Below are 55624 nucleotides of genomic sequence, written 5' to 3' on the forward strand. Positions count from 1 at the left end.
CACCTACGCCGACTGGCTCGAGGAATACAATCACCGACGACCCCACACCGCCCTCGGAGGCCACACCCCCACCTGCCGCCTTCACAACCTCACGGGTCGCTACACCTAGACTGCGCGTGTGACAGCATCCGTTCCGCCGGCATCGCCGCCCGCACCCACTGCCCGCCGCATCCCCATCCTTGGAATCATCGCGTTCGTCGTCGCCTTCATCGCCCTTGCGCCTTCGCTTGCGATCTTGCTCATCGGGTTCCTCCCCGAGATGGCGACGATCTGGTGGCTGCTGATCGTGACAATGCCTTTCTCGATCATCGTGGGGGCCATCGCCCTCGTCCTTGCCGTCATCGCGCTGATTCTGGACATCCGCGCACGTCGTGTGCTCGCGTGGTCGATCGTGTCGCTGGTTCTCTCCCTGATCACGGTTCTGGTGCCGCTGTGGCTGATCACCGGTGGCTTCAGCACTGGAGACTATGTCGCGAGCTTCTGAGCCCGAGGCTCTCGCGCATAGAGTGAAGGCGACCACTGAGCGACGAGGAACGAGAGCGGATGTCGGCGATTGCCCCCGGCTGGTATGACGACGGTCACGGTGCCCTGCGGTGGTGGGACGGCCAGCAGTGGACCGAGCATGTGCAGCCGCACCCGCAGGGGATGCCCGACCCGTGGCAGCGCCCGCGCACGGTGCCGACGCCAGAGCTTTCTCTGCAATCGCCGGAGGCGGCAGGCGACGCGGCTCCATCCGACGGCGGTCCGGCAGACCAGGGCTCCCCATCGGGGATCTTCGTGGCAGCCACCGCCCCTCAGCGCAGCCGGACCTGGATCATCTGGGTGATCGTCGGTGTCGCGATGCTCGTTGCGGTAGTTCTCGCGGCGGTGCTCATCCCGCTTGCGATCCTCGGTTTTGGACGGGTGAGCGCGCCGGCCACGGTCGAACCGACGAACGATGATGAACGCGGCGCCGTCGAGGCTGTGTACGAGTTCGACGAGGCCTGGCAGACCGCCGACTGCGATCTCTTCCTCGGGGTCACGACCGAGCGCCTGCGCGAGATCGTGCAGATCAAGGACTGCGCGACCTTCACGGGTCAGTCCGACGCCTTCACCGAGTGGTACTCGGACTACGAGATCGTCGTGACCGACATCCGTGGCCCGGAATACGAGTACACCGTCGCAACCCAAGAGAGCTACATCGCGCACTTCGACCAGGACGGCAACCCGATCGAACCGGGTGTACGGGAAGTCGTCGAGTACGAATACACGGTGGTTCCGGATGACGACGGCTGGGCAATCTACGACCTCGTGAGCGTGGAGTAGCCCCGAACCCGTCGCGTCGGGGCGGCTGCCCCAGACCAGTAGCTAGCACAGACCAGTAGGCTGGCACGGCCGGCGTTCCGGCGCCGACGAGAGCGAGCACATGACCACCACACCCCAGCCGCGCACCGCGCGCTTCTACATCGTCGCGATTCTGGTGGGTTTGGCTGCGGGCCTGTTGTCGGGTCTGTTCGGCGTCGGTGGCGGCACGGTCATCGTGCCCGCACTGGTCTTCTTTCTGGGGTTCAATCAGCGACTCGCTGCCGGCACTTCGCTCGCGGCCATCGTTCCGACGGCAACGGTCGGTGTCATCTCCTATGCGATGACCGGCTCGGTGGCGTGGATCGCCGCGATCATCCTCGCCGCTGGGGCGATCATCGGTGCTCAGATCGGCACGTGGCTGCTGCACCGACTTCCTCTTCCGGTGCTGCGCTGGGGCTTTGTCGGGTTCCTCGTGCTCGTGATCATCAGCCTCTATCTCGTGATCCCCTCGCGGGACGCTGAGATCGAGTACACGATCCTCTCGGTCATCGGCCTCATCGTGCTGGGCCTGATCACCGGCATCCTGGCGGGCCTTCTCGGTGTCGGCGGGGGCATTGTGGTCGTTCCCGTGCTCATGATCCTGTTCGGGGCGAGCGACCTCGAAGCCAAGGGCACCTCGCTGCTGATGATGATCCCCACTGCCATTTCTGGCACCGTCGGAAACATCCGGCGCAAGAACGTCGACCTGCCCGCGGCCATTGCCATCGGTGTCGCGGCGTGCACGACGACCGCGTTCGGCGCCTGGATCGCGACGCTGGTCGATCCGTTCGTCGGCAACGTGCTGTTCTCGATCTTCATCGCATTCATCGCAGTTCAGATGGCGCTGCGGGCGATTCGCGCTCAGCGCTCCGGTTCCTGAGCGGCCGGATGCCGAGCGTCACCAGCCCGTGGTGAGGACCCGGTCGAGCGAATCGACGAAGTAGTCAACCGACTCGAGTGACACGCATAGTGGGGGTTTGATCTTCAGCACGTTCAGGTAGTCACCGGTGGGCTGCATGATCACCCCGAGCGTGAGCAGTCTGTCGCAGATTGCCGCGGTCTCGTCGGTCGCCGGCTCCAGGGTGATGCGGTCACGCACGAACTCGACGCCGAGATACAGGCCCGCGCCGTGCACTGCTCCCACGATCGGGTGGGACTCAGCCAGGCGTTCCAGACGTCGCTTCAGATGCGCTCCGACGACCCGCGCGTTCTGTTGCAGACCCTCCTGCTCGATGACATCGAGAACAGCCAGACCGATCGCCGCCGAGACCGGTGAGCCGCCGGTCGATGAGAAAAAGTACCCCTGGGTGCGGTACCGATCGGCGATCTCCCGACGGGTGATGACGGCGCCGAGGGGGTGGCCTGCGCCGATCGACTTTGCGACCGCAACGATATCGGGCACGACCCGCTGCTGCTCGAAACCCCAGAACCATTCGCCGAGCCGGCCGAAGCCCACCTGCACCTCGTCGGCGATGGCGAGGCCACCGTGGCGGCGAATAGCTTCGTAGACCTGCGCGAGATACCCCGGCGGTAGCGCGACACCCCCGGCGTTTCCGAAGAAGGTCTCGCAGATGAGCCCGGCGGGAGCGTGTCCGGATGCGGCGAGGTGATCGATCACCGCAACGGCTTCCGGTCCGTACCGCTCGGCATCGTCGCCGCGATGGATGCCGCGGTAGGGATTGGCGGCGGCCACGGTATGCACCCACTCCGGGCGCGTCGCCAGCGCGTTCGGGTTGTCGGCGATCGACGTCGACACGGCATCGCTCGCGAAGGTCCACCCGTGGTAGGCCTCGCGCATCGCGACGATGTCGGTGCGGCCCGTGGATGCCATCGCCAGTCGAAGAGCGAGATCCGCTGCCTCCGAGCCCGAGTTGACGAAGAAGACTGTGTCGAGCTCCGCGGGCAGCGTCTGAGCGATGCGCTCGGCGTACTCGGTGATCACGCCGTAGTGGAAGCGAGAGTTCGTGTTGAGCAGGTTGAGCTGTCGGGTTGCCGCATCCGCGACGCGGGGATGCGCATGTCCCACCGAAGCGACGTTGTTGACCATGTCGAGGTAGACCCGACCGTCGACGTCGATCAGATACTCCCGCCATCCGCGCTCGATCCTCGGTGGCGTGTCGTAATAGTGCTCCTGAACCTCTGCCAGGACTCCGTGGCGACGAGCGAGAATATCGTCCCCGCGCGGGAGCGCCGGCGCCATCCCGAGCGCGTCGGAGACGTCGCCGACCACCTCGCGCCAGGCCTCGGCGAGATCCGCGGTGACCCGGGGAGGTGGGAGTTCATCGCCCGTCGCATGGCGCTGCACGAACAGGCGCGTGCGTGCCGGTAGCACAGCATCCGAGCTGTCGGGAACCCCGGTGATCGTGACCACCTCGTCGCCGCTGCGCCAGGTGAGGGCCCCGGCGCCGCTTGTCCACTGGCCATCGTCTCGACCGAGCGCGAGCGGCTCAGCCAGCCAGAGCGTCGTGCCGGTGGGGATCGTCGCCGGAGCAGTCGGGGTTCGAAGCGGCGCCCCGCTCAACAATGCATGCCACGCCGCAACGACGACCGCGCCGGCGCCGGCATCCAGCGTGCTCAACGCAGCCCGGTCGAGCGCCTCCGGGTCGAGCCAGGCACCCCGATCGTTCACGGGTGAGACGGTGCCAGCATCGAGAACGACAGTCTCAGCCGGGAGTGTCACCACGGGAGCGCCCTCCCATGCGCGGGTCGGCGCGGAACTGTCGGGATCCAGCGCCCGGCGTATCGCCGCGGTCATGACGGATGCCGGCACCGAGGTTGCCACGTCGAAGATCCGGCGCTCGCGATCAAGCGCCTCAGCCGCGTAATCATTCGCGTCGTCGAGGCGCACCTGCGCGCGCCCGCTCAGCACAAGCGTCGCTCCGCGCACGATGATGAGTGGCCACAGCGCCGTGACCTCGTCGTCGGTGAGGGGACACCGTGCGTGGAAGGCACGAATCGCGGGAATGACCGACATCGGGTCCGCGCCATCGTGGTGCAGGACGCAGGATGCCGTGACCGCAATTTCGGCGACGCGCCACGAGCGCATCACGTCACCGAAATCGATCACGGCGTCGGGGAGGAGCTCGCCCTCGCCGCGCAGCACGTTGTCGTCAGTGATGTCGAAGTGCCCTACCTGCAGAGGAAGGCGGGATTCGACCCGATCGAGCGCCGCGCTGGCCTCGCTCACCGCCTGATCTATCGCGGCGCGAACCTCGGCATCCGGCTCATCAGGCAGCAGGGCGCCGATGACCCTGCGTGCATGACGCAGATCCCACTGCAGGGTGCGGCTGCTCGCGGGATGCTCGAAGCTTCCGAGTGCCGCGCTGACCCGCCCCGCAAGGTCTCCGAGGCGTTCGATGGCAGCGGGGGGAAGGTAGCGCGACCCGGTCAGGGTGTGACCGGAGATGTTCTCCAGCACGCGAGCGTGAATGCGCCCCTGCGAGCTGTCCCACCAGGCCCAGAGAGCCCCCCGAGGTCCCGAGAGGACGCGAGGAAACCGTAGGGAAGGCTCGACCATCGCGACAGCATTCGTCGCCTCATCCTGCATCCGGATTTCGGTCTCGCTGAACACCGGATTACTGAGCTTCAGGACGCCGAACGGCACGTCGGAGCCTCGCGGGAAGAGACGGAAGTTCTGATCCTGCTGGCTCCCGAGAGGAATCGCGACGACGTCGATGCCAAAGGCCAGCGTGCAGAGCTTTTCGACCTCGTCGACGCCGAGGGTCGGAGTCGGCAGTTCGACGTGGTCGAAGTAGTTGAACAGTTCGGGCATGGCGTCTCCTTGGCGGCCCCATGATGGTGGAGTGGATTCTCTCACCCCCGACGATGTTCTGCCGCCTGCCCGAATCGTCTTGCCGTGGCGCCCGGCGCCGTCGCGCATCGATGCGTTCGAGCGTGTGGTCGCCTGGTATCGGGAGAATCTCCCCGAGGTGCCGCTGACGACCGTCGACACCGGTGACGTTCCGTTCGTCCTGGCAGCCTGTCGAAACCAGGCGATGGCGGATGCCGACCCCGACGAGGTCGTCGTGATCGGTGATGCCGACACGATCCCCGAGGTTCAGTCGCTGCGCGAGGCGATCCGCGCAGCGGCGACCAGTGGTGTCGTGCACCTTCCGTATACGGAGTACCGGTGGCTCGGTGCGACGGGCTCCGCCGACTATGCGCGGGGCGTGCCGCTACCCGAGTGCACCGTCGAGCAGTTCGTGTCGGGTGCCTGCTCGGGCGTGTACATCACGACACCGCGCACGTGGGCCCGCCACGGGGGACAGGATGCCGGGTTCCGCGGGTGGGGATTCGAGGATGCCGCCTGGAACCTCGCCCATCACACCCTGCTCGGTGAACCGCCGCGCCGCCACGAGGGGCGGGTGTACGCGCTTCACCACGTCGGCGAGGTCCGTGCCGGCGCGGGCTACGAGGCCAATGCCGCGCGGATGCAGCAGTACCGGGATGCCGCGGGCGACCGAGCCGCGATGGCAGCGCTCGTAGGCCTCGCGGACGAGAGCCTATCGCTCGGCTGACGTCGCCTCGGCGAGCGCCCGGTAGGCCCGCTCGGGGCCCGGATCGGCCAGTTGATCGGCACGGATCGCGGTGAGAGTCCTTCGACCCGCCCAGTCCGGATCCAGGATGGCCACGAGAGCCGACGCGAGATCCTCGGCGCTTGCCGCATTCGGGTCAAGGCTGCGTCCGACATCCTCACGCTCGATCGCTGCCGCCCCCGCGAACTGGTCGGTCGAAAACGGGAGCACCAGGAGCGGCACGCCAGCTCCGACCGCTTCGGTGACGGAGTTGTTGCCGCCGTGGGTGACGGCAGCTGTGGCGTGATCGAGTAGTCGCACCTGCGGCAGGTACTCGCGCACGAGCCAGCCTTCCGGGATCGTGCCGAGCTCGGCCGGGTCAGTGGCCCCCGTCGAGATCGCTGCGCGGACGCCGACGCGGCGCAGTGCCTCGGCGACGCGCGCGAGCACGTCGCCGCGAACGGATAGGAAGCTGCCGAAGCTGACGTAGACGAACGGTTCATCGACGGCGAGCCATGCTGCCACCGCGTCATCCTCGGGCTCGGTCCGCCGAGTCGAACCGAGAAAGACGTGCGGGGGCAGCGCCCTCCCATCGGTGCGGGCAAGCTCACCGGGATAGTTGTAGAGCACGCGCTCGCCGTGGGTAGCGAATGCATCGTCGACGCCGCGCGATCCGGCATCCAGTCGCTGTGCAACCTCGTTCCACTGTGCCGTGAACCGCGCCGAGACTTCCCCGCAGACGTCCCGGAGCGTACGCAGCTCGTCGGGGTCTGGAGAAAAGGATGCCGGCCACGCCGGAGGGAAGCCATAGACCTCACCGGCAACCGGCAGGGCGCTCGGATGGCCGAGCACCACATCGCCGTACGGGATGCCTGCCGTATGGAGCGCGAGGCGAGCGCTGAACGCAAGGTGATCGACGAGGATCGCGTCGGGTGCGACATCCTCGATCACCGCGAGGGTTGCCCGGGCACGATCCTCGGGCTGCCACATGAGGTCGGTGAGGCGCTCCCGGGCTTGATAAAGGAGCGTGGGGATCATCCCGTGACGTGTGGCGGCGAAGAACCCCTCGAGAGACGCCGCCTCGTCAGCCTGCTGCTGCGCCGTGCGGATGATTCCCGCGTTGGCGCCGCGACCAAGCGGCAGATCGACCCGCCGATAGCCGAAGCGCTTCACGATCGGATCGGTCGCGGGGCCGGTCGCGACGACGACCTCCTCGCCGCGCTGCTGCCACGCAGTCGCGAGTGTTGCGAGGGGAAGCAGGTGCGAGGCGTAATCGGGACTGATGACCAGCAGCGTCATGCTACGCCCGCTGCCCGCACGAGCTCGGCCTCCTGCTCAGCGACCTGTCGGTACACCGGAGCGAGCGCTGCCGCCATGGCCTGGATCGTGAACCTCTCGGCGACCATCGCTCGAGCTCGCTCGGCGATCGCGGGGTCGGCCAGGGCCGCGCGGTCCAGCGCGCGGTGGGTCGCCTCTGCCAGCGCGTGGACATCCCAGGTCGCGGTGAGAAACCCGGTGTCCTGGTCGGCCACGTAGGTCGCGGGTCCGCCACCGTCGGGGGCGACGACAACAAGTCCCGTCGCGAGGGCCTCCAGCAGGGCGATGCCGAACTCCTCTTTGATGCTCGCGCACACGTACACCCCGCGCCCGGCTACCCTTCCGGGGATGCCGAGCCGCGCTGCCGCTACCCAGCGGGCCGCGACGTCATTGGGGCGGTGTCCGGCGAGGATGAGGCCGCGTGCCGCGCGCTCGGCGGAGGGAACCGCGACCTCGATGCGGTCGAGCTGCTCGCGCTCATCCAGCGAGGGGTTCTCGAGGTCACCGCCGATGATGAGCAGATTCGCGCGCTCGGACAGCGCGCTGCCGGCCCACGTCTCGGCGAGCGTCGCCATTCCCTTCACGCGGTGCATGCGGCCGACGCTGACGATCAGCGGCAGATCACGCCGATCCGGCGCCAAAGCCCCGACCAGGTCGGCAAGCTCGCGCAGCGCGGGATCGGCATCCGTAGCCCCTCCCGACGCGAGGGCGACGGATCGATCGACGACCTCAAGGTCGACACCCTCGGCGACGATCGTGTGCCTTTCGGGGACGCTGTCGATGTCGACGCCGACCAGTGATCGGATGTCGTCGGCAAGGTTCTGGCGCGGGAACAGCACGCTGTGCGAGGCGGAGCCAGCAAGCGAACGCACCAGACTCGTGCGGAACCAGAAGTGCTCGGCGAGGTCGGTGTCGCCGAAGTTCTCGCGCGTGAGGGTTCCCGCCCGGTCGAGCGACTGGATGACCGCGTGGGGGTCGGGTGCGAGGGTGAAGACCGTCGGGATGCCGAGTTCGCGCGCGACGTCGGCGGCGGCGAGCGACCCGACGTCGGCCATCCGCAGGTGCAGCACGTCGATGTGGCCCGCCGCGCGCAGGAGACGACGGATGCCGCGCCGTGCCCGCACACGCAGAGGCCATGCTGCAGCCGACGGCGTGGGGCGCGCCGCGAGCGGAACATGGCCGTAGACGTGCCCCCTGCTCTGGGAGGCGACATCGAGGAGGTCAGCTGTCGCCTGCGAGATCGAGCCGCGCGAGAGTGTCAGCACGCGCTCGACGGCGCCGGGCTCGTGAGTGAGGGCGTCGCCCAGGCGCACCAGGAGGGTGGCAATCCCGCCGTTATCCCCGGCCCCCGCGGCGCTCAGCGACGGGTCGATATCGGCGTGCAGGAAGAGCTGGGCGACGGTGAGTCCGCTCGAGGTGTCGCGGGTGGGGTGAGCGAGAGCCGGCTCGAGGTCGATGACGGCCACCCGTGCGTGGTCAGACAGGGGTCCATCGGCAGTGACAAGGTCCTCGAGCGCACGCCGCACCCCGGGTTCGCCCGAGCGCTGACCCAGCGCCGCGACGGCGGCTTCGCGCACCTCCACGGCTTCTGTGTCGGTGCGGGCAATGGTCAGCAGCGTGCGCGTCGCGGACGACTGGCGTACGAGTCCGAGCGTCTCGACCAGGCGGGCCCGGCCCGCGGCATCCGTCGCCTCAGTCGATACGGCCAGCACCGACTCCAGCGCGACCGCCAGCACGTCTCCCGCGGCGACCGACCACTTCTCGAGCGTGCGCTGCGCGAGCATCCCGGTGAACCCACCGCGCCCGACCAGCGCGATCAGGCGTGCGATCGCCGAGAACCGCGGCAGCCCCTGGCCGAGCGCCCAGGCTGCGTGTTCGTGGATGAAGGGGCGGGGGTCATCGAGCAGCGAGACCAGGCGCGCCGCTGCCTGCTCGTCGAACATCTCCGACAGGGCGTGCACCGCGGCAATCGCGGCGATGTCGTCGTTGCCGGCCAAGGCTGCCGAAAGCACCCGGAGCGTACGCACACCCGGATCGCGGCCCGCCTCGAACGCCAGATCGTCGGCAGCACGCAACGCCTCGACGATGGTTGCGGCGCCGGTCACCCGGTCCATCGCTGCCTGAATCCCCATGGCGGTCCTTTCCTCGCGCGTCCCGGCGCCGCCACCCGGACAGGGTGATCGTACTGCCCGAAGGCGAACGCTGTGCCACATGCCCTTAGGGTTGACAACGCCACCGATCTGTGGCGTCTTCCCTCGTCCTGGCAATGCTGGAGAAGCCCGTGTCTGTTCTCATCATCGGTGACGTCGGCGTGCTCGATGGCATGTTCCATATCGGCGACGAGGCGATGTTCGAGGTCGCCGTGGGTGAGCTCGCTGAGCGCGGTCTCTCGCCCATCGGGGTGAGCTCGAATCCCCCCGAAACGGCGGCACGCTACGGCATCCCGGCACTTCCGCGGCTCGGGTTCGCGGGGCTCGACCGTGCCGACGCCGCGCGGCGCGCCGACCACCTTCTCGCGGTAGCCGCGGGCTCGGCTGAGCTCTCGCCGGACGACCCGGCGGCTGAGGTCTTCGCGACCCTTGATGGGGCGCGGTTGCTCGTCAACGCGGGCGGCGGAAACCTCGCGACCCGCTGGCACAGCCACGTGTTCGAACGCACGACCCTTGCACGCCTGGCTCGTGCGAAGGGAGTGCCGGTCGTGGTCACGGGGCAGACCCTCGGCCCCGACCTCGACGCACCCGATGACGCAGCGGTGGCACGGATGCTGCGCGAGGCGGCTCTCGTCGGCGTGCGAGAGCCTGACACTGCCGCTCTCGTCGACTCCTGGGGACTGAGCGCGACCCTGAATGTCGACGACGCATCCTTCCTCGGCCTCGGCCTCGGCGCAGAGGGGGAGGCCGGTGAGTCAGCGCCGCGCGGGGGAGTCGTCGTGAGTCTGTCGGGCTGGTTCGCGGGGCGACCAGCCGACCAGGTCGAGCAGCACATCGCGGAGCTCGCGGATGCTGCAGCACGAACCGTCGGGCCGGTCTCGTTCCACGCACACTTCGGGCCGCTCGATCCCGCCGCGCCCGCACGGGGCGACGCAGCGCTGCACGAGAGGATCAGGCAGCGGATGTCGGAGCCCTCGACAGTCATCCCCACCGGAACGTCCCGTGAGGCGGCAGCGCTCGTGCACGGTGCCGACCTTCTCATCACGGGCCGCTATCACCCCGCTGTCTTCGCAGCGCCGGCAGGCACGCCCGTGCTCGCGTTGTCTGCCGACCGGTACACGCGCATCAAACTCGGGGGAGCACTCGGACACTGGGGCCAGACCGGCGTGCTCGATCTCGACGAGCTGCCGGACGCGCCGCGCCGGCTCGAGACGCTTGTCGCCGACACCGCCGCCATTCGTGATGAGGCGGCCGCTCGCCTGCCACGGCTGCGCGCGGCATCCCGGCAGTGGTGGGACCGCATCGCGGCATCCGCCCGGAATTGACCCGTCGACCGCCGCCCCAGGACACTTCGCCCTCGCTCGGTAGGATGGCCTCGTGCCTGTGAACCCTGAACTGGTCGGGCGGGACTTCCCGCCGACCGCCCCGTATCTGGTGGGACGAGAGAAGGTCCGGGAGTTCGCGAGAGCTGTGTTCGCTGACGACCCGCAGCACACCGACCCCGACGCTGCCCAGGCGCTCGGATACGCCGATGTCGTTGCCCCGCCGACCTTCGCGATGGTCATTCAAGACCTCACGCTGCAGCAGCTGCTCGCGGAGCCGGACTCCGGAATCGAGCTGCACCGCCTCATCCACGCCGAGCAGCGTTTCGCCTACACGCGTCCGATCGTCGCCGGCGACGAGCTGGTTGCGACCCTCGCCATCACGCAGGTGCGTCCGTTCGGTAAGGGCGCGATGGTCACGAGCGAAGCCACCATCACGGATGCCGATGACGCACACGTCGTCACGGCCACCTCCGTGCTGCTGGTGGGAGGGGACGACCAATGAGCGCGCACACCATCGACTCTGCCGAGCTTGCCGTCGGCGATATCGTCGCGGAGCGCACGGTGCACCTGACGCGCGAGTCGCTCGTGCGCTACGCGGGAGCATCCGGCGACTTCAACCCGATTCACTACCGCGATGACGTCGCGGCATCCGTCGGTCTTCCCGGCGTGCTCGCCCACGGGATGCTGACGATGGGCCTGGCCGTCGAAACCGTCGTGCCGTGGCTCGGCGATGCGGGCCGCATCCTCGAGTACGGCGTGCGGTTCACGCGGCCTGTCGTCGTCGACCCGGATGCCGGCGCCGACGTCGCCGTGCAGGGCAAGGTCCTCGCGCTCGACGAAGAGTCCGTGACCATCGATCTGAGCGTGACCGCCGGCGGCACGGCGGTGCTGGGCAAGGCGCGCCTGCGCGCCCGCCGAGGCTGATGCCCGAGATCGCACCCAGGCCGCTGTCGAGCCTGACAACACTGCGCACCGGCGGCGAACCCGCCCGGATGTGGGAAGCCCACGATCGGGACGAACTGGTCGCGGCGCTCCGAGACACCTGGGCGAGCGGGGAGCCGTGGTTCGTCCTCGGCGGCGGTTCGAACCTGTTCGTCGGAGATGAACCCTTCGAGGGCACCGTGATCCGCATCCTGACCCGCGGTATCGAGAGGTTGCCCGCGCCGGCGCCGCAGGTGGCGCGGCTGCGCGTCCAGGCCGGTCACGACTGGGATGACCTCGTCGCGTACACGGTGGCCGAGGGGCTGTCGGGGATCGCCGCGATGTCAGGCATCCCGGGCACTGTCGGTGCGGCTCCCGTGCAGAACGTGGGCGCGTACGGTCAAGAGATCGTGCAGACACTCGTCGAGGTCGAGCTGATCGACGAGAGCACGGGCGAGGTGTCGACGGTTCCCGCTGCTGAGCTGGGGCTTGGCTTCCGTACGTCGGTTCTCAAACATCACCACGGCTCCGAGCCGCTTCGGCGCGCCGTCATCCTGTCGGTCACTCTCGATCTGCTCGAGGTGGGGCCAGCTCCCCGACGGCTGCGGGGTGCCCAGTTGCGGCAGGCGCTGGGCCTTGAGCAGGATGACGAGGTCACCCTGCAGTGGGTGCGCGATCACGTCTTGGCAACCCGCGCCCGCAAGGGCATGGTGCTCGATGACGCCGATCCCGATACCTACAGCGCCGGTTCGTTCTTCCAGAATGCCGTCGTGTCGGCATCCTTCGCCCGAACGCTGCCGCCCGAGTGTCCGCGGTGGCCCGTTCGGCCCGACGGCGCCGATGCGAGCCCGGAACCGGTTCGGATCATCCCGCTCGACACCTTCGACGGGTACATCCCCCCGGCTGCGGTCGAGGATCCGGATGTCAAGGTCAGCGCCGCGTGGCTCATCGAGCATTCCGGCATCCGCAAGGGCTTCCATCTGCCGCGTTCGCGCGCGGCTCTGTCGAGCAAGCACGCGCTGGCACTGACCAACCACGCCGGCGCGACTGCCGCCGAGATCGCGGAGCTCGCCCGCTTCATCCAGGGCCGGGTTCAGGCAGAGTTCGGACTCCTGCTGCAGCCCGAGCCGGTCCTCGTCGGCGTCGACCTGTAGGACCTGCTCGGCGTCCGGCCTGCCGCCCGGCCCGGTCCCGGAGCCCCGTCGCAACGGCGCATGGATTCGGCGACACCCCGGTCTGTGGTGCTTTGGCCCGGCGTGTCGGCAAAAGGGTGCGCCGTTGCGACCACGCGGGGCGGGCCGCGAGGGCCGCGAGGGCGGACCGGCGGGAAGCGAGAGCGTCAGGAGCGGCTAGGAGAACAGGCCCTGCATCCGGCGCACGCCCTCCAGCAGCGCGTCGTCGCCGAGCGCGTACGACATGCGGAGGTACCCGCTGGGACCGAAAGCCTCGCCCGGAACGACTGCCACCTCGATCTCATCGAGGATGAGGTCGGCAAGCTCCAGCGAGGTCTCGATGCGCTTGCCGTGCCACTCGTGTCCCAGCAGACCCTGGACGTCGGGGTAGGCGTAGAACGCGCCGAGCGGTGTGGGAACCGTGACCCCGGGGATCTTCGCCAGTTCCTCGACGATGACGCGACGGCGCCGGTCGAAGGCCTGTCGCATCTGCTCGGCTTCATCCTGAGGCCCGGTGAGTGCTGCGATCGCCGCCCGCTGAGCGATGTTGTTGACGTTGCTCGTCAGGTGCGACTGCAGGTTCGCCGCGAGCTTCATCGCGTCGGCGGGGCCCACCATCCAGCCCACACGCCAACCTGTCATCGCATACGTCTTCGCGACACCATTGACCAGGATCGTCTGCCCCGCGAGCTCCGGCACGGCGTGCACGATCGAGACCGCGGTAGCCCCGTCATAGACGAGGTGCTGATAGATCTCATCGGTGATGACCCAGATGCCGTGCGCGAGCGCCCATTCACCGATCGCGCGGGTCTCCTCCTCGGTATAGACCGAGCCGGTCGGGTTCGACGGTGAGACGAAGACGAGCGTCGTGGTGCGCTCTGTGCGCGCCGCCTCCAACTGCTCGACAGTCACCTTGTAGTCCTGGTCGGCACCGGCGAACACCTCGACCGGGATGCCGTCAGCAAGCTGGATCGCCTCGGGATACGTGGTCCAGTACGGCGCTGGCAGGAGCACCTCGTCGCCCGGGTTCACGACTGCCTGGAAGGCCTGGTAGACGGCCTGTTTGCCGCCGTTGGTCACGATCACCTGGGATGCCGCGACCTCCAGCCCCGAGTCGCGCCGGGTCTTCTCTGCGATCACCTCACGCAGGTCCGGGAGGCCGGCGGCCGGCGTGTAGCGGAAGTTCTTGGCGTCTTGCAGCGCGGCGGCTGCGGCATCCACGATGAACTGCGGCGTCGCGAAATCCGGCTCGCCCGCCGCGTAGCTAATGACCGGCCGGCCCGCGGCCTGGAGCGCCTTTGCCTTCGCGTCGACCTTCAGGGTCGCGGACTCGGCGATAGCGGACAGTTTGCGAGACAGGGGAGCACGTTCGGTCACAGAATCACATCGTAGTCGGGGCGCATGAGCGACACCCGGATGCATCGCCAGCCGGGCGGAGGGGGTGCGGCATCCACCGAATGGGGGATGCCGCACCCGACCAACGGCCGCTGTTGTGGCAGCCGCCGCCAGGGCACTCTGGAGGCATGGAAAACGCTGCGGTGCGGGTGCGGAACCTGCGCAAGACCTACGGATCGCGGGCTGCCGTCGATGACGTGTCGTTCGACATCATCCGAGGTGAGACCTTCGCCCTGCTCGGCCCCAACGGCGCCGGCAAGTCCACCACCGTTGAGATCCTCGAGGGATACCGCCGTCGCACCAGCGGAGAGGTGACGGTGCTGGGGGACGACCCCGGACACGCCGGCTTGGCGTGGAAGGCGCGGCTGGGCATTGTGCTGCAGACCACCGGCCAGGCGGGAGCCTTCACCGTGCGCGAGCAGTTGCGTCAGTTCGCGGGCTACTATCCCCGCCCCCGCGACGTGGAGGAGGTGATCGCTGCAGTCGGACTCGAAGAGAAGGCGAACACGCGAATCTCCAAGCTCTCCGGCGGGCAGCAGCGACGCGTGGACGTCGCGCTCGGCATCATCGGAAACCCTGAACTCCTCTTTCTCGACGAGCCGACCACCGGATTCGACCCGCAGGCGCGTCGGGAGTTCTGGAGTCTCATCCGCAGGCTCCAGGGCGAAGGCACCACGATCCTGCTCACGACGCATTACCTCGATGAGGCGGCGCAGCTGGCCGACAGGGTCGCCGTCATCGATCGGGGACTTCTGCAGGCGATCGGGCCCATCGCCACGTTCGGCGGCGAGGACGCCCGGATGCCGCGCGTCACATGGCGCGAAGGTGGCACGCTGCACACCGAGAGCACCCCCGCGCCCTGGGCCTTCGCCCGGTCGCTCGCCGAGCGCCTCGGCGGTGAGCCCGACGAGCTCGAGATCCGTCGCCCCACCCTGGAAGACATCTACCTCGGCATGGTCGACCCGGACGCCGCGGCCACCCCGGACGAGGCAGTCACCCCGGCATCCTCACCCACCTCTTCGACCTCGGAGACACTGTCATGACCGCTCTCACCCTCGCTCCGGCCCGGCTCAGCCCGATGCACGCGGTACGCCACGGCATCCGTCGTATCGGGTTCGAGATCCGCGGCTACACCCGCTCACCCGAGACGATCTTCTTCACGTTCCTCTTCCCGATCCTGATGCTCGCCCTGTTCAGCACCGTCTTCGGCGGTGACGGAGATCAGAGCTATGGGCAGGGGCTGCCGGCTCTCTCGGCGGCACAGATGTACCTCCCGGGCATGCTCGCGGCCGGTGTGCTGCTGTCGGGCCTGCAGAACCTCGCGATCGATATCGCCCTCGAACGGCACGATGGCACCCTCAAGCGACTGGGCGGCACACCGCTGTCGCCGGTGAGCTACTTCATCGGCAAGCTCGGGCAGGTGCTGGTCACCGGTACCGTGCAGGCAGCTGTGCTGCTCGTGTTTGCGGGGCTCGTGCTGGGCGTGCCGCTGCCGTCCGACGTGGAGTCGTGGCTGACCTTCGCGTGGGTGTTCGTCCTGGGACTTGCGACCTCAGCGTTCCTCGGAATCGCCATCTCGGCAATCCCCCGCAGCGCCCGGAGCGCCTCGGCCGTCGTCATCCCCGTAGCCCTCGTGCTGCAGTTCATCTCGGGCGTCTACATGTTCTTCTGGCTGCTGCCCGAGTGGCTGCAAAACGTTGCGAACCTCTTCCCCCTGGCGTGGATGGCCAAGGGCATGCGGGCGGTCTTCCTGCCACCGGAGTACGCGACCCTCGAGCAGAGCGGAGCGTGGGACCTCGGCGGTGTCGCGATCGCGCTGCTGATTTGGCTTGTCGTGGGCCTCATCATCAGCCGGCTCACCTTCCGGTGGATCCGACGCGACGCGTAGCCTGGGGCGGTTACGCGTGAGCCGGGCGAAGGGGTGATGATGAGCGAATCGCGATGGTGGGATCTCGTCGTCCCGATCGTGGCGGCAGCCATCGTCGCCCCCATCCTGATCCTGTCGGAACTCGACGGTCTCGATCGGATGCTGGTCGCTGCCTCCGCGGCGCTTCTGGTCATCGCCTACTTCGGCTTCGGTCGGAGGCTACGGCAGCGCAGCAGCACGCCGCTGGCCGTCGTATTCGTCGTCCTCGTGACCATTTCCATCGGAATCGGCGTGACCGCTGCCCCGTTCATGGCGATGCTCCAGACTCTGGCGTATCCCCTCGTGTGGGTCTCGGTCGACACCCGACGAGGAGGCGTTCTCGGATCCATCGCCATCGGTTTCGGTGTCTTCGTCGGATTCGTGGCTCACGGCGGCTTCACGATCGAGTCGCTCTGGGAAGGCATCCTCTCGGGGGGTCTAGCAGTCGTCTTCGCTACCGCTCTCGGCCTATGGATCTCGAGCATCGCCGAGTATGGGAAGGAGCGGGCACGTCTGGTCACGGAGCTGACCGCGGCGCAGTCCCAGGTCGAGGCGCTCAGTCGGGACCGGGGTGCGGCGGAGGAGCGGGAGCGCATCGCTCGTGACATCCACGACACGCTGGCGCAGACCCTCGCGGGCCTCGTCCTGTTGAGCGAGCGTGCGGGCCGGCAAGCGCGGGACGGGCGAACGGATGCAGCGGCCGAGACGATCGCGACGATCGAGCAGACCGCGCGCGAGGCGCTCGCTGAGTCCCGCGCGCTCGTGGCGCGGATGGCTGCCGTTCCCGCCGATGACGCTCTCGCGGCAGCGATCGAGCGGCTGGCCGCGCGCTTCCGGGCAGAGGTCGGCCTCGCGATTGATGTCGAGGTTTCAGCCGGCGTGGATCTCGATCGTGAGCAGCAGGTCGTTCTGCTGCGCTGCCTGCAAGAGGCTCTCGCCAACGTCCGAAAGCACGCGCGGGCAACCGTGGTCCTCGTGACCGTGGCCCACGATGGCGAGGGGATCCGGATGACTGTCCGCGACGACGGAGTCGGCTTCGACCCGTTGGCCGCCCGCACTGGATTCGGGCTCGACGGCATCAGCGACCGCGCGACACTCGCGGGAGGGGACGTCGAGGTGGAATCGGCACCCGGCCACGGCGCGACGCTGACGATCCTGCTCCCGCCGGCCGGAGTCGCGGCATGATCCGACTCCTGATCGCCGATGACCATCCCGTCGTGCGCGCGGGGCTCGCCGGCTTGTTCGCCGATGAGGAAGGCTTCGAGGTTGTCGGTCAGGCGGCCGATGGAGCCCAGGCGGTCGAGCTGGCAGCACGCGAGAAGCCGGATGTCGTGCTCATGGACCTGCGGATGCCCGTGATCGACGGTGTTGCAGCGACGGCTCGCATCGTCGCCTTTGGCGCCGACGCGCCGCGCGTGCTCATCCTCACGACGTATGAGAGCGACGATCAGATCCTGGCGGCGATCGAGGCGGGAGCTGCCGGTTACCTGCTCAAGGCAGCGCCGCAGGACGAGATCGTCGCGGGGATCCGCCTGGTCGCGACGGGGCAGACGGCGCTCTCGCCGGCTGTGGCGGCGCGGCTGGTGTCGCGGATGCGCGAGCCTGCGGCATCTGTCACGCTTACTCCGCGCGAGATCGAGGTCCTGCAGCTTGTGGCGCGTGGTCGCAGCAACAAGCTCATCGGCGCTGATCTCGGCATTGGCGAGTCGACGGTCAAGACCCACCTGCTGAAGATCTTCGACAAGCTCGAGGTCGCCGACCGAACCCACGCCGTGACGGTAGCCATGGAGCGCGGCATCCTCTAGCGAGGCAGGGCGTCCACTCACGCGCAATGAGACGCAGTGTCATCTATGATGAGTCGCAGTCCCACCTCTGAAAGCGAGTTCGTCATGGCTGACACCTCCGCCTACGTTCCTCCCGTCGATGACTACGCGTTCCTGTTCGCCGAGGCATTCGGCACCGATCTGGTGGCGCGCGCCACCAGCGGAGCCCTGAGCGCAGAGGATGCCGTCGACGCGCTGTCTGCGGCGGGGGAGCTCGCATCCGAGGTGCTGGCGCCGCTGAACGCATCCGGCGACCGCGAGGGAGTGACGGTCTTCGACGGCCAGGCGAAGACGCCAGCCGGGTTCCCCGAGGCCTATCGCGCGATCGTTGAGGCGGGCTGGATCACCGCCGAAGCGCCCGAGTCTGCCGGCGGCGATGGCCTGCCCGCGCTCGTACAAGCGGGACTCGGCGAGATGTGGAACGCCGCCAACACCGCGTTCGCGCTGTGCAGCGCCCTCAACACCGGGGCGATCCACGCCCTGGATGCCTATGCCTCCGACGACCTGCGCGAGCAGTACCTCACGCGGCTCGTCAGCGGCGAGTGGACCGGCACCATGAACCTCACGGAGCCCCAGGCCGGCACAGACCTCGGCGCGATCCGCACCATGGCGACCCCGAACGACGACGGCACCTGGGCGGTCAAGGGTCAGAAGATCTTCATCACCTGGGGCGACCACGACGTCGCCGAGAACATCGTTCATCTCGTGCTCGCTCGCACGCCGGATGCCCCCGAGGGTGCGAAGGGGATCTCGCTGTTCGTCGTGCCGAAGTTCCTGCCCGACGCTGCTGGAAACCCCGGGGAACGCAACGCCGTCACAACGGTCTCGGTCGAGCACAAGCTCGGCATCCACGGCAGCCCGACCTGCGTGCTCGAGTATGAGGGAGCGACGGGCTTCCTCGTCGGAGAGCTTCACGGCGGTCTTGCCGGAATGTTCGTCATGATGAACTCTGCCCGTGTCGGCATGGGGCTCCAGGCCACGGGAATCAGCGACCGCGCCTACCAACGCGCGCGGGCATATGCGCAAGAGCGTATGCAAGGTGCTGTGCTCGATCGTCCTGCCGGGACCCCGATCGCCGAGCACCCCGACGTCCGTCGCCTCCTGCTGTCGATGGCGAGCGAGATCAGTGCGATGCGGGCCCTCGGCGTCCACGTCGGCGACCTGTTCGACCGGGCGACGGATGCCGACAGCCTCCGCCTAGCCGAACTGTTCGTCCCGATCTTCAAGGGCTGGACCACCGAAGAGGCTCTGCGGATCACGTCCGACGCGATCCAGGTGCACGGCGGCATGGGCTTCATCGAGGAATCCGGCGCGCCCCAGCACTACCGCGATGCCCGGATCATGCCGATCTACGAGGGCACCACGGCCATCCAGTCCAACGACCTGATCGGCCGCAAGGTCATCCGTGATGGTGGCGCGACAGTCGGCCGCGTCCTCGGCGAGACCGCCGAAGCGATCGCCACGCTCGAAAGACTCGACCACCCCGTCGCTGCACGGACCGCGGCGCGACTCGAGCGGGCCCGTGCATCTGCTGAGGAAGCGACGGCACAGCTGATCGCGTTCGGGATGACGCGCGACGCATATGCCGTCAGCGTCCCGTACCTCATGCTCCTGGGCTTCGTGGCTGGCGGGCTGATGCATGCACGGATTCTCGCGGCAACCCTCGCGCACGACGCGCAGACGGATGCCGATGCGCGCCGCATCCGTGAAGCAGACGCGTACGGGGTCTACCACCTGTCGCGCGTCGCGGGTCTTGCCGAGGTCGTCGCCGCCGGCGAGATCGCCTGAGGCCTTCCGTCCCGGGTCAGCCCCGGGCGGGAGCGGTGGCCGGCGCGGTGATCTCCGCGATCCAGGAGAACCAGTCGGCGAGGCCGTCGCCTGCCTTCGCGCTCGTGAGGATGATCCGTGCTGTGGGGTTCACGGCACGGACGTTCGCGAGAAACAGGTCGAGGTCGAAGTCGAGGTAGGGCAGGAGGTCGGTCTTGTTCACGACGACCACGTCCACCGACCGGAACATAACCGGATACTTCAGGGGCTTGTCCTCGCCCTCGGTGACGGATGCGACCATCGCGCGATGGTGAGCCCCGGTGTCGAACTCGGCGGGGCACACGAGGTTGCCGACGTTCTCGATCACGACGAGGTCGAGGTTCTCGAGCTCGAGACCGCGCAAAGCCCGGTCGACCATCGGGGCGTCAAGGTGGCACTCGCCGCCGAACCCGTTTCCGGTGTTCAAGAGCGAGATCTGCGCACCGTAGCCGTCGAGGCGATCAGCGTCGAGGGCTGTCTCGATGTCGCCCTCCACGATCCCGACGCGCACGCGCCCTTCCAACTCCGCGAGCGTCCGCTCCAGGAGCGTGGTCTTGCCGGCGCCCGGAGATGACATCAGGTTGATCGAGACGACGGATGCGGCATCCAGGGCCCGGCGGTTGCGGTCGGCCGCAGCATCGTTCTCGCTGAAGATCCGCTCCAGCACGTCGATGCGCTCAGCGCCCGTCTCGTAGCCGGAGTGATCACCGATGTGGTCGTCGTGTTCGTGATCATGCGGGTGGTCATGATCGCCATGCGAATGCTCGTGCGAGTGCCCATCATCGTGGTGATCGTGAGCGTGCACGGTTCCGTCATCGTGGCGGTGAAAGCGACCCATCGGTCTTCCCTTCCTTTTCGCCGACCTCCATTGACCGGACGAGGAATTCCTCCCCAGATCGTACGACCACCGATCCACTTCCGCATGACGCGCACACGAGGATCGGCACGCCCTCGATCGTCGAATCCGTGGAGCACTCGCGGCACGTGACGATGGCCGGGATCGAGGTCACCTCGAGCCGCGATCCGGACAGCGATGGCGAGTTCTCGCACACGATGCCCCAGCAATACACGAGAGTGTCGGGCACCACCTGGCGGAGCTGACCGACATCGAGCTGGATCGAGAGCACGGGGCGGCCCGCGCTCGAACGCTCAGCGATCGCAGCGATCGATCGGCACAACGACAGCTCGTGCATCCGGCCCTCCGACCCCACCGGTGGGGATGCCCTCACCCTAGATCCAATCGGCGCTCCGGCGGAACGCGCCAGGGTGATCACGCGCCGCGAAGGGTGCGAGACGGCGATTCTCCGAAGCGGTCGCGGTACTCGTTCGCGAACCGGCCGGCGTGGGTAAACCCCCACCGCTGGGCGATCCCCGCGACTGTCGCGCCGCGCCTGGGGTCGGCATCCGTCAGATCGATGCGCACCCGCTGCAGTCGCTGGTCGCGAACGTATCCTGACGGCGTTGTGCCCAGGCGGTCGCGGAAGGTCTGCTGCAGATGGCGCGGAGAGACATGCACCGCGTGGGCAAGGACCGCCAGCGAGAACGGCTCGGCCAGATGCTGCTCGATGTAGGCGAGGGCGTCAACCATGAGACCCGACGTTGCCTGTCGCCTCAGCGAGCTGGAATAGTTCGAGGGCTGCAGCAGGAGCAGGGATGCGACCAGGAGGTCGGCGACGCTCTGTCGACCCAGGGGCAGGGTCAGCAGCGACGAATCGGTCATGGATTCGGTGCTCAGCAGCTGCACCGCGATGCTCCACCGGATGCTTTCGGGAGAGCTCAGATCGAACAGCGGCTCAAACCGCAGCGGTTCGCTGACGCGCCGGCCGAGGGTGCGAGCCACGGCTGCCTCCACGGCATGACGTTCGAGGCGGACGAGGAGCTGGGGAGATTCGGGAGTCATCTCCAGCCGCACCGCCGTGCGCGGTGAGAGCACGATCGCCTGAACCGTCGTCGTGTGCACCGTGACTCCGTCCACGCGCGCCGCGAGCGCTCCGCCCTGGTTCATGCAAACCGTGACGGCGTCGGCGGTGACCGGGATGTCGATCGTGGTGGGGGTCCCGATATCCAGGTAGCCCAACGAGATCGTGTCGAAGCTCCGCGTGAACAGCGCGCCGTCGAGACTCGCGCGGTTGTCGTGGACGGCGACGGTGCCCTCCCCGAGGAGAGTCCCGAGTTCGCCGGCGAGACGCCGGGGGTCGTCGGTGCGCACCGAGGGGGCACTCGCCAGCGCCGGCGGCGTGCGCAGGGGACGGGCCATCTGTCCTCCAGGGGATCGCTCTGAGGATAAACCCTGCGCATTCCGGATGCTACGCAACACCTGGCGGGGATACATTCGTGCCAGGACACCTCGTCGCGGAGTGTCCCGATCGGAGGACGCCGTATGAGCACTGTGCTCTCGCCGGACGACGCGAAGATGATCACCGGCGCCGACATCGAGGCCGAGCGCCTTCGCCAGCGGCTCGGTGATCCAGAGACCGTCGCTGCCCTCAACCACCTGCTCGACAACGCTGAGCTCGTCGCGGGTCTCCTCGATGTCGTCGGCGGCTTCTTCGCGCACTCCGACAACATCGTCGAGAACGTCGCGACCAGCTACCACGAAGCCGTGGCGATGGTCACCGAGAGCCCGGTCGGAAAGCGGGCAGTTGCGGCAGGTCCTGCGCTCCTGAAGGTCGCCGACCAGGCGATTCCGGTTCTGGAGCACGTGGCAGATGCCGACCTCGTCGAGAAGATCGGATCCTCGGGACTGCTCGACCCGGCGCTTCTTGATCTGCTGACACGGGTGGCCGGGGGCGTCAGCCGTGCCACCGAGCAGGCGCAGGCCGAGGCTGAGCAGAAACCGCCGAGCATCATCGCGATCAGCGGGATGACCCGCGACCCCGACGTCAGGCGAGGGCTTGCCTTCGCGCTGCGGATCGTCAAGGAACTCGGTCGCTCCCTCCGTGAAGAGGGAGAGGCCACCGCAACGGAAGGAGAGCAGGCATGACCAGCGTGCTGTGGTTGCAGGGCGGGGCGTGTTCGGGGAACACGATGTCGTTCCTCAACGCGGATGAGCCGAGCGTGGTCGATCTCATCGTCGACTTCGGGCTTGAGATTCTCTGGCACCCGACGACGGGCCTTGAGATGGGCAAGAACGCCCAGAAGATCTTCAAGGACTGTGTCGAGGGCAAGCGCCAGCTCGACATCTTCGTGTTCGAGGGGACGGTGATCGAAGGCCCCGACGGCACGGGCCGCTTCGATATGTTCGCCGATCGACCCATGAAGGATTGGGTGACAGACCTTGCCGAGGCGGCATCCATCGTCGTGGCCATCGGCGACTGCGCGTGCTTCGGCGGTCTTCCCGCCGTCGCGCCCAACCCCAGTGACTCGACAGGTCTGCAGTTCCACCGCAAGGCCAAGGGCGGATTCCTCGGTGCCGACTGGCGCAGCAAGTCGGGACTTCCCGTCATCAACATCCCCGGCTGCCCCGCCCACCCCGACTGGATCACGCAGATCATCGTTGCGCTGGCCACGGGCCGCGTCGGAGACATCGCGCTCGACGACCTCAACCGGCCCCAGACCTTCTTCACCCAGTTCGTGCACAACGGCTGCACGCGCAACACGTTCTTCGAGTTCAAGCAGTCCACGATGAGCTTCGGGGAGGGCACGCGCACCGGATGTCTGTTCTATGAATTCGGATGCCGCGGGCCGATGACCCACGCGCCGTGCAACCGCATCCTGTGGAACCGCCAGTCATCCAAGACCCGCGCGGGCATGCCGTGCCTCGGGTGCACGGAACCCGAGTTCCCGTTCGCCGACCTGATGCCCGGCTCCGTCTTCAAGACGCAGCTGATCGCCGGCGCCATCCCGAAGGACCTCCCGCCCGGAGAGGACCACGTCACCTACATGGCCATGGCTGCCGCGGCGCGGATCTCCGCGCCCAAGTGGTCCAAAGAGGACATGTTCGTCGTCTAGCCCGAAAGGCCCAGCACATGAGTTCTACCGTCGATCTGCACGTCAGCCCCCTCGGCCGCGTCGAGGGCGACCTGGACGTGCGCGTCACCATCGAAGACGGTGTCGTGACGGATGCCTGGACGCAGGCCATGATGTTCCGCGGGTTCGAAACGATCCTGCGGGGCAAAGACATGCGCGCGGGTCTGATCATGACGCCCCGCATCTGCGGGATCTGCGGCGGCAGCCACCTCTACAAGGCGTGCTACGCGCTGGACACCGCGTTCCAGACGTTCGTGCCCCACAACGCGACGCTCGTTCGCAACATCGGTCAGGCAGTCGAGACCCTGCAGTCGATTCCGCGCTACTTCTATGCGATCTTCGCGATCGACCTCACGCACGAGAAGTACAAGGACTCGCCCCTCTACGAGGAGGCGTGCCGGCGGTTCTCGGCCTACGTCGGCACGAGCTACCAGCCGGGTGTCGTGCTCAGTCAGAAGCCCGTCGAGATCTACGCGATCTTCGGCGGTCAGTGGCCGCATTCGTCGTTCATGGTGCCCGGTGGCATCATGGGCGCTCCGACCCTCAGTGACGTGACCCGCTCGCACGCGATCCTCGATAACTGGAAGAACGCGTGGCTCGAGAAGCAGTGGCTCGGCTGCACCGTCGACCGGTGGCTCGAGAACAAGACGTGGGAAGACATCCTGGCCTGGGTCGACGAGAGCGACGCCCACCGTGACTCCGACTGCGGCTTCTTCATCCGCTACGCCCTGGACATCGGGCTCGACCTGTACGGACAAGGGTGGGGCAACTACATCGCCGCCGGTACCTACTTCGACCCGGCATCCTACGATCACCCCACCATCGAGGGACGTAACGATGCACTTGTCGTGCGCTCGGGTGTCTACGCGAACGGCGCGCACCACGAGTACGACCAGGCGCGGGTGAGCGAGGATGTCGCGCACTCCTTCTATCGCGGGGATGACGTCGTGCATCCCTTCGATGGGGAGCAGAATGCGATCGACCCCGAGCTCGGTGCCAAGCAAGACAAGTACTCCTTCGCCAAAGCTCCGCGCTATGACGTGCCCGGGGTCGGCCGGCTGCCACTGGAAGCCGGGCCGCTCGCGCGGCAGGTCGTGGCAGGCAAGCCGCAGACGAAGGACTTCCAGGACTACGACCCGCTGTTCACCGACGTCATGGCCAAGAAGGGGCCCTCGGTTCTGGTGCGTCAGCTCGCGCGGATGCACGAGGCCGCGAAGTACTACAAGCTCGTGAAGAACTGGCTGAACCAGATCGACCTGCACGGCTCGTTCTTCGCCGAGCCCACCGACCCGGTGTCGGCGCGCGGCTACGGCGGCACGGAGGCTGCTCGCGGCGCGCTGCAGGACTGGATCGTCATCGAGGACGGCAAGATCGCCAACTACAACGTCATCACCCCGAGCGCGTGGAACATCGGGCCACGCGATAAGGATGCCGTCGTCGGTCCGATCGAGAGGGCCCTGATCGGCGCCCCGGTGTACGACCTCGAAGACCCCGTCGAGCTCGGTCACGTCACCCGCAGCTTCGACGCGTGCCTGGTGTGCACGGTGCACGCCTACGACGGCAAGACGGGGCGAGAGATGTCGTCGTTCGTCATCAACAACATGTGTTGAGCGAGGGACAAGAGGTGAAGGCGGGCGCGGCCGTTCATACCGACGAGGCGGTCGAGCCGTGGCGGTTGATCGACGACGGTGACGAGAGTTCGCGCGTCGAGCTGTTGATCATCGGGTGCGGCAACATCCTGCGTGGGGATGACGCGGCCGGACCGGTCTTGATCAGACGCCTGTGGGACTCCGGGCCGGTTCCGGAGCGGATCCGGATCGCCGACGGTGGGACGAGCGGAATGGGTGTCGCATTCGAGATGCGCCACGCCGACCGGGTGCTCATCATCGACGCGTCGAGCACCGGGGCCGAACCGGGGACGCTGTTCTCGGTACCCGGCGATGTCGTCGCGGAGCTCCCGCCGGCTGGTGCGATGGGAAGCCACGACTTCCGATGGGATCACGCGATCGCCTTCGGTCGGTGGCTCTTGGGGCCGCTCATGCCTGCCGACATCGATGTCCTGCTCATCGAGGGCGGTTCCTTCGCCTTCGGTGCGCCCCTGAGCCCCGCCGTGGACGCGGCAATCGAACGGGCGCTCGGAATCGTGCGTGAGCGCATCGCCGCCCTGGAGGAGCAGATCGATGACTGAGGACGTCGAGCAGGTCACCGTCGAGTTCACTCCCGAGGGACACCTGCGCCTTCCCGCGGAGTTCGCCCGCGCCCACTTTCCGGATGACCGGATCGCCGCCCTTCGTGCGCCCACCGGCGAGATCGTGGTGATGCCGGTCGGTGTGGCCGCGTCGGGTGGGCTGATGCTCAAGCAGCGCAATGTCGCGGGCGACCGCAGTGTCCTCCTTCGCGAAGCGCTCGCCGATGACTACCCGGTGGGTTTCGTGGGAGCACAATGGTCGCGAAAGCGTCGCCGCCTGACCATTACTGAAGAGGGTTCCCGATGACCGAGATCGACCGCCCACAGCCTCTCGGAGCGTTCGCCCTGCCGGCCGGTCTGCTGCTGATAGCCGGCGCCGACACGGATGCCGCGCGGCAGTCTCTGCTTTCCGGTCACCTGCCCGAGAGTTGGCCGTCAGCGCTTGAGGGTGTGCGTCTGGCTTACGAGGGGCGGGTCGAGGATGCTGCCGCGGTCTTCGCAGCATCCGACCGACCCGTCGACCGCTACAACCTCTTCGTCGTCGACCCTGACAGCATTGCGCGAACCGATGTCACTGCCGCGCTCGGGGACCAGTGGCGGCCGCTCGTCGATCATGTCGCCTTCACGCTCGGGCAGACCAGCATCCCGCCCGAGGTCGGTAGCTCCACCGGCGAGGTTGCCGCACTGATCCTCACCGCGCAGGCAGCCCACGCGCTCGATGACGGCGACGAGAACGAGGCTGTCGAATGTCTGCGCGCCGCCGCCGACCACGTCCGGGGCGTCGCTCCCGCGTTCGCGGGCGTCATCCTCAGCGAGCTCGCCGGTCGTGGACACAATCTCGCCGATGCCGACGAGGCAGTCGCGCTGCTGAAGGGCACCGACCTCCGCGCCGCGTACGCCGAAGCCCTCTACCACCGCGCGGGGCTTGTCCACGGAATGGCGATCGAGGGGCGGCGCTCTCTCACCGAAGCGATCCAGGGCTACACCGAGGCGCTCCGGCACCTCGATGAGGGCGAGAATCGGCCCCTGTTCGCCCGCGTGCACCTCAACCTCGGCACCGCGTACCTGGCGGCGCCCGTCATGTCGGATGCCGACATGCTGCGGGTGGGCATAGCGATCCAGTCGCTGCGTACCGCTGCACGGTTGCTGGACGAGAAGGACGACGCCGAGGAATGGGCCAGCGCTCGTCTGAATCTCGCCAATGCGTTGGTCTATGCGCCGTCTGCGCGCCAGCGTGACAACCTCATGGAAGCTGTGGACCTCTACGAGGTGGTGCTTCGCACCAGGTCGCCGAAGAAGGACGCTCTCGGGCGCGCCCGGGTGCTCTCGAACCAGGGGAATGCCCTTGCCCATCTCGGGCTCCTCGAGGATGCGCGGGGGCGCTTCGACGAGGCGGAGTTCCTCTTCGCTTCGAAGGGCGACGAGAACTCGGCTGCGATCGTGCGGGACCTCCGCGATCAGCTGGTGGCGGCGGGGAGCCCGGCATGACGCCCGCACGCCGGAACGAATGGGGAGGTATCCGATGACGATGCTCGACGCTGACACGCGAGACTCTGACGCCCTCGAGGCTGAAACCCTCGAAACGACTGCCGCGAGACTGGACGCGGCGGTCGCTGCCATCAGCCGGCTCGATCCCGACAGTCGTGCCGTGGCCGAAGAGTTCGCGCTGGCCCTCGACGCCCTCTCGAAGGAGGCGCTCACCACGATCGTGCGGGCTCTGCGGGAAGATCCCCGCGGCAAGGAGCTCCTCTTCGACCTCGTCGACGATCCGGCAGTGCGGATGCTGCTCGGCATGCACGGAATCATCCGGATGCCGGACCCCGCCGCCACCGCCGAGGCGACGGCGCCCGCGCCGGTAGCGAGCGCTCGTCCCGTTGCGTTCGTGAGTCTCGAATCGCTGCTGCGCGGGCCGAGCGCCGCCCCGACGGGTGCCTGCGGGACCGGGGCCAGCGCATGCGGCCCCGAGGGCTGTGGCTGCGGCGGGCACTGACACGGCGCGCCTGCGCGCCGCCGTCGTGCCCAGCGTCCGCGTAGCCGCGACGGTGCGCGGTGTCGTGCAGGGCGTCGGGTTTCGCCCGCACGTTGCGCGAGTCGCTGCCGCGCACGGCGTGACCGGGTGGTGCGGCAACGACGACGAAAGCGTGTTCATCGAGGCGCAGGGGACGGCCGCCGCCGTCGCGGGCTTTCTGCGCGAGGTGCGTGAGCAGGCGCCCGTCCTGGCTGTCATCGACGAGGTGACCACCGCCGATCGCGACACCATCCCGGGAGAGAGCGACTTCCGGATCGTCGAGAGTCGTCGCGCGGACGGCGTGCGCACCCTCATCCCGCCCGATGTCGGATGCTGCGACGACTGCCGCCGCGAGCTCCGAGACCCAGGCGACAGACGCTTCGGCTACCCGTTCATCACGTGCACGAACTGCGGACCACGGTTGAGCATCATCCGTGACCTCCCCTACGACAGGCCGCTGACGACCATGTCGGTCTTTCCGATGTGCGCAGCATGCCGCGCCGAGTACGAGGACCCGCTCGATCGGCGCTATCACGCCCAACCGATCAGCTGCTTTGACTGCGGACCCACGCTCACGCTCACGGATGCCGCCGGAGGTTCCCTGTGCACCGGAGCGGAGACGCTCGCCGCCGCGCGACGTGCTCTCGCGGACGGGCGCATCGTGGCGGTCAAAGGCCTCGGCGGCTACACCGTGATGTGCGATGCCCGCAGCGAGACTGCTGTCCGCCGGTTGCGCGAGCGCAAGCGCCGGCCCGGCAAGCCCTTCGCGGTGATGGCCGGCTCGATCGAGGAGGCTTCGCGCATCGCGCACCTCGATGCGGCCGCTGCCCGCGAGATGACGGGGCCGGCCCGCCCCATCGTCATCGCCGACACGGCGACGGATGCCGATCTCGCGCCGTCCGTGGCTCCCGGGCTGTCGCGGGTGGGCATCATGCTTCCCTCCGCCGCGGTGCACGAACTCCTGCTGAACCCGGCCGACGTGGTGGTGGCAACCAGCGGCAACGTATCAGGTGACCCGCTGTGCTTCCGCGAGGATGACGCTTTCGAGCTGCTCGGCGGGATCGCCGACCTCTTCGTGACCAACGACCGCGGCATCCACGTTCCCGTCGAAGACTCCGTCCTGCTCGCCGGTGGCGCAGGCGGCGACCTGATTCCGCTCCGGCGCAGTCGCGGGTACGCCCCGCTACCGATTCGTCTCTCCCCCTCGTCCGGTGGTGGCGTGGTCCTCGCCGTCGGAGGTGAGCTCAAGAACACGTTCGCGATCGTGCGCAATGACCGGGCGTTTCTGTCGGCGCACGTCGGAGACATGGGTTCGCTCGCGTGCCAGGAAGCCTTCGAGCGCGGCGTCGCACAGTTCGAAGGGCTGCACCGCAGTTCGCCGGCTCTTCTGGTCGCGGATCTGCACCCCGATTACGCGACGACGCGGTGGGCCCAGCGGCATGCTGATCGGACCGGCACCGCCTTCGTGCAGATCCAGCACCATCACGCTCACGCCCTGAGCCTTCTCGCCGAACACGACGCGGTCGGCACGCGGGTCGCGATAGCCGCTGTCGACGGCACCGGGTGGGGTGAGGACTCCACCATCTGGGGTGGCGAGATCCTGCTCGTCGGGGCTGACCCGCTCGAGTACGAGCGCGTCGCGCACGTCCCATGCTTCCGGCTGGTTGGTGGGGACACCGCTGCCCGCAGCCCCTGGCGCGTCGCTGTCGGGCTGCTGCGCGACTGGGGGATCGATGGCACCGGCATCCCCGTGGCCGCCGATGCTCCACCCGCGGAACTGGCTCTCGTACGTGCACAGCTGGATTCAGCAGAGCCCGTCGGAGTGATCGCCACCTCAAGTCTCGGGCGGGTCTTCGACGCTGTCGCGGCGATTCTGGGCATCCGTCACCGCATCACCTACGAAGCCCAGGCGGCGATGGAACTCGAGGCTGCTGCCGGCGCCTGCGAGCACGGCGGGCATCCGGATGCGGCAGCCGAGTTGCCCGCGCTGGTCGCCGACGTCGTTGAGCGGATGCGCGCGGGACAACCGGTCGCGTGTCTGGCGCGGCGATTCCACGACGGCGTCGCTGCCTGGATCGCCACGGCGCTGACCGACCTCGTCAGCTCCGGCCGCGCCGACGTGGCGGGTCTTACCGGCGGCGTCGCACAGAACCGCGTGCTGCTGAACGAGGTCGGATCTAGACTGTCCCGCGACGGGGTCCCGACGATGCTCCACCGTCGGGTTCCCGCCGGAGACGGTGGCCTGAGCCTCGGGCAGGCCCTTGCCGGACACCTGATGCTTGCCGGCTCATCCGGCAGAGGGGAGTGAGCCCGATGTGCCTTGCGATTCCGGGCAGGATCACCGACCGCTGGGTCGAACCCGACGGCGCGATCGTCGCCGAGATCGACTTCGCCGGCGAGAGCCGTACCGCCAAGCTCAACTTCCTTCCCGACCTCCAGGTCGGCGACTACGTCATCGTGCACGCCGGGTTCGCGCTCACCCGCGTTCCGGCCGATCAGGTCACCCAGGTGATGAGCGCGATGCAGGATGCCGGTGTCGTGGACGCCGACGGTGCGATCGCCCACGACGCAAGGATCGGGCTGTGAGCGCCGCGCCCGCAAGCGACCTGCGGATCGCCGCCGTCCACGTGGCCCGCGCCCAGGTGCTCGGCGGCACCGTGCATGTCGTCGGCGATGACTCTGCAGCGCTTTCCGGTGTCCGGGCCGCGGGGCAGGGCGACGCGGTCGAGATCCTGCGAGCTACCGCGCGATCGGGGGATGCCGCGATCATCGTCGGCGCCTTCGCCGACCGGGATCGGCTCTTGGCGCGCCTTCCCGCATGGGGGGTCGCGGGGATCTGGGTGGGGGATGCTCAGCGTCCCGCCGATGGCATGGCCACCGTGTGCGTCGCCGGCGACGCCGAGGTCGTCGTGCCCGGCATCCTCGCCCTCGCCGACGACCTGCGAGAAGACCCTGCCGCGCTGCAACCGGCCATCGTGGAGTGCACCGACGAGGTCTGTATCACCTGCAGCGACGAAGGTCGGCTCGGAGAGGTCCTCGCGGCCCCACCCGTCCTGTTCGCTCCGGCGCGCGTGCGTACCGCGGATGGCCAGGAGGATGTCGATGTCACGATCCTTGGACACGTCAGGCCGGGCGATCTCGTGCTCATCCACGCCGGGATGGCGATCGCGACGGTGCCGTTACCACCCGAGGTGCCCGTCCCGATCGCCGCGGAGGTGATGTCATGACGACCGACGCCACGGCAGCTGACACGGGTCGCCGCGGAAAGAACCGGCTCAACGAGTCAGAAGACGAGGTCCTCGCGCGCATCGAAGCATTCCGCCGGCGCCGCCCGCGGCTGATCGACGAGGTGATCACCCTGGCACACGGAGCAGGGGGCAAGGCCTCTGCGGCGCTGGTGGACGCCGTCTTCTTCGAAGCATTCGGCTCTCCCACACCGGGCGACCCGGGCGACGCCGCGGTCCTGGAGCGGCCGGCGGGACGCATTGCGATGACCACCGACTCCTACGTCGTCAACCCGATCCGCTTCCCCGGCGGGAGCATCGGCGATCTTGCCGTCAATGGCACCGTCAACGACCTCGCCGTCAGCGGTGCGGTGCCCACCGCTCTCACCGCGGCTTTCGTCATCGAAGAGGGTCTTCCCGTCCAGACACTCCGCGAGATCGCCGCCGACATGCGGGCTGCAGCTGACACGGCCGGCGTGGCGATCGTCGCCGGCGACACCAAGGTGGTGCCGCGGGGCGCTGCCGACAAGCTCTTCATCACGACGGCCGGCGTCGGGGTGCTCCCCGCGGGCCGTCGACTCGGAGCCGACCTCGTCGAACCGGGCGATCGCATCCTCGTGTCGGGACCCATCGGCGCCCACGGAATGGCCGTCATGCTTGCGCGGGGGAACCTCGCCATCGACGCCGAAATCTCATCCGATTCCCGTGCCGTGAATGGACTCGTCGAGGCTCTGCTGGATGCCGCGCCGCAGACCCGCTGGATGAGAGACGCCACGCGTGGGGGCCTGGGGACCGTGCTCAACGAGCTCGTGCAGGCATCCGGGCGCGGAGTGATCGTCGACGACGAAGCAGTGCCGGTTGCCCCGGTCGTTCGCGGCGCGTGCGACATGCTCGGGATCGATCCCCTCTACGTCGCCAACGAGGGGATGTTCGCTGCGGTCGTTCCCGCCGATGTCGCGGATGCCGGGCTCGCTGCCCTGCGGGCGCTGCCCGGGGGCGGGAGTGCCGCGATCATCGGCGAAGTTGTCGCAAGCCCCTCCGACATCGTGGCAGTGCGCAACGCCTTCGGCGGCACCCGCATCGTCGACATGCTCGTGGGCGACCCCCTTCCCCGAATCTGCTGAAAGAGAGGTCAGCCATGTGTCTCGGAATCCCCGGTGAGATCGTCGAGGTCGTCGATGCCGACGAACACCTCGCGTCGGTCGAGGTCAGTGGTGTTCGCCGCGTCATCTCCACGCGGCTGCTCGCCGACGAGCATGTCGGAGTCGGGGACTGGGTGCTGGTGCACGTCGGCTTCGCGATGAGCAAGATCGACGAGCACGAGGCCGATGTCACCCTCGATCAGATCCGAAAACTCGGGCGAACCTACGACGAAGAGCTCGAGGCCTTCATGGAAACGGAGATCGTCTGATGCGCTTCGTCGATGAGTTCCGCGACCCCGCCGCAGCCCGGTCGCTGCTCGGCGTCATCGAGGCGCAGACGCAGCGACTCGGCCGCACGCTGTCGTTCATGGAGGTGTGCGGCGGTCACACCCACACGATCTATCGGCACGGGCTCGAGCACCTCCTTCCCGAGGCCGTGCAACTCGTGCACGGACCCGGATGCCCGGTGTGCGTCATCCCGATGGGGCGCGTCGATGACGCGGTGTGGCTCGCACATCGCCCCGGAGTGATCTTCACGACTTTCGGTGACATGATGCGCGTGCCCGGCACCGAGGGCAGCCTCCTGCAGGCGCAGGCAGCGGGCGCCGACGTTCGCTTCGTGTACTCGCCGCTGGATGCCCTGAAGATCGCGATCGACAACCCCGACAAAGAGGTCGTGTTCTTCGCTGTCGGTTTCGAGACGACTGCCCCATCGACCGCCGTGACGATCGCCCGTGCTGCAGCGCTGAATGTCACGAACTTCTCGATCTTCTGCAACCACGTGCTGATCGAGCCGCCGTTGCGCGCGATCCTGGATGCCGACGACCTCGACCTCGACGGCTTCATCGGCCCCGGACACGTCTCGACGGTGGTCGGAACGACGGTCTTCGACTTCATTCCCGCCGAGTATGGGCTTCCCATCGTGGTGACGGGCTTTGAGCCGCTCGACATCCTGCAGTCTGTCGAGATGTTGCTGGCGCAGTTCGAGGACGGCCGCTGCGAGGTGGAGAACCAGTACGCGCGGGTGGTGCGGCGCGAGGGGAACCCTGCCGCACTGGCGCTCATGCAGCAGGTTTTCGCGGTGCGCGACACCTTCGAGTGGCGAGGCCTCGGCTACATCCCTCGGTCCGGGTACGGCATCCACCCCGACTACGAACGATTCGACGCCGAGAAGAAGTTCGCGCTGCCCGGTGTGCGGGTGGAGGACCCGCCGGCCTGCGAGTGCGGCAGCGTCCTGCGGGGCGTGATCAAGCCCTGGGAGTGCAAGGTGTTCGGCACCGCGTGTACCCCCGAGACCCCGATCGGTACCTGCATGGTCTCGCCCGAGGGGGCCTGTGCCGCGTACTACAACTTCGGTCGGCTCCACCGGGAGGCGGCCCAGGCCGTGGCCCGCGTGTGAGCGCCGACTCGAGACCGCACGGGGAACGACTGTTCGCGCGGTACGCGTACCACCCGAACGAGAAGGGCTACTGCGGCCCCGATGGCGCACCCCTGCTCGCGGAGGTGGCGCGCGGTGAGGGGGCTGGGGTGGACGTCCGGGGGGCGGCTACCCGCTTCTCGGGTGCCTGGCCGTATCTGACGGTCATCGGGAGCCTCCTCGCGTGCGATCCGCTCGATGAGAGGGCGGTGCGGGCGTACTGGACGGGTTCTGTCGAGGGAGACGCCATCGATCCCGCCGTCTTCTGGCGTGAGCTGCTCGCGATCATCGGTCCGCGCGCCGGATCGTACTGGGCATATCTCGACGAGTCTCTGGCGGCCGAGGCGGCTCCTCACCACGCCTTCCACGTCTTTGGGGTCTACCCCTGGACACGGTTGCTCAGCACCGGTCGGCCAGAGCCCGTTGAGGTTCTGGAGTCGTGCGCGATACTGCCTGCCACGGTGCTGCACACGGATGCCACGCACTGGCGCGTACGCGGACCGCGGTTGGTCTACCGCGAAGGGGTTCTCGTGCTCGATGACTCCGACGAGGCTGACGCCGAGCGCGATGTCTCGGTACCCTTCGATGACACTGCGACGGCGGGAGAGAGCGTCGCCATCCACTGGGGCGCGGTAGCCGAAGTCCTCGACGGCGACACCGCCGGCGGGCTCGAGGATCGCGTGGGTGCCCAGCTCGCGCGGGTCAACGCTCGGCTCGCGGCATCCTGACCTGTCCTGGCGCCGAGCCGCGCCCGGTCACGGCGTCACGGGGTGGACGCGGCGCTCGCGGATCGAATCCCCACGGCAGCTCGAGGCCGTGCGCGCTCAGGAGGTCGGCGTCGGAGAGGATGTCGACCGTCGAGCCGTCGGCGACGATTCGGCCCTCGTCGAGGATCACCGACCGAGGGCACAGCTCGAGGGCGTAGGGGAGGTCGTGGGTGACCACGATGATCGTGGCGTCGAGTGCATCGAGGGTCGCAGACAGGTCGCGCCGGGCCCTCGGGTCGAGGTTGGAGGTCGGTTCATCGAGCACGATGACCTCCACATCCATCGACAGGATCGTTGCGATAGCCGCGCGGCGTCGCTGGCCAAGCGACAGCCGACCGGGCGCCGTGTCTCGATGGTGCTCGAGTCCAACCTGGGTCAGAGCCTCGGTGACCCGCGACTCCAGCTCGGGTCCGCGCACGCCATAGTTTCCGGGGCCGAATGCGACATCCTCCCCGACCGTCGGGAGAAACAGCTGGTCGTCGGGGTCTTGGAAGACGACGCCCACCCGGCGGCGGATCTCGGGCAGCGCCCCTCGACCCACCGGCGTTCCGCCGATCTCCACGACTCCACGATCGGGAAGGTGGATGCCATTGAGGTGGAGCATGAGCGTCGTCTTGCCCGCTCCGTTCGGTCCGAGTACCGCGACGCGCTCGCCGGCCGCGATCTCGAGGTCGACCTCGTGCAGCACGCGAGCTCCGGAGGGGTAGGCGAAACCGACCCCGCGCACCGATACGGATGCCGAACTCATCCGGCTCCACCCCGCGAGAGCATCGCGAGGTGGACGCGCTCGCCGCGGGCGTGGGAGCGCACGATGACCGATCCCGCGGCCTGCGCGATGATCCGCCACGACGCGAGGCCCCGAGCGCGGAACCCCCGCGATTCGCGAGCGATGCGCATCCGCCGGGTCTCCTCGACGATGAGATCCAGGTAGCGGATCATGAAGCCGATGATCGAGGTGAGGACCGCGGGGAGGCGGAGCTGACCCAGCGCCTGCACCATCCGCCGTGGCTCGGTGGTCGAGATGAGGACGGTCGCGGCGCCCACGGCGAGGGTCGCCTTGGCCAGGAGCGCCCATGCGCCCCAGAGCCCCTCAACAGCCAGCGTGAAGGGACCAACCTCGATCGTCGGCCCTGTGGCGATGAAGGGAAGCAGCAGCGCGAACACGACGAAGGGCAGCTCGATGGTCATCCGTCGTGCCACGACCCGGGGTGGCACGCGCGCGATCACCAGCGCTGAGAACACCAGCAGCGCGTACACCGCGAAGGCGAGGAACCAGTCACGGGGAGTGGCGACCACGACAGCGGCGAAGGCCACCGTCCCGACTAACTTCGTCCGTGCGGGGGCGCGGTGCAGGAGGGAGGTTCCCTCGCGATGCCCCCAGTCCAGCGTGCTCACCGCATCGCCCTTATCCGGCGCACTGTGTCAGCCGCGCCGTGCGAGACGGCCGAGAAGCCACGCCAGAGCGAAGGTGATGCCGCATCCGACGACACCGACGATGAGGATCGACAGCCAGTTCCCGTCGAGTCCGGCCACTGTGTAGTCGGCCAAGGGTGAGCCCGCCGTCGCACTGTCTTGCGCGGCGCTGCTGAAGCCGACGGCCTCCGCGACGAACTCCAGCCCGTCGGGGTTTGATGAGGCCCAGATGCTGACGACCGTCGCGATCACCAGCGCGATGCCTAGAGCCCAGAGAGTGAAGGTGCGTGTGGAGATCCGGCGCCCTGAGGGGGCGGAGGAGGTGCTCATACCAGTGCCGCCTCTCGGGTCGGGGTCGCTCCGGATCGCTGGAAGCGCGCTCCATATACGAGGTCTGGACGAGTAGCGAGTACGGCGGCGACGATGAGTCCGGTGATGATCGCCTCGCCGATCCCGATGAGAGCGTGCCAGCCGACCATCGCAGCAAAGACTGCCTCGATCGGCACTGCCACCTGACCGCCGATCGCGAACAGGCCGACGAACGCGATTGCCGACGCGGGGACAGAGAGCAGGCCACCGATACCTGCGGCCACCGCGATGGCCCATCGGTGTGCAGGCAGCACGCGGACAAGGCCCCGGAACACCCACCAGCCGACGGTGATCGTCACCAGCCCCATCAGCGTGATGTTGGTCCCGAGGGCCGTCAGCCCGCCGTCGGCGAACAGAAGGGCCTGGACGATGAACACGGCACTCAACGCGAGCACCGCTGTCCACGGACCCAGCAGCACGGCCGCCAGCGCACCGCCCAACAGGTGGCCGCTCGTTCCCGCGCCCACGGGGAAGTTGATCATCTGTGTGGCGAAGATCACCGTGGCGACGATTCCCACCATCGGGGCCTTGCGGTCATCGGCCATCTCGGCGCGTGAGTTCTTGATCGCCAGGGCGATGGCTCCCGCCGCCACGACCCCCGTAGCAATCGAGACCGGCACGCTGAGGAATCCGTCGGGTACGTGCATCGGCCCTCCTCGGGTGACCATGCGGTTTGGGATTGCGCTCACACTATTGCGACTCAGTCGCATTACACAAGAGTCGAAATCTCCGCCGTGCCGCCATTCGGAGGGGCGTGTGCCACGATTGCCGAATGGGTGCGCCACACGACCACGAGCACCTCCACGCGGAGGCTCCCGTGAGCCTTGCCGACGCCGCGCTGGCGCAGCTCTCCGAGCGTGGCGAGCGCATCACGGCAGCACGTCGCGCCGTCATCGGGGTGCTCGCGGCCGAGCATGAGCACCGCACGGCGGAGCAGATCGCGGGTGCTGTCGCTGACCTCGGCATCCATCGGGCTACGGTCTACCGCACGCTCGAGATGCTCGACAGCCTGGGGGTGGTCACCACGCGTCCGGTTGGGCAGGGTTCGACCGGCTATCACCTCGCCACCGGGGAAGACCGGCACGCGCACCTTCACGGGGTCTGCCGCTCGTGCGGGGTCGTCGTCGCGCTGCCAGCCGATTTGCTTGCCTCGGCGGCTCGATCGGCCCGGAACGCGAACGGCTTCGCGCTTGAGCCCGCGCAGAGCTCGCTCGTGGGCACCTGCGCGGACTGCGCTCGCGGCGTCTCCTGAACGGGACGGCGCCCCACGAATGACGGATGCCTCGGACGGCGTCGTCCGAGGCATCCGTGTCTTCTCGATGATCAGCTGAACTGGTTCATCGTGTTGTGCTGCCCACCCGCTTTGAGGGCAGCGTCGCCGGCGAAGTACTCCTTGTGGTTGTCGCCGATGTCGCTTCCTGCCATGTTCTGGTGCTTGACGGTCGCGATGCCCTCGCGGATCTCGCGGCGCTGCACGCCCCGCACGTAGGCGAGCATCCCGTCGTCGCCGAAGTATCCCTTCGAGAGATCATCGGTCGACAGGGCCGCTGTGTGGTAGGTCGGCAGGGTGATGAGGTGATGGAAGATTCCGGCCCGGGCTGACCCATCCCGCTGGAACGTACGGATCTTCTCGTCGGCCAGCCGGCCGAGCTCGGTGTCGTCGTACTCGACGCTCATGAGCTCCGCCCGATCGTAGGCCGAGACATCCTTCCCTTCCGCGGCGAGGGTGTCGTAGGCCTGCTGACGGAAGTTCAGCGTCCAGTTGAACGAGGGGCTGTTGTTGTAGACCAGCTTCGCGTTCGGGATCTCCTCGCGGATCGCATCCACCATGCCCGCGATCTGCTCGACGTGGGGCTTCTCGGTTTCGATCCACAGCAGGTCTGCGCCGTTTCGCAGCGACGTGATGCAGTCCAGCACGCAGCGGGCCTCACCCGTCCCGGGGCGGAACTGGTAGAGGTTGCTCGCCAGGCGCTTGGGACGCAGGAGCTTGCCATCCCGCTTGATGACGACATCCCCGTTGCCGAGGTCGGCATCCGAGATCTCCTCGACGTCGAGGAACGCGTTGTACTGGTCGCCGAGGTCGCCGGGCGCGTGCGTGACCGCGAGCTTCTGTGTGAGCCCTGCGCCGAGCGAGTCGGTGCGCGCCACGATGATGCCGTTGTCGATGCCTAGCTCCAGGAACGCGTAGCGCACCGCGGTGAGCTTGGCGATGAAGTCCTCGTGGGGAACCGTCACCTTGCCGTCCTGGTGACCGCACTGCTTCTCGTCCGAGACCTGGTTCTCGATCTGGATCGCGCAGGCACCGGCCTCGATCATCTTCTTGGCCAGCAGGTACGTCGCCTCGGGGTTACCGAATCCGGCGTCGATGTCGGCGATGATCGGCACCACGTGGGTCTCGTAGGTGTCGATCTGGGACTGGATGAACTCCGCCGCTGTGTCATCGCCGGCCGACCGCGCGGCATCCAGCTTGGTGAACAGCAGGTCAAGCTCGCGCGCGTCGGCCTGGCGCAGGAACGTGTAGAGCTCCTCGATCAGCGCGGGCACCGCGGTCTTCTCGTGCATCGACTGGTCAGGCAGCGGCCCGAACTCCGAGCGCAACGCTGCGACCATCCACCCCGAGAGGTAGAGGTAGCGCTTGTTCGTGCTCTTGAGGTGCTTCTTGATCGAGATCAGCTTCTGCTGCCCGATGAAGCCGTGCCAGACGCCGAGCGACTGCGTGTACAGCGAGGAGTCGGCGTCATACTCGGCCATGTCGCGGCGCATGATGTCGGCGGTGTACTGGGCGATCTCAAGGCCGGTGCGGAACCGGTTCTGTGCCCGCATCCGTGCCACGGACTCGGGGCTGATGGCATCCCAGCTGGAACCGTGCCGGTTCTTGAGCTCCCGGATGGCGGCGATGTCGTCCTGGTAGGTGGTCATGTCTTGTCCTTCGTCGTCGGTCTCGGGCGCAGTCAGTCGGTCTCGACCAAGTAGCGCGAATAGGCGGGGAGGGTGAGGAAGGCGGGGAAGTCGCTTCCGAGCGCCACCTCGCGGAAGATCGCCGCCGCGTCGTCGAATCGGTCGCCCTCGAAGCGAGTCACCTCACCCCGCACCTGTGTGATGAGGCCCTCGACGTACTCGCGGGTGATGGGCGTGCCGTCGTCGGTGGTGCGGTCCTGGTGGATCCACTGCCAGATCTGCGAGCGGCTGATCTCAGCCGTTGCGGCATCTTCCATGAGGTTGTCGATGGCGACGGCACCGAGCCCGCGCAGCCACGCTTCGATGTAGCGGATCGCTACCGACACGTTGCCGTAGACACCGGATGCCGTGATCGGGCGACCGATGTGCACGTCGATCAGGTCAGCGGCGCGTACCGACACCTCGGGGCGCTGCCGGTCGAGCTGGTTGGGCCGGTCGCCGAGCACGGCGTCGAACTCGGCCCGAGCGACGGGGATGAGGTCGGGGTGGGCCACCCACGTGCCGTCGAACCCGTCGCCGGCCTCGCGCTTCTTGTCGGCGGCCACCTTCTCGAAGGCACGCTCGGTGACCTCCGGGTCGCGGCGGTTGGGAATGAACGCGCTCATGCCTCCGATCGCGAACGCTCCCCGCTTGTGGCAGGTCTTCACGAGCAGCTCCGTGTAGGCGCGCATGAAGGGCACCGTCATGGTCACCTCGCTGCGGTCCGGAAGGACGAACCGTGCGCCACGGCCGCGGTAGTTCTTGATGATCGAGAAGATGTAGTCCCAGCGCCCAGCGTTCAGGCCAGCGATGTGGTCCCGCATCTCGAAAAGGATCTCCTCCATCTCGAACGCGGCAGGCAGGGTCTCGATCAGCACCGTTGCTCGGATCGTGCCGTGCTCGATGCCGAGGTATCGCTCGCTGAACGTGAACACGTCGTCCCAGAGCTTGGCTTCTTCCGCTGACTCGAGCTTGGCGATGTAGAAGTACGGACCCACGCCGTTCTCGATCAGCTGCTTCGCGTTGTGGAAGAAGTAGAGCCCGAAATCCACGAGCGAACCCGAGGCATCCATCGTGCGCCCGGTGCGGTCGGTGTAGCGCAGGTGCTTTTCGATCAGGTGCCAGCCGCGCGGGCGCATCACGATCGTGGGGGTCTGTTCGGCCGTGACCTCGTACGTCTTTCCCTCGGGATTCGTGTACCGCAGTTGCCCGCGGATCGCGTCGTACAGGCTCAGCTGACCCTCGATCACGTTCTTCCAGGTGGGGCTGGTGGCGTCCTCCTGGTCGGCGAGCCACACCTTCGCTCCCGAGTTCAATGCGTTGATCGTCATCTTCGGATCGGTGGGGCCGGTGATCTCGACGCGCCGGTCTTCGAGGCCGGGGCCGGCGCCTGCGACCCGCCACTCGTCGTCGTGACGGATGTGCGCGGTGTCGTCGCGGAACTGCGGGTCGTGGCCGTTGCCGATCTCGAACCGGCGGCGCATCCGGTCGGCCAGGCGGTCGTGGCGGCGAGCCGAGAACCGGGAGTGCAGCTCGGTCAGGAACGCGAGGGCGTCGGGCGTGAGGATCTCGTCGTATCGGTCACGGATCGGCCCGACGACCTCGAGCACCGCCGCGGCGCTCGAGGTCGGCACGGGAGCCGTCCGGGCGGGCATCGGGGTCGTGGTTGCAGTCATGGCGCATCCGTCCTGTCTGATCTCTCATCCGCCGGCTTCGTCATCCGGTGGATCGACGCCGGTCTTGGTCGTCGTGCACCTACTCTCCGTGAAGTTTCAGTGCTCAGTAGGCCAGAATCCGTGTGAAGATCGCGCGAAATTCTGCATATGTGACAGAATTGGCGACATGACCAGCCTTGCTGCGTCGGAAGACTCCGTTCCGACGACCACAACGGATGACGACGATGTCATCGACACCCTCACGATCGGCAGGCGCATCCGCCAGTTGCGTACCGAGCGGGGAATGACCCTCGACGACCTGGCGGCGCTGGTCGACCGTGCCCCGAGCCAGCTGTCGATGATCGAGAACGGAAAGCGAGAGCCCAAGCTCACGCTGCTGCGCACGATCGCGCGCGCTCTCGGGACGAATCTGGACGCGCTGCTGGAATCCGAGCCGCTGGATGAGCGCGCAACGATGGAGGTCTCCCTCGAGCGGGCGATGCGGGGGCCAACCTTCCAGGCGCTCGGAATCTCCCCCTTCCGCATCGGTCGCTCCCTCCCCGACGAGGTGCTCGCGGCGATGCTTGCGTTGCAGGGCGAGATCGAGCGGTTGCGGGACGAACGGGCAGCCACACCGGAAGTGGCGCGCCGCGCGAACCTGTCCCTGCGCCGACTCATGACCAGTCAGCAGAACTACTTCGCTGACCTCGAAGCTCACGCCCGCGACCTGCTTGCCGCCGTCGGGCACACCGGAGGCCCGCTCACCCAGCGCACGGCATCCGACATCGCCGCCCACCTCGGGTTCACGATTCACTACGTCTCTGATGTGCCCCTCACCACCCGCAGCGTTCTGGATCTCAAGCACGGCCGGCTCTACCTATCGAGCACGATCGCGAGCAAACGGGATGCCCGCACCGCGGTGCTGCAGTCGCTAGCGAGCCGCATCCTGGGGCACGACGAGCCCGCGAGCTACGGCGACTTCCTTCGCCAGCGCGTGGAGATCAACTATCTGACGGGGGCGCTTCTGATGCCGGAGGCCGACGTCGTTCCTTTCCTGCAGGAGGCCAAGTCTCACCGAGCCCTCTCCATCGAAGACCTGCGGGACGCGTACTCGGTCTCGTACGAGACTGCCGCTCACCGCTTCACCAATCTCGCGACGGTCCACCTTGACCTACCCGTTCACTTTCTGAAGGTTCATGAGTCGGGCACGATCACCAAGGCCTACGAAAACGATGACGTGAACTTCCCGACCGACCGGTTCGGCTCCATCGAGGGGCAGATGTGCTGTCGCAAGTGGACGAGCCGCGTCGTCTTCGACATCCCCGACCGATTCAATCCGTACTTCCAGTACACCGATACCGGGAACGGCACCTACTGGTGCACGGCCCGCGTCGAGCCCTCCTCCGAGGGGCTCCATTCGATCAGCGTGGGCGTGCGCTTCGACGACACCAAATGGTTCATCGGGCGCGAGACCACCAATCGTGGCGTCTCCCGGCACTCGGTGGAGGTGTGCTGTCGCCGTGCGCCGGCAGAACTCGAGTCATCCTGGCGCGGTCATTCCTGGCCGAACGTGCGCACCCCGCGCACGCTGCTCGCCACGCTCCCCACCGGGGCATTCCCGGGCGTGGACACCACAGACGTGTACGAGTTCCTCGAGGCTCACGCACCCGACTGAGCCGGGCGGAATCAGCGCCCGGCGATGAGGTCGGCCACCCGCGCCAGAACAGATGTCCGTGATCCGCCGCGGGCTTCGAGCCGGTCGGCGCCGCGGTATGCGGCATAGATGGCGTTCACGGCTGTCCACCGCAGCGGTTCGATCTCCCACCGCTTTGCGCGATGCCCCACCCAGGGAAGCCGCGTGAGATCGGTGTCACGGCGCAGCACCAGGTCGGCGAGCGTGCGTCCGGCGAGATTGGTTGCCGTCACGCCCGTTCCGACGTAGCCGCCTGCCCAGCCAAGGCCCGTCGCCAGGTCGAAGCCGACGGTCGCCGACCAGTCGCGCGGCACGCCGAGCACACCGGCCCACGCATGGGCGAGGGGCACACCGCGGGTGGCCGGGAAGAAGTCGTGCAAGAGATCGGTGAGAGAGCGGATCGTGCGCTCCTGCGTCAGTCCGTTCGTATCGACGCGGGATCCGTACCGATACGGGACGCCTCGACCCCCGAACGCGATGCGATCGTCAGCAGTTCGCTGCGCGTACATATAGACGTGGGCGAAATCCCCGAGAGTTTCTCGCCCCGACCAACCGATCGCGTCCCATGCCCCGGCAGGCAGCGGCTCGGTGACGATCATCGATGAGTTCATCGGCAGCCACGTGCGGTGCTCGCCACGCAGGTTCGCGGTGAAGCCTTCGGTGGCGCGGATGACCGCATCCGCGCGGACCGTGCCCCGGTCCGTCTCGACGCGTCCGGGTTCGATCGATCGAGCTGTCGTCTGCTCGAAGATCCTCACCCCCGCCCTTTCCGCAGCCTCGGCAAGGCCCGCCGCGAGCTTCGCGGGGTGGATGCGTGCGCAGTGCGGATGCCAGATCCCGCCCAGTGCGCCGGCGACGTCGATACGGGATCGCGTGGCCGCGGCATCCAGTTCTTGCACGTCGGTGTGCGGCCATGACAGTTCTTCGGCAGCCCTCTTCCGAAGCCGGGCGAGCTGCGCGGGGGTGCGGGCGATCTCGAGTTCGCCGCCCCTGATGATGTCGGAGTCGATGCCCTCGCGGCGTGCGATCTCGATCACCTCGCTAACGGTGTCGTTGAGCGCCCGCTGCTGCGCGATCGCGGCATCCCGTCCGTAGCGGGCGACGTAGTGCCCCCGCCCTCCCGTGACCGAGTTCGTCAGCCAACCACCGTTGCGGCCCGACGCTCCGAAGCCGGCGAAGCTCTGCTCGATCACACCGACGCGCAGGTCCGGCTGGGCCTGCTTGAGGTAATACGCCGTCCATAGTCCGGTGTACCCGGCACCGACGATGCAGACATCGAGCGCGAGGTCGCCAGGAAGCGGTTCACGCGGCGGTGGCGTCCCGCCGATGTCTCGCCACCACCACGACACGCCGCCATTAATCACGCAATGATTCTCCCACGACGGGAGCCGTCGCGTAAGTGGCCATCGACGACGGATTCCGACGTTCGAGTTGCACGGGTCGCGCGCGATCGATCGTCCAGCTATCCTCACGACATGAGCCAACTCGATAGCCTCACGGTCCCGCTCGGCGGCCCCTCCCTCCCGCAGGAGCGGCGCCTCGTCACGTCCATTCCGGGACCGCGCTCGCAGGAGCTCATGACCCGCAAGGCGGCTGCCGTGTCGGCGGGCGTGGGGCACACCGCACCGCTGTCGATCGTCGCGGCGGGCGGCGGCATCCTGCTGGATGCCGATGGGAACTCGATCGTGGACCTCGGCTCCGGAATCGCCGTCACCTCGATCGGCAACGCGCACCCCGCCGTGGTCGCGGCAGTGCAACAGCAGGTAGCCCAGTTCACTCACACGTGTTTCATGGTGGCGCCCTACGAGCCCTACGTTGCCGTGGCCGAGGCGCTCAACCGCATCACTCCGGGCGATCACGAGAAGAAGACCGCACTGTTCAACTCGGGTGCTGAGGCCGTCGAGAACGCGGTCAAGATCGCCCGCAAGCACACGGGGCGCCAGGCCGTCGTCGCCTTCGATCACGGTTACCACGGCCGCACGAATCTCACGATGGCCCTCACCGCCAAACACATGCCCTACAAGGCAGGATTCGGCCCGTTCGCTCCGGAGATCTACCGGGCGCCGATGTCGTACCCGTACCGAGATGGGCTCGACGGTGCTGCGGCGGCCAAGCGGGCGATCGGTGTCATCGAAAAGCACGTCGGGGTGACGGATGTCGCGGCGATCATCATCGAGCCGATCCAGGGCGAGGGCGGGTTCATCGTTCCCGCAGACGGCTTCCTTCCCGCCCTGCAGGAGTGGGCGAACGCCAACGGGGTCGTCCTGATCGCGGACGAGATCCAGACAGGCTTTGCCCGCACCGGCGCGATGTTCGCGAGCGACCTGTTCGGTATCGTCCCCGACCTCATCACGACGGCCAAGGGCATCGCCGGTGGGCTGCCGCTTGCTGCCGTCACCGGACGGGCCGAGATCATGGATGCCTCGCACACGGGTGGCCTCGGCGGGACCTACGGCGGCAACCCCGTTGCCTGCGCCGCCGCCCTCGCTGCCATCGAGGTCTACGAGGCCGAGGACCTGTCGGCCCGCGCGCGGCACATCGGTGAGGTTCTCGAACGGCGGCTGCGAGAGATCCAGGCATCCGACCCGCGCCTCGGCGACATCCGGGGGAAGGGAGCCATGATCGCGGTCGAGTTCGTGGACCCTGCCACGGGGGACCCGGATGCTGCCCTGACCTCGCGTGTGGTGCGTGCGGCCCTCGATGAGGGCGTGCTCATGCTCACCTGTGGGACCTACGGCAATGTGATCCGTTTCCTGCCACCCCTGGTCATCGGCGATGACCTCCTCGAGGATGCTCTGGACGTGCTGGCGCATGTCCTGTCATCGTCGTGACCAACCGACCACCGTTCGCTGCCGACCGAGGAGGACCCATGAGTACCTACGCCGTCGTCAACCCTGCCACCGGGGAGACGCTTGCCACCTACCCCACCATGACGGATGCTGAGGCCGCCGCTGCGGTTGCGGCAGCTGACGATGCCTACCGCACGTGGGGTCGCGCCTCCGCTCCTGCCGAGCGGGCGGAGCTCGTGCGGCGCGCGGCGCAGCTGCACCGCGAGAGGCGAGAAGAGCTGGCCGAGATCGTCGTGCGCGAGATGGGTAAGCCGCTGTCCGCGGCTCTCGGGGAGGTCGATTTCGCTGCCGACATCACCGAGTACTACGCCGACAACTACGAAAAGATCACCGGTGACACGCCTCTCGACATCCTCGCCGAGGGAACTGCCGTCATCCGCCGTTCGCCACTGGGTGTGCTGCTGGGCATCATGCCCTGGAACTTCCCGTACTACCAGGTCGCACGTTTCGCTGCCCCGAATCTGGTGATCGGCAACACCATCCTGCTCAAGCACGCACCGCAGTGCCCCGAGTCGGCAGCGGCGATCGCGGCGATCTATCGGGATGCCGGGTTCCCGGAGGGAGCCTACGTCGATGTGCGGCTGACCAACGAGCAGGCCGCGACGGTGATCGCCGACCCTCGTGTTCAGGGTGTCTCGGTCACCGGTTCGGAGCGTGCGGGTGCCGCCGTCGCCGAGATCGCCGGTCGCAACCTCAAGAAGGTCGCACTCGAGCTCGGCGGCTCCGACCCGTTCATCGTGCTCTCGACCGACGATCTCGACGCCACAGTGGGGATGGCGGTCGAGGCGCGGCTCGACAACAACGGCCAGTCCTGCAACGCCCCCAAGCGCTTCATCATCATCGACGAACTGTACGACGCGTTCCTCGAGAAGTTCGTGGCGGCCATGGCTGCGGCTCCCCTCGGTGACCCCTTCGCCGATGACACGGTGATCGGCCCCCTCTCGTCGCTGGCTGCGGCCGAGCGGCTCGAAGATCAGGTGAACCGCGCCGTCGCGCAGGGAGCCACGGTCGAGCTTGGTGGCGCCCGGGACGGTGCGTTCTACCCCGCGACCGTGCTCACCGGTGTCACTGCCGACAACGACATCTACCGCGAGGAGCTGTTCGGTCCAGCGGGGGTGGTCTACCGGGTCGCCGACGAAGCCGAGGCGGTCGCCGTGGCCAACGCGACAAGTTACGGACTCGGCTCCTACGTGTTCACGACCGACCCCGCGCAGGCCGAGCGGATGGCCGACGCCATCGAGGCCGGCATGGTGTACGTCAACATTGTGCTCGCCGACAGCCCCGAGCTTCCCTTCGGTGGCGTGAAGCGCTCTGGCACCTCGCGGGAGATGGGCCTGCTCGCCGCTGATGAGTTCGTCAACAAGAAACTCATCCGCGTCGCCTGAGCCCTTCGTTGCGGGCGCCGCCAGGGCCAAGGGTCCCTAGCGTCGCCCGCGACGCGCGCCCACAATGAGGGCATGGAAGAGATGATGGACGATGTCGTCGCCACTCTCAGCGATGCCGAGTGCTGGCAGCTTCTGGCGGGCGAAGAACTGGGGCGCCTGGTCACCCGGGTCGGAGATGTCCTGGACATCTTCCCCGTCAACTACGTCGTCGACCGGGACACTGTCGTGTTCCGCACCGCCGCGGGAAGCAAACTCGTCGAGCTCACCGTCAACGACGAGGTGCTCTTCGAAGTCGACCACTACACCGATGCTGCGGCGTGGAGCGTCATCGTTCGCGGGCGCGCTCAGCGCCTTGCGACCGAGGAAGAGGTCGAGGACGCCGACAAGCTTCCGCTTCGGCCCTGGTTGCCGACGTTGAAGTATCACTACGTCCGCGTGAGCGCCGAGTCCATGTCTGGCCGCAGCTTCCGCCGCGGGCCCGAGCCCGATCGCTACGGTATCGCCGACTACTGAGCAGGGCGCGCGGTGTGCGGGCGGCGTGATGCCCGATCATGGTGAGGTGAACCCCGCGCGGCTGTGGATTCCGGTGCTCGCCGGAGCTGCCACCGTCGCGCTCGGAATCTCCGCGGTCATCGGGCTGGAGTGGCTGACATCGGACCGCAGGCCCACCGCGGTCACGGCATCCCAGTCGGATGCCATCGCCGACGTGTTCGCCGAGAGCAGGGCCTTCGCTGCCGAGATCCGTGGCGCCCGCGGTCGGTACGTCGAGGCTGCTGCTGCATGGGAGGCTGACGCAGCGTGGATCACGCAGTGGCGGGAGCAGGATGCTGCCCCGCAACCTGCGGCCCCCAACCCGGGTGGGCAGGCCTTTCCGGGCGATGACCCGCAGGGGCGTGCGTTCCTGGATGCGATCGGAGCCGCTGACGTCACGGTGATCTTCGATGCCGGCCCGGAAAATTGCGGATACGCCGGGCAGGAGGACGGCCCGCGAGTGCTCGTGGTCGGTGGCTGCTATCAAACCGGCTACCCCGGCTGGCTCTTCGTTGCGTGGGAGCCGGGAGTCGAGGACCTGGCCTGGCCGATCTTCGTGCACGAGGCCATGCACTGGTACCAGTACCAGAACTACTTTCCTTACCTGCTGGCGGCCGAGCGTGCCGGAATCACGCACGACGACTATGAGTGGGCGCTGGAGACCGATGCGAGCTGCCGCGCGGTGTACGAGCACGGCATCGACCCATCCGCCTTCGAGGGCTCATCGTCGCCGTGCGACATCGGCGACTGGCACGACGGGTGGTTCGTCGACCAGCTCGCTGGGCTCGGGGTGCGCACGAGTGCTCCGACGTCCGAGGAGTTCGAAGTCAGCGCGGTGGTTCGCCCATGATCGGGGGTCAGCGTGCGCTGCGGGCGCGGAGTACAGCGATCCTCGCGGTCGGTCTGCTGTCGGCATCCGTGCTGCTCGCGGGGTGCGCTGGGCCTGATATCGCTGAGCTCGAGTCGGATGCCGAGTCTGCCTTCGACGCACTGGTGGCTGCGGCGGGGGCGGTCGAGGAAGGGGTCCTTCGTACCCTCGAGTTGACGGGCCCGGAGGAGCAGGCCTGCGGCGAGCAGGATCGCGGCATGCAGCGTGCGTTCACCGCCGTCGGCTCCGTTTCGGTGGGGGCGGACTATGCGGCCGAGGATGCTCTCGTCGATGCCGTCACGGCGGCGATCGATCCCGAAGAGTGGACGCCGATCGACGCCGACGGGGTCGCGGGCAAGGATGGCGCCTGGGTCGACGAGGGCGGCATCGTCGCAACCGTCAGCTACGACTCACCGCTTCTGGTGATTGCCGTCTTCACGCCATGCCTGGACACCCCGTGAGGCTCGGGGGCAGTTCGCCCGTCGGGAGGGCATGCCGTACACTGGACCTGCAGTAGAAATCTGCATTCTTTCGCCGTGCCCGCGATCGGGCGACCCCCTTCTTTCACGTCGCGGCAGAAGACTGCAGCACCTAAGGTCCTCGGGCCTTTAGGGCGGTAGCTCAATTGGCAGAGCAGCGGTCTCCAAAACCGCAGGTTGCAGGTTCGATTCCTGTCCGCCCTGCGCGTCAGCGCAAGCTGGCACAACAGAAGCAACCAGGTGGGATACATGGTCCAGGATGACGGCAAGGGCGAGATCGTTGCCAGTGGCAGCGCTCCTCGCGAGAAGAAGCTGAACGTCTTCGCGCGGATCGCCCTGTTCATCCGTCAGGTCTTTGCGGAGCTTCGTAAGGTCGTCACCCCGACGCGCCAGGAGCTCCTGAAGTACACGGCAGTCGTGCTCGGGTTCGTCGTCATCATGATGGCGCTCGTGTACGGGATGGACTTCGTGTTCCTCTGGGTGACGACACAGGTCTTCGGCGTTCCCGCCTGACCTGCTCGTCCTCACGGTGCGGGCAGGATGCTGCGTCGCGCCCGATCAAATGGAAGTGAACGAAACACGTGTCTGAACGATTTCTCGACGACGCCGACTGGGCGCCCTCGGCCGAGCAGTCCTCCGAGGAGGACGAGGCCCAGGAGGGCAACGAGCTCGCGCGCGAAGAGCACCAGAGCGATGCGGCCGAGCATGTCGCCATCCACATCGAGGATGAGGACGACGACGTGGACTACTCGGACGACGATGACGTCGAGGTGAACGACCCGGAGGCTGATGCGATCGTGAACGATGCACTCGAGATCGACGAGGCGGCGGAGGCTGAAGCTGCAGCCGAGGTCCTCGCCGACGACCTCGCTGAGGAAGAAGCCGAGCGTGCCGCCGAGGCTGCCGAGGAGATCACCCCGTACGACGGGCCCGAGCTCGAGGACGATGCCGACCAAGACGGCGACGAGACCGAGGAAGACCCGTACGAGGCGTTCCGCGCCGAACTGCGGGCGCTGCCGGGCAAGTGGTACGTCATCCACTCCTACGCCGGCTTTGAGCGCAAGGTGAAGGCCAACATCGAGCAGCGTAAGTCGACGCTCGAGGTCGAAGAAGACATCTACCAGATCGAAGTTCCGATGGAAGATGTCGTCGAGATCAAGAACGGCCAGCGCAAGATGGTCACCCGCGTGCGCATTCCCGGCTACGTGCTGGTGCGTATGGAACTGAACGAAGACACCTGGTCGGTCGTTCGCCACACCCCCGGCGTCACCGGGTTCGTCGGCAACGCGCACAACCCGACTCCGCTGCGTTTCGAAGAGGCCTTCACGATGCTGAAGTCTCTCGTCGAGGTCAAGGAGACCGCTCCGGCCAAGGGCGGTGCCGCCAAGAAGGGTCAGCCGGTCGCTCGCGCGATTCCGGCGGAAGTCGACTTCGAGGTCGGCGAGACCATCACGATCAAGGAAGGCTCGTTCGCGGGTCTTCCCGGCACGATCAGCGAGATCAAGCCCGAAAGCGGCAAGCTCACGGTTCTCGTTTCGCTGTTCGAACGCGAGACTCCGGTCGAGCTGTCGTTCGACCAGGTGACCAAACTATAGAGTGACCAAGCTCTAGCGGTCACCACCCAGACCACCGCTCCCGGAACGGCCGGGCTGCGGGAGAGAGGATGCCGACGGCATCCGCTCGATGAAAGGAAAGAAGAATGGCACCGAAGAAGAAGGTGACCGGCCTGATCAAGCTTCAGATCAACGCCGGTGCAGCCAACCCGGCGCCGCCGATCGGGCCCGCGCTCGGTCAGCACGGCGTCAACATCATGGAATTCTGCAAGGCGTACAACGCCGCGACCGAGTCGCAGCGCGGCAACGTCATCCCCGTGGAAATCACCGTCTACGAGGACCGCAGCTTCACGTTCATCCTCAAGACCCCGCCGGCAGCTGAGCTGATCAAGAAGGCCGCGGGCGTGCAGAAGGGTTCCAAGACCCCGCACACCGTCAAGGTCGCGAAGCTCACCAAGGAGCAGGTGCGCCAGATCGCCGAGACCAAGATGCCCGACCTGAACGCGAACGACATCGAGGCAGCCTCGTTGATCATCGCCGGCACCGCCCGTTCCATGGGCATCACGGTCGAGGACTGAGGGGGATAACGACAATGGCTACCAAGTCCAAGGCTTACAACGAAGCAGCTTCGAAGATCGAGGCCGGCAAGTTCTATTCGCCGAGCGAGGCCGTGAACCTGGCGAAGGAGACGGGCTCGAAGAAGTTCGACTCCACCGTCGAGGTCGCCCTCAAGCTCTCGGTCGACCCGCGCAAGGCAGACCAGATGGTGCGTGGCACCGTCATCCTGCCCCACGGCACCGGCAAGACCGCACGCGTCATCGTGTTCGCAACCGGTCCTGCTGCCGAAGCGGCGATCGCTGCTGGTGCTGATGAGGTCGGCGGCGCCGAGCTCATCGAGAAGGTCGCCGGCGGCTACACCGCGTTCGACGCTGCAGTGTCGACCCCGGAGCTGATGGGCCAGGTCGGGCGTCTGGGTAAGGTCCTCGGTCCCCGAGGCCTCATGCCCAACCCCAAGACCGGCACCGTGACCCCCAACCCCGCCAAGGCGGTCGAGGAGATCAAGGGCGGAAAGATCGAGTTCCGCGTCGACAAGCACGCCAACGTGCACTTCGTCGTCGGCAAGGCCTCGTTCTCGGCCGAGCAGCTCGACGAGAACCTGAAGGCTGCGCTCGACGAGATCGTGCGCCTCAAGCCCTCGAGCTCGAAGGGTCGCTACATCCAGAAGGGTGCAGTGTCGACCACGTTCGGCCCCGGCATCCCGCTGGATGTCAACAGCATCGCCTGAGCAAAGCTCTCAAACGACAACGGCCTCCGCTTCGGCGGGGGCCGTTGTCGTTCAGGCACCCAGAACGAGACTCACACCGAGGGTGATCATGACGAGGGCGATGATGGCGTCGAGGATGCGCCAGGCTCGCGGCGTGGCGAGCCACCGCCCGAGATACCGTGCTCCGAACCCGAGTGCGCTGAACCAGAGGACACTCGCGGCCACGGCACCGAGCGCGAAGACCCAGCGGTCTTCCCCGTGGGAGTTGGCGACCCCGCCGAGCAGAAACACTGTGTCGAGATAGACGTGCGGGTTGAGCCACGTGAGGGCCAGCACCGTGAGCAGAGTCGTCGATAAGCGCGTTCTCGCGGTCATGACGAGAGCACGTCGGTCGCCGGGGGCGACGGGTGAGGCGGTGCCGACCGGGTCCACGACGACGAGGGTTTCGGTCGAGGGGCGCCAGGCCCGTTTGGCGGCGAGCAGACCATACCCGACGAGGAACGCGGCGCCTGCCCATCGGACGGCTGTGACCAACCACGGCAGGGCCGCCAGTGCGAGCCCGACCCCCGAGACACCCAGCACGATGAGGGCAGCGTCGGATGCGGCGCAGACGACCACGACAGCGAGGACGTGCTCGCGCCGAATGCCTTGACGCAGCACGAACAGGTTCTGCGCGCCGATCGCGACGATCAGCGAGAGGCCGAGGCCGAGGCCTGCCAGCACGGGAGTGAGCACCTCTTGACGCTAGCGAGGCCGACGGGTTCACTCCAGCTCAGGATTCTTGTCTGCCATTAGCATCACTTCATATGAAGATCGACTTCGACCTCGCTGACACCGTCGCGATCATCGCCGAGGAGGGAACCCTCGAGGCTGCAGCGCGACGCATGCGCATGACGCCGAGTGCCGTGAGCCAACGCCTGCGTGCGATCGAAGACCAGCTCGGACGGGTGCTGCTGGTTCGATCGAAGCCCGTTCGGCCGACGGACGCGGGGGACGCCGTCATCCGGCTCGCCCGTCAGGCGCGCGTCCTCGAACACGACGCTCTTGCCGGCATCGGTGGCGCCCGCGCTGATGACGGGGCCGACGAGGGCCCGGTGTCGGTGCCATTGGCGGTGAACGCAGACTCGCTCGCGACCTGGTTCCTGACGCCGCTGGCGCGCCTGAGCGCGCGGCATCCGGTCGTGTTCGATCTCCACCGCGACGATCAGGACTTCACCGCCGCGCTCCTCGAGGGCGGAACCGTGATGGGTGCTGTGACGTCCCGTGCAGAGCCGGTAGCCGGATGCCGCGTGACTGCGCTGGGTGTCATGCGCTACGAGGCCGTTGCAACCCCCGATTTCGTCGCGCGCTATCTCACCACCTCACGGGACGACACCCGTGCGCTGGCTGCAGCTCCGGTCGTTCAGTTCGATCGTCGCGACGACCTGCAAGACAGGTGGTTGCGGGAGCAGGGGATCTCGGGTTCGGATGCCCCGAGACACTACGTCCCCGCATCCCATGATTTCGCCCAGGCGGTCGGGCTCGGATTCGGGTGGGGGCTGCTCCCGGGGTTTCAGTCCGATGTTGGGCTCGAAGCCGGTGCGCTCGTGCGCTTGGGAGGTCCACCGATTGACGTTCCGCTGTACTGGCAGCAGTGGAACCTGCGCTCGCCGCTTTTGGATGCCGTGGCCACCGCGATCGTCGAGGAGGGGCGGCGCGTGCTTCGGCCCGCGTCCAGCCTCAATCGTCGCTGACGCGCAGCACGATCTTGCCGCGCGTGTGTCCGCCCTCGATCTCGGTGTGGGCCCTCGCCGCGTCGGCGAGGTCGAGAACGTGGTCGATGTAGACCTGGATCGACCGCGAGTCGAGCAGGCGGGCGATCGTCGCGAGTGTCGCGCCTTCCGGAATGACTTTATAGCTGGTGGCGCGGACGCCTGCCGTTGCCGCTGCTTCGCGGTAGTCGGGCCAGGATCCGGTCGGTACGAGGATGTAGATCCCGCCGGGACGCAGGACCGAGAGGGAGCGTGTGCCGATCGAGTCGGTGACGTTGCCGACGAGGTCGATCACGACATCCATGTCGTGCACGACCTCTTCGAAGCGGGTCGAGGTGTGGTCGATGACGACCGACGCGCCGAGGTCGCGCAGCCAGGGGGCATTGGCGCCGGACGCCGTGGCCGTCACATGAGCACCGAAGTAGGCAGCGAACTGCACGGCGAAATGCCCCACGCCTCCGCTTCCCGCGTGGATGAGAATGCGCTGACCCTCATGGGCGTGAGCGGTTTCGACCACCAGCCCCCAGGCTGTGAGGGCGGCCACCGGAACTCCCGCAGCCTCGACATGCGAAAGGGAGGCCGGCTTTCGCGCGATCGACAGCGTGGGTGCGACGACATACTCCGCGTAGCTTCCTGGCGTTCGGGGAAACCCTGCCATGCCGAACACCTCCGTGCCGACAGGGAACGGATGCGTCTCGAACGGGGACTCGACAACGACGCCGCTGAAATCGAACCCGAGGATCCCGGGGAGGTCTGAGACGGCAGGAGCGAGCCCTTTACCGGCGCGGGTCTTGGCATCGATCGGGTTCACACCTGCAGCGACAACGCGTACGAGCACCTCGCTGAGCACCGGGCGTGGTACGGGGACGGTAGCCTCGGTCAGGACGCGGGGAGCGCCCCACTGGGCGGCGGTGACCGCCCGCATCACCTCCGGGACCTCCGCGGGTTCGGTCGAGAATGCCTGAGCTTCGTGGGATTGGCGTAGCGGCCGGAATCGCATCGGTCGCTCCTTCCGCGAATACGTCGTCTCAAGGTCGTGCACATCGGCGTCGACGTGACACTGGACGACCAGTGGAACCCCGCCCTCCGCGAGGTGATCTCAGTCAACCGCGCGATTGTCTCGCTCGTGTTACGTCGGTGTCACCGCGCCGATAAGACGCGCCAGTCAGCGCTTCGGGATGTCGCCCGACGCGAAAGCGGTGAGCAGATCGGTGAGATCATCGATCGACTCGGTGGGCCACTCCGCGAGGGTATGAGAGAGCATCCGCTCGTACGGTGCTCGTGCGGCATCCAGTCGCTTCCGTCCCTCCGCGGTGAGGGAGATCAGCCGCGAACGGCGGTCGTCGGGATCAGCGGTCCGCTCGATGAACCCGAGGCTCTCGAGCTCGCTGATCTGCCGGCTGATCATTCCCTTGTCGGCCGTCAGGCGGTGGGCGAGAGTCGACGATGTCGTGGGTCCGATGCGGCCGATCGTGGCCAGGAGTTTGAATGTCCCGGGGAGCATTCCCGGGCTCACCTCATCGGCGATCTGCGCATAGAACTTTCGGATGCGCGAGATGAGCTCGGAGATCGCCCCCTCGAGCCGGTCGACTGCCGCGCGATGCTCGCGGGCTGCGGGGTCGAGGTCCTCGGGAGCTGCGGGTTCGCTCATCGTGGCGACCCCGGGCTGGATGCCGCGCGAGCAGTCTCGCCGCGGCGGGAACCGTCGGCATCCGTCGAGAAGTCGGCAGTGGCGGTGAGAGTGTCCATGCCCTCGGCGACTGACACGGTGGCGAGGTCGGCTTCGCTCGCTTCCAGCCGCTCGCGGTTCGTCATCCGAGTCAAGGGGACGTTCGGTAGGAACGCGATGGCGATGAGGCTCACGATCGCGAACGGAACGAGGATGAAGAAGGACTGTGAGATGCCTTGAGCATAGACGTCTTCGAAGATGACCCGCAGACCTTCGGGCATCGCAGAGACCTGCGGGAGGGATCCCGACTGCAGCTGCGAGGCCCAGCTCGAGGCCTGGTCGCCGAGGGCCCCGAGCGCGGCGGTGATGTCATCCTTTCGTCCCCCCAGCAGGTCGGTGACGCTGCTGGCAAGGGCTGCGCCCATGACCGCAACGCCGACGCTGCCACCGAGGCTTCGGAAGAAGGTGACGCCGGAGCTTGCAACGCCGATCTTCGTGGGCTCGGTCGTGTTCTGGACGACGAGCACGAGGTTCTGCATCGTCATCCCGATGCCGGCGCCGAGGAGGAACATGTACAGCGACACGAGAGCGAAGTTCGTGTCGTAGTGGATCGTCGTCAGCAGGGCGGAGCCGGCGATCAGCGAGATGCTGCCGGCGATGAGGTAGGGCTTCCAGTGCCCGAAGCGGGTGATCAGCTGGCCGACGCCGACGGATGCCACCAGAAGGCCGGCGATCATCGGGATCGTCATCAGCCCGGCCTCGGTCGGTGTGGCGCCCCGGGCCAGCTGCATGTACTGGCTCAGGAACACCGAGGCCCCGAACATGGCGATGCCGGTGGCGA

The 55624-nt window shown here is 67.6% G+C and carries 58 protein-coding genes and 1 tRNA gene (1 of these 59 cut by a window edge); 41 read left to right on the top strand and 18 right to left on the bottom strand.

Translation table 11 applies throughout. The features are described from left to right. From BGO47_RS07165 to BGO47_RS07180, 4 genes are all read left to right on the top strand, one after another. A partial coding sequence (locus BGO47_RS07165) for an integrase core domain-containing protein (protein ID WP_292710297.1) occupies positions 1 to 109 on the top strand: 109 nt, incomplete at its 5' end. 9 nt (positions 110 to 118) lie between these two features. Continuing rightward, entirely contained in the window at positions 119 to 484 is a 366-nt protein-coding gene (locus BGO47_RS07170; RefSeq protein ID WP_292709971.1) for a hypothetical protein, read from the top strand. A 59-nt stretch (positions 485 to 543) separates the two neighbouring features. Then, positions 544 to 1305 carry a DUF2510 domain-containing protein gene (locus BGO47_RS07175; protein ID WP_292709973.1) on the top strand — a complete coding sequence of 254 codons (762 nt, stop codon included), beginning with the start codon at positions 544 to 546 and terminating at the stop codon, positions 1303 to 1305. A gap of 100 nt (positions 1306 to 1405) precedes the next feature. Beyond that, a complete protein-coding gene (locus BGO47_RS07180; RefSeq protein WP_292709975.1) occupies positions 1406 to 2203 on the top strand; it encodes a sulfite exporter TauE/SafE family protein in 798 nt (265 codons plus the stop codon). A gap of 18 nt (positions 2204 to 2221) precedes the next feature. Here the strand turns inward: BGO47_RS07180 and BGO47_RS07185 are convergent, their stop codons facing one another. Then, on the bottom strand, positions 2222 to 5095 hold the full coding sequence (locus BGO47_RS07185) for an aminotransferase (RefSeq protein ID WP_292709977.1): 2874 nt from the start codon (positions 5093 to 5095) through the stop codon (positions 2222 to 2224). Between the two features lie 31 nt (positions 5096 to 5126). On the opposite strand from BGO47_RS07185, the gene BGO47_RS07190 reads away from it, so the two are divergent. Next, positions 5127 to 5840: a hypothetical protein gene (locus BGO47_RS07190; RefSeq protein WP_292709979.1), complete on the top strand. Its 714-nt coding sequence runs from the start codon at positions 5127 to 5129 to the stop codon at positions 5838 to 5840. On the opposite strand, the gene BGO47_RS07195 is transcribed toward BGO47_RS07190, so the two are convergent. Both BGO47_RS07195 and BGO47_RS07200 read right to left on the bottom strand, forming a co-directional pair. Beyond that, positions 5826 to 7136: a glycosyltransferase gene (locus BGO47_RS07195; protein ID WP_292709981.1), complete on the bottom strand. Its 1311-nt coding sequence runs from the start codon at positions 7134 to 7136 to the stop codon at positions 5826 to 5828. The genes BGO47_RS07190 and BGO47_RS07195 overlap by 15 nt on opposite strands. Beyond that, a complete protein-coding gene (locus BGO47_RS07200) occupies positions 7133 to 9286 on the bottom strand; it encodes a glycosyltransferase (protein ID WP_292709983.1) in 2154 nt (717 codons plus the stop codon). The genes BGO47_RS07195 and BGO47_RS07200 overlap by 4 nt, the downstream gene beginning before the upstream one ends. 149 nt (positions 9287 to 9435) lie before the next feature. On the opposite strand from BGO47_RS07200, the gene BGO47_RS07205 reads away from it, so the two are divergent. Genes BGO47_RS07205 through BGO47_RS07220 form a run of 4 tightly spaced genes read left to right on the top strand, consistent with a single transcriptional unit; the run spans position 9436 to position 12704 of the window. Beyond that, positions 9436 to 10629, top strand: a complete 1194-nt coding sequence (locus BGO47_RS07205) for a polysaccharide pyruvyl transferase family protein (RefSeq protein WP_292709985.1) — start codon at positions 9436 to 9438, stop codon at positions 10627 to 10629. Between the two features lie 52 nt (positions 10630 to 10681). Then, the gene (locus BGO47_RS07210; RefSeq protein WP_292709987.1) at positions 10682 to 11131 is read left to right on the top strand and encodes a MaoC family dehydratase N-terminal domain-containing protein; all 450 of its coding nucleotides are present in this window, start codon (positions 10682 to 10684) and stop codon (positions 11129 to 11131) included. Beyond that, positions 11128 to 11553, top strand: coding sequence for a MaoC/PaaZ C-terminal domain-containing protein (locus BGO47_RS07215; RefSeq protein ID WP_292709989.1), 426 nt, complete (start codon positions 11128 to 11130; stop codon positions 11551 to 11553). Before BGO47_RS07210 ends, BGO47_RS07215 begins: the two co-directional genes overlap by 4 nt. Continuing rightward, entirely contained in the window at positions 11553 to 12704 is a 1152-nt protein-coding gene (locus BGO47_RS07220; RefSeq protein ID WP_292709990.1) for a UDP-N-acetylmuramate dehydrogenase, read from the top strand. The genes BGO47_RS07215 and BGO47_RS07220 overlap by 1 nt, the downstream gene beginning before the upstream one ends. Positions 12705 to 12899: 195 nt before the next feature. Here BGO47_RS07220 and BGO47_RS07225 read toward each other — a convergent pair whose 3' ends face one another. After that, positions 12900 to 14099, bottom strand: coding sequence for a pyridoxal phosphate-dependent aminotransferase (locus BGO47_RS07225; RefSeq protein ID WP_292709991.1), 1200 nt, complete (start codon positions 14097 to 14099; stop codon positions 12900 to 12902). A gap of 146 nt (positions 14100 to 14245) precedes the next feature. Between BGO47_RS07225 and BGO47_RS07230 the strand changes: the two genes are divergently transcribed. The 5 genes from BGO47_RS07230 to BGO47_RS07250 all read left to right on the top strand — a co-directional run bounded on the left by BGO47_RS07230 (position 14246) and on the right by BGO47_RS07250 (position 19634). Continuing rightward, positions 14246 to 15160 carry an ABC transporter ATP-binding protein gene (locus BGO47_RS07230; RefSeq protein ID WP_292709993.1) on the top strand — a complete coding sequence of 305 codons (915 nt, stop codon included), beginning with the start codon at positions 14246 to 14248 and terminating at the stop codon, positions 15158 to 15160. After that, positions 15157 to 16005, top strand: a complete 849-nt coding sequence (locus tag BGO47_RS07235; protein WP_292709995.1) for an ABC transporter permease — start codon at positions 15157 to 15159, stop codon at positions 16003 to 16005. The genes BGO47_RS07230 and BGO47_RS07235 overlap by 4 nt, the downstream gene beginning before the upstream one ends. Positions 16006 to 16044: 39 nt before the next feature. Further along, positions 16045 to 17208 carry a sensor histidine kinase gene (locus BGO47_RS07240; protein ID WP_292709997.1) on the top strand — a complete coding sequence of 388 codons (1164 nt, stop codon included), beginning with the start codon at positions 16045 to 16047 and terminating at the stop codon, positions 17206 to 17208. Beyond that, a complete protein-coding gene (locus BGO47_RS07245) occupies positions 17205 to 17828 on the top strand; it encodes a response regulator transcription factor (protein ID WP_292709999.1) in 624 nt (207 codons plus the stop codon). The genes BGO47_RS07240 and BGO47_RS07245 overlap by 4 nt, the downstream gene beginning before the upstream one ends. An 84-nt stretch (positions 17829 to 17912) precedes the next feature. Then, positions 17913 to 19634, top strand: coding sequence for an acyl-CoA dehydrogenase (locus tag BGO47_RS07250; protein WP_292710001.1), 1722 nt, complete (start codon positions 17913 to 17915; stop codon positions 19632 to 19634). A gap of 16 nt (positions 19635 to 19650) precedes the next feature. On the opposite strand, the gene hypB is transcribed toward BGO47_RS07250, so the two are convergent. From hypB to BGO47_RS07265, 3 genes are all read right to left on the bottom strand, one after another. Next, on the bottom strand, positions 19651 to 20490 hold the full coding sequence (gene hypB / locus BGO47_RS07255; RefSeq protein WP_292710003.1) for a hydrogenase nickel incorporation protein HypB: 840 nt from the start codon (positions 20488 to 20490) through the stop codon (positions 19651 to 19653). Next, a complete protein-coding gene (locus BGO47_RS07260; protein WP_292710005.1) occupies positions 20465 to 20845 on the bottom strand; it encodes a hydrogenase maturation nickel metallochaperone HypA in 381 nt (126 codons plus the stop codon). The genes hypB and BGO47_RS07260 overlap by 26 nt, the downstream gene beginning before the upstream one ends. A gap of 77 nt (positions 20846 to 20922) precedes the next feature. Next, positions 20923 to 21909: an AraC family transcriptional regulator gene (locus tag BGO47_RS07265; RefSeq protein WP_292710007.1), complete on the bottom strand. Its 987-nt coding sequence runs from the start codon at positions 21907 to 21909 to the stop codon at positions 20923 to 20925. Positions 21910 to 22032: 123 nt separating this feature from the next. On the opposite strand from BGO47_RS07265, the gene BGO47_RS07270 reads away from it, so the two are divergent. The 14 genes from BGO47_RS07270 to BGO47_RS07335 are packed head-to-tail and all read left to right on the top strand — an operon-like array spanning position 22033 to position 34328. Continuing rightward, positions 22033 to 22635, top strand: a complete 603-nt coding sequence (locus BGO47_RS07270) for a DUF1641 domain-containing protein (protein ID WP_292710009.1) — start codon at positions 22033 to 22035, stop codon at positions 22633 to 22635. Then, a complete protein-coding gene (locus BGO47_RS07275; protein WP_292710011.1) occupies positions 22632 to 23603 on the top strand; it encodes a hydrogenase in 972 nt (323 codons plus the stop codon). The genes BGO47_RS07270 and BGO47_RS07275 overlap by 4 nt, the downstream gene beginning before the upstream one ends. 17 nt (positions 23604 to 23620) lie before the next feature. Further along, positions 23621 to 25231, top strand: coding sequence for a nickel-dependent hydrogenase large subunit (locus BGO47_RS07280; RefSeq protein WP_292710013.1), 1611 nt, complete (start codon positions 23621 to 23623; stop codon positions 25229 to 25231). 14 nt (positions 25232 to 25245) lie between these two features. After that, positions 25246 to 25809 carry a hydrogenase maturation protease gene (locus BGO47_RS07285; protein ID WP_292710015.1) on the top strand — a complete coding sequence of 188 codons (564 nt, stop codon included), beginning with the start codon at positions 25246 to 25248 and terminating at the stop codon, positions 25807 to 25809. Beyond that, on the top strand, positions 25802 to 26116 hold the full coding sequence (locus tag BGO47_RS07290) for a hypothetical protein (RefSeq protein WP_292710017.1): 315 nt from the start codon (positions 25802 to 25804) through the stop codon (positions 26114 to 26116). Before BGO47_RS07285 ends, BGO47_RS07290 begins: the two co-directional genes overlap by 8 nt. Beyond that, entirely contained in the window at positions 26113 to 27297 is a 1185-nt protein-coding gene (locus BGO47_RS07295) for a hypothetical protein (protein WP_292710019.1), read from the top strand. The genes BGO47_RS07290 and BGO47_RS07295 overlap by 4 nt, the downstream gene beginning before the upstream one ends. 34 nt (positions 27298 to 27331) lie before the next feature. After that, the gene (locus BGO47_RS07300) at positions 27332 to 27799 is read left to right on the top strand and encodes a hypothetical protein (protein ID WP_292710021.1); all 468 of its coding nucleotides are present in this window, start codon (positions 27332 to 27334) and stop codon (positions 27797 to 27799) included. Then, positions 27780 to 30125 (top strand): carbamoyltransferase HypF, encoded by a 2346-nt coding sequence (hypF, locus tag BGO47_RS07305; protein WP_292710024.1) that lies wholly within the window; start codon positions 27780 to 27782, stop codon positions 30123 to 30125. The genes BGO47_RS07300 and hypF overlap by 20 nt, the downstream gene beginning before the upstream one ends. Before the next feature lie 5 nt (positions 30126 to 30130). Continuing rightward, complete coding sequence (locus tag BGO47_RS07310; RefSeq protein ID WP_292710026.1) at positions 30131 to 30403, top strand: HypC/HybG/HupF family hydrogenase formation chaperone; 273 nt, start codon at positions 30131 to 30133, stop codon at positions 30401 to 30403. Then, on the top strand, positions 30400 to 31044 hold the full coding sequence (locus tag BGO47_RS07315; protein WP_292710028.1) for a hypothetical protein: 645 nt from the start codon (positions 30400 to 30402) through the stop codon (positions 31042 to 31044). Before BGO47_RS07310 ends, BGO47_RS07315 begins: the two co-directional genes overlap by 4 nt. After that, positions 31041 to 32165: a hydrogenase expression/formation protein HypE gene (gene hypE, locus BGO47_RS07320; RefSeq protein WP_292710030.1), complete on the top strand. Its 1125-nt coding sequence runs from the start codon at positions 31041 to 31043 to the stop codon at positions 32163 to 32165. Before BGO47_RS07315 ends, hypE begins: the two co-directional genes overlap by 4 nt. A gap of 14 nt (positions 32166 to 32179) precedes the next feature. Further along, positions 32180 to 32452, top strand: coding sequence for a HypC/HybG/HupF family hydrogenase formation chaperone (locus BGO47_RS07325; RefSeq protein ID WP_292710032.1), 273 nt, complete (start codon positions 32180 to 32182; stop codon positions 32450 to 32452). Continuing rightward, positions 32452 to 33582, top strand: coding sequence for a hydrogenase formation protein HypD (gene hypD, locus BGO47_RS07330; protein ID WP_292710034.1), 1131 nt, complete (start codon positions 32452 to 32454; stop codon positions 33580 to 33582). Before BGO47_RS07325 ends, hypD begins: the two co-directional genes overlap by 1 nt. Then, positions 33579 to 34328 (top strand): DUF6390 family protein, encoded by a 750-nt coding sequence (locus BGO47_RS07335; RefSeq protein ID WP_292710036.1) that lies wholly within the window; start codon positions 33579 to 33581, stop codon positions 34326 to 34328. Before hypD ends, BGO47_RS07335 begins: the two co-directional genes overlap by 4 nt. Here BGO47_RS07335 and BGO47_RS07340 read toward each other — a convergent pair. From BGO47_RS07340 to BGO47_RS07355, 4 genes are read right to left on the bottom strand one after another with little or no spacing between them, the layout of a single operon-like run. Then, positions 34303 to 35115, bottom strand: coding sequence for an ABC transporter ATP-binding protein (locus BGO47_RS07340; RefSeq protein WP_292710038.1), 813 nt, complete (start codon positions 35113 to 35115; stop codon positions 34303 to 34305). The genes BGO47_RS07335 and BGO47_RS07340 overlap by 26 nt on opposite strands. After that, a complete protein-coding gene (gene cbiQ / locus BGO47_RS07345; RefSeq protein WP_292710040.1) occupies positions 35112 to 35762 on the bottom strand; it encodes a cobalt ECF transporter T component CbiQ in 651 nt (216 codons plus the stop codon). The genes BGO47_RS07340 and cbiQ overlap by 4 nt, the downstream gene beginning before the upstream one ends. Positions 35763 to 35789: 27 nt before the next feature. After that, the gene (locus BGO47_RS07350; RefSeq protein WP_292710042.1) at positions 35790 to 36110 is read right to left on the bottom strand and encodes a PDGLE domain-containing protein; all 321 of its coding nucleotides are present in this window, start codon (positions 36108 to 36110) and stop codon (positions 35790 to 35792) included. Further along, complete coding sequence (locus BGO47_RS07355; protein WP_292710044.1) at positions 36107 to 36796, bottom strand: energy-coupling factor ABC transporter permease; 690 nt, start codon at positions 36794 to 36796, stop codon at positions 36107 to 36109. Before BGO47_RS07355 ends, BGO47_RS07350 begins: the two co-directional genes overlap by 4 nt. A 125-nt stretch (positions 36797 to 36921) precedes the next feature. Here BGO47_RS07355 and BGO47_RS07360 point away from each other — a divergent pair, with 125 nt between their 5' ends. After that, positions 36922 to 37401 carry a transcriptional repressor gene (locus BGO47_RS07360; protein ID WP_292710046.1) on the top strand — a complete coding sequence of 160 codons (480 nt, stop codon included), beginning with the start codon at positions 36922 to 36924 and terminating at the stop codon, positions 37399 to 37401. A gap of 71 nt (positions 37402 to 37472) precedes the next feature. Here BGO47_RS07360 and BGO47_RS07365 read toward each other — a convergent pair whose 3' ends face one another. Both BGO47_RS07365 and aceB read right to left on the bottom strand, forming a co-directional pair. After that, entirely contained in the window at positions 37473 to 39068 is a 1596-nt protein-coding gene (locus BGO47_RS07365; RefSeq protein ID WP_292710048.1) for an isocitrate lyase, read from the bottom strand. A gap of 32 nt (positions 39069 to 39100) precedes the next feature. Next, the gene (gene aceB, locus BGO47_RS07370; RefSeq protein ID WP_292710300.1) at positions 39101 to 40741 is read right to left on the bottom strand and encodes a malate synthase A; all 1641 of its coding nucleotides are present in this window, start codon (positions 40739 to 40741) and stop codon (positions 39101 to 39103) included. 187 nt (positions 40742 to 40928) lie between these two features. On the opposite strand from aceB, the gene BGO47_RS07375 reads away from it, so the two are divergent. After that, a complete protein-coding gene (locus tag BGO47_RS07375) occupies positions 40929 to 42416 on the top strand; it encodes a helix-turn-helix transcriptional regulator (protein WP_292710050.1) in 1488 nt (495 codons plus the stop codon). Between the two features lie 11 nt (positions 42417 to 42427). Here the strand turns inward: BGO47_RS07375 and BGO47_RS07380 are convergent, their stop codons facing one another. Continuing rightward, positions 42428 to 43798, bottom strand: a complete 1371-nt coding sequence (locus BGO47_RS07380) for an FAD-binding oxidoreductase (RefSeq protein WP_292710052.1) — start codon at positions 43796 to 43798, stop codon at positions 42428 to 42430. 111 nt (positions 43799 to 43909) lie between these two features. On the opposite strand from BGO47_RS07380, the gene gabT reads away from it, so the two are divergent. The 10 genes from gabT to rplA all read left to right on the top strand — a co-directional run bounded on the left by gabT (position 43910) and on the right by rplA (position 51384). Beyond that, a complete protein-coding gene (gabT, locus tag BGO47_RS07385) occupies positions 43910 to 45265 on the top strand; it encodes a 4-aminobutyrate--2-oxoglutarate transaminase (protein ID WP_292710054.1) in 1356 nt (451 codons plus the stop codon). Positions 45266 to 45303: 38 nt separating this feature from the next. Further along, positions 45304 to 46668, top strand: coding sequence for an NAD-dependent succinate-semialdehyde dehydrogenase (locus tag BGO47_RS07390; RefSeq protein ID WP_292710056.1), 1365 nt, complete (start codon positions 45304 to 45306; stop codon positions 46666 to 46668). Between the two features lie 72 nt (positions 46669 to 46740). Continuing rightward, entirely contained in the window at positions 46741 to 47181 is a 441-nt protein-coding gene (locus BGO47_RS07395) for a pyridoxamine 5'-phosphate oxidase family protein (protein ID WP_292710058.1), read from the top strand. Positions 47182 to 47227: 46 nt separating this feature from the next. Next, positions 47228 to 48049 (top strand): hypothetical protein, encoded by an 822-nt coding sequence (locus BGO47_RS07400; RefSeq protein WP_292710060.1) that lies wholly within the window; start codon positions 47228 to 47230, stop codon positions 48047 to 48049. Continuing rightward, entirely contained in the window at positions 48046 to 48528 is a 483-nt protein-coding gene (locus BGO47_RS07405) for a hypothetical protein (RefSeq protein ID WP_292710062.1), read from the top strand. The genes BGO47_RS07400 and BGO47_RS07405 overlap by 4 nt, the downstream gene beginning before the upstream one ends. A gap of 149 nt (positions 48529 to 48677) precedes the next feature. After that, a tRNA-Trp gene (locus tag BGO47_RS07410) sits at positions 48678 to 48750 on the top strand. A gap of 45 nt (positions 48751 to 48795) precedes the next feature. Beyond that, complete coding sequence (secE, locus tag BGO47_RS07415; RefSeq protein WP_292710064.1) at positions 48796 to 49059, top strand: preprotein translocase subunit SecE; 264 nt, start codon at positions 48796 to 48798, stop codon at positions 49057 to 49059. Between the two features lie 68 nt (positions 49060 to 49127). Continuing rightward, positions 49128 to 50141 carry a transcription termination/antitermination protein NusG gene (gene nusG, locus BGO47_RS07420; protein ID WP_292710066.1) on the top strand — a complete coding sequence of 338 codons (1014 nt, stop codon included), beginning with the start codon at positions 49128 to 49130 and terminating at the stop codon, positions 50139 to 50141. 104 nt (positions 50142 to 50245) lie between these two features. Continuing rightward, the gene (rplK, locus tag BGO47_RS07425; protein ID WP_018172800.1) at positions 50246 to 50677 is read left to right on the top strand and encodes a 50S ribosomal protein L11; all 432 of its coding nucleotides are present in this window, start codon (positions 50246 to 50248) and stop codon (positions 50675 to 50677) included. A gap of 14 nt (positions 50678 to 50691) precedes the next feature. Then, positions 50692 to 51384: a 50S ribosomal protein L1 gene (rplA, locus tag BGO47_RS07430; protein ID WP_292710068.1), complete on the top strand. Its 693-nt coding sequence runs from the start codon at positions 50692 to 50694 to the stop codon at positions 51382 to 51384. Positions 51385 to 51435: 51 nt separating this feature from the next. Here the strand turns inward: rplA and BGO47_RS07435 are convergent, their stop codons facing one another. Beyond that, a complete protein-coding gene (locus tag BGO47_RS07435) occupies positions 51436 to 52098 on the bottom strand; it encodes a LysE family transporter (RefSeq protein WP_292710071.1) in 663 nt (220 codons plus the stop codon). Positions 52099 to 52169: 71 nt separating this feature from the next. Between BGO47_RS07435 and BGO47_RS07440 the strand changes: the two genes are divergently transcribed. Next, positions 52170 to 53096, top strand: a complete 927-nt coding sequence (locus BGO47_RS07440) for a LysR family transcriptional regulator ArgP (protein ID WP_292710073.1) — start codon at positions 52170 to 52172, stop codon at positions 53094 to 53096. Here the strand turns inward: BGO47_RS07440 and BGO47_RS07445 are convergent. From BGO47_RS07445 to BGO47_RS07455, 3 genes are all read right to left on the bottom strand, one after another. Continuing rightward, complete coding sequence (locus BGO47_RS07445) at positions 53083 to 54039, bottom strand: NADP-dependent oxidoreductase (protein WP_292710303.1); 957 nt, start codon at positions 54037 to 54039, stop codon at positions 53083 to 53085. The two genes, BGO47_RS07440 and BGO47_RS07445, sit on opposite strands and share 14 nt — an antisense overlap. Before the next feature lie 240 nt (positions 54040 to 54279). After that, positions 54280 to 54765: a MarR family transcriptional regulator gene (locus BGO47_RS07450; protein WP_292710075.1), complete on the bottom strand. Its 486-nt coding sequence runs from the start codon at positions 54763 to 54765 to the stop codon at positions 54280 to 54282. After that, positions 54762 to 55624 carry the 3' portion of an MDR family MFS transporter gene (locus BGO47_RS07455; protein WP_292710077.1) on the bottom strand. Its footprint extends 859 nt past the window's final position, so the window shows 863 of its 1722 coding nt (coding positions 860-1722); its start codon lies beyond the right edge, outside the window; its stop codon occupies positions 54762 to 54764. The genes BGO47_RS07450 and BGO47_RS07455 overlap by 4 nt, the downstream gene beginning before the upstream one ends.

This window comes from Microbacterium sp. 67-17 (assembly GCF_001898325.1).
In the GTDB taxonomy this organism is placed as follows: domain Bacteria; phylum Actinomycetota; class Actinomycetes; order Actinomycetales; family Microbacteriaceae; genus Microbacterium; species Microbacterium schleiferi.

Bases quoted from the DNA above. Each gene is read 5' to 3' on its own strand.
- BGO47_RS07175 (WP_292709973.1), top strand. From the start codon at position 544: ATGTCGGCGATTGCCCCCGGCTGGTATGACGACGGTCACGGTGCCCTG.
- BGO47_RS07180 (WP_292709975.1), top strand. From the start codon at position 1,406: ATGACCACCACACCCCAGCCGCGCACCGCGCGCTTCTACATCGTCGCG.
- BGO47_RS07185 (WP_292709977.1), bottom strand. From the start codon at position 5,095: ATGCCCGAACTGTTCAACTACTTCGACCACGTCGAACTGCCGACTCCG.
- BGO47_RS07195 (WP_292709981.1), bottom strand. From the start codon at position 7,136: ATGACGCTGCTGGTCATCAGTCCCGATTACGCCTCGCACCTGCTTCCC.
- BGO47_RS07200 (WP_292709983.1), bottom strand. From the start codon at position 9,286: ATGGGGATTCAGGCAGCGATGGACCGGGTGACCGGCGCCGCAACCATC.
- BGO47_RS07215 (WP_292709989.1), top strand. From the start codon at position 11,128: ATGAGCGCGCACACCATCGACTCTGCCGAGCTTGCCGTCGGCGATATC.
- BGO47_RS07220 (WP_292709990.1), top strand. From the start codon at position 11,553: ATGCCCGAGATCGCACCCAGGCCGCTGTCGAGCCTGACAACACTGCGC.
- BGO47_RS07230 (WP_292709993.1), top strand. From the start codon at position 14,246: ATGGAAAACGCTGCGGTGCGGGTGCGGAACCTGCGCAAGACCTACGGA.
- BGO47_RS07235 (WP_292709995.1), top strand. From the start codon at position 15,157: ATGACCGCTCTCACCCTCGCTCCGGCCCGGCTCAGCCCGATGCACGCG.
- BGO47_RS07240 (WP_292709997.1), top strand. From the start codon at position 16,045: ATGAGCGAATCGCGATGGTGGGATCTCGTCGTCCCGATCGTGGCGGCA.
- BGO47_RS07245 (WP_292709999.1), top strand. From the start codon at position 17,205: ATGATCCGACTCCTGATCGCCGATGACCATCCCGTCGTGCGCGCGGGG.
- BGO47_RS07250 (WP_292710001.1), top strand. From the start codon at position 17,913: ATGGCTGACACCTCCGCCTACGTTCCTCCCGTCGATGACTACGCGTTC.
- hypB (WP_292710003.1), bottom strand. From the start codon at position 20,490: ATGGGTCGCTTTCACCGCCACGATGACGGAACCGTGCACGCTCACGAT.
- BGO47_RS07260 (WP_292710005.1), bottom strand. From the start codon at position 20,845: ATGCACGAGCTGTCGTTGTGCCGATCGATCGCTGCGATCGCTGAGCGT.
- BGO47_RS07265 (WP_292710007.1), bottom strand. From the start codon at position 21,909: ATGGCCCGTCCCCTGCGCACGCCGCCGGCGCTGGCGAGTGCCCCCTCG.
- BGO47_RS07270 (WP_292710009.1), top strand. From the start codon at position 22,033: ATGAGCACTGTGCTCTCGCCGGACGACGCGAAGATGATCACCGGCGCC.
- BGO47_RS07275 (WP_292710011.1), top strand. From the start codon at position 22,632: ATGACCAGCGTGCTGTGGTTGCAGGGCGGGGCGTGTTCGGGGAACACG.
- BGO47_RS07280 (WP_292710013.1), top strand. From the start codon at position 23,621: ATGAGTTCTACCGTCGATCTGCACGTCAGCCCCCTCGGCCGCGTCGAG.
- BGO47_RS07290 (WP_292710017.1), top strand. From the start codon at position 25,802: ATGACTGAGGACGTCGAGCAGGTCACCGTCGAGTTCACTCCCGAGGGA.
- BGO47_RS07295 (WP_292710019.1), top strand. From the start codon at position 26,113: ATGACCGAGATCGACCGCCCACAGCCTCTCGGAGCGTTCGCCCTGCCG.
- BGO47_RS07300 (WP_292710021.1), top strand. From the start codon at position 27,332: ATGACGATGCTCGACGCTGACACGCGAGACTCTGACGCCCTCGAGGCT.
- BGO47_RS07310 (WP_292710026.1), top strand. From the start codon at position 30,131: ATGTGCCTTGCGATTCCGGGCAGGATCACCGACCGCTGGGTCGAACCC.
- hypE (WP_292710030.1), top strand. From the start codon at position 31,041: ATGACGACCGACGCCACGGCAGCTGACACGGGTCGCCGCGGAAAGAAC.
- BGO47_RS07325 (WP_292710032.1), top strand. From the start codon at position 32,180: ATGTGTCTCGGAATCCCCGGTGAGATCGTCGAGGTCGTCGATGCCGAC.
- hypD (WP_292710034.1), top strand. From the start codon at position 32,452: ATGCGCTTCGTCGATGAGTTCCGCGACCCCGCCGCAGCCCGGTCGCTG.
- BGO47_RS07340 (WP_292710038.1), bottom strand. From the start codon at position 35,115: ATGAGTTCGGCATCCGTATCGGTGCGCGGGGTCGGTTTCGCCTACCCC.
- BGO47_RS07350 (WP_292710042.1), bottom strand. From the start codon at position 36,110: ATGAGCACCTCCTCCGCCCCCTCAGGGCGCCGGATCTCCACACGCACC.
- BGO47_RS07355 (WP_292710044.1), bottom strand. From the start codon at position 36,796: ATGCACGTACCCGACGGATTCCTCAGCGTGCCGGTCTCGATTGCTACG.
- BGO47_RS07360 (WP_292710046.1), top strand. From the start codon at position 36,922: ATGGGTGCGCCACACGACCACGAGCACCTCCACGCGGAGGCTCCCGTG.
- BGO47_RS07365 (WP_292710048.1), bottom strand. From the start codon at position 39,068: ATGACCACCTACCAGGACGACATCGCCGCCATCCGGGAGCTCAAGAAC.
- aceB (WP_292710300.1), bottom strand. From the start codon at position 40,741: ATGCCCGCCCGGACGGCTCCCGTGCCGACCTCGAGCGCCGCGGCGGTG.
- BGO47_RS07375 (WP_292710050.1), top strand. From the start codon at position 40,929: ATGACCAGCCTTGCTGCGTCGGAAGACTCCGTTCCGACGACCACAACG.
- gabT (WP_292710054.1), top strand. From the start codon at position 43,910: ATGAGCCAACTCGATAGCCTCACGGTCCCGCTCGGCGGCCCCTCCCTC.
- BGO47_RS07390 (WP_292710056.1), top strand. From the start codon at position 45,304: ATGAGTACCTACGCCGTCGTCAACCCTGCCACCGGGGAGACGCTTGCC.
- BGO47_RS07395 (WP_292710058.1), top strand. From the start codon at position 46,741: ATGGAAGAGATGATGGACGATGTCGTCGCCACTCTCAGCGATGCCGAG.
- BGO47_RS07405 (WP_292710062.1), top strand. From the start codon at position 48,046: ATGATCGGGGGTCAGCGTGCGCTGCGGGCGCGGAGTACAGCGATCCTC.
- secE (WP_292710064.1), top strand. From the start codon at position 48,796: ATGGTCCAGGATGACGGCAAGGGCGAGATCGTTGCCAGTGGCAGCGCT.
- rplK (WP_018172800.1), top strand. From the start codon at position 50,246: ATGGCACCGAAGAAGAAGGTGACCGGCCTGATCAAGCTTCAGATCAAC.
- rplA (WP_292710068.1), top strand. From the start codon at position 50,692: ATGGCTACCAAGTCCAAGGCTTACAACGAAGCAGCTTCGAAGATCGAG.
- BGO47_RS07440 (WP_292710073.1), top strand. From the start codon at position 52,170: ATGAAGATCGACTTCGACCTCGCTGACACCGTCGCGATCATCGCCGAG.
- BGO47_RS07445 (WP_292710303.1), bottom strand. From the start codon at position 54,039: ATGCGGGCGGTCACCGCCGCCCAGTGGGGCGCTCCCCGCGTCCTGACC.
- BGO47_RS07450 (WP_292710075.1), bottom strand. From the start codon at position 54,765: ATGAGCGAACCCGCAGCTCCCGAGGACCTCGACCCCGCAGCCCGCGAG.